At 66.8% G+C, this 56,671-nt stretch carries 55 protein-coding genes, 1 tRNA gene and 3 pseudogenes (1 of these 59 cut by a window edge); 16 read left to right on the forward strand and 43 right to left on the reverse strand.

Features of this window, described 5'->3' with window-relative positions; genetic code table 11:
* The 3 genes and pseudogenes from VGP60_RS12910 to VGP60_RS12920 form a co-directional block, all read right to left on the reverse strand.
* Positions 1-195 (reverse strand): annotated as a pseudogene (locus VGP60_RS12910) (2-oxoglutarate ferredoxin oxidoreductase subunit alpha); the annotation flags it as partial.
* Positions 195-1,556: an MFS transporter gene (locus VGP60_RS12915; RefSeq protein ID WP_327548202.1), complete on the reverse strand. Its 1,362-nt coding sequence runs from the start codon at positions 1,554-1,556 to the stop codon at positions 195-197. The pseudogene VGP60_RS12910 and the gene VGP60_RS12915, both read right to left, overlap by 1 nt.
* Before the next feature lie 364 nt (positions 1,557-1,920).
* Positions 1,921-2,703, reverse strand: a complete 783-nt coding sequence (locus tag VGP60_RS12920) for an SDR family NAD(P)-dependent oxidoreductase (protein WP_327548203.1) — start codon at positions 2,701-2,703, stop codon at positions 1,921-1,923.
* Positions 2,704-2,797: 94 nt separating this feature from the next.
* Here VGP60_RS12920 and VGP60_RS12925 point away from each other — a divergent pair, with 94 nt between their 5' ends.
* Positions 2,798-4,021, forward strand: coding sequence for a hypothetical protein (locus VGP60_RS12925; protein WP_327548204.1), 1,224 nt, complete (start codon positions 2,798-2,800; stop codon positions 4,019-4,021).
* A 201-nt stretch (positions 4,022-4,222) separates the two neighbouring features.
* Here VGP60_RS12925 and VGP60_RS12930 read toward each other — a convergent pair whose 3' ends face one another.
* Positions 4,223-5,074 (reverse strand): MaoC/PaaZ C-terminal domain-containing protein, encoded by an 852-nt coding sequence (locus VGP60_RS12930; RefSeq protein WP_327548205.1) that lies wholly within the window; start codon positions 5,072-5,074, stop codon positions 4,223-4,225.
* 458 nt (positions 5,075-5,532) lie between these two features.
* Between VGP60_RS12930 and VGP60_RS12935 the strand changes: the two genes are divergently transcribed.
* Complete coding sequence (locus VGP60_RS12935) at positions 5,533-5,919, forward strand: CoA-transferase (RefSeq protein ID WP_327548206.1); 387 nt, start codon at positions 5,533-5,535, stop codon at positions 5,917-5,919.
* Positions 5,920-6,125: 206 nt separating this feature from the next.
* On the forward strand, positions 6,126-7,847 hold the full coding sequence (locus VGP60_RS12940; RefSeq protein WP_327548207.1) for an amidase family protein: 1,722 nt from the start codon (positions 6,126-6,128) through the stop codon (positions 7,845-7,847).
* Between the two features lie 201 nt (positions 7,848-8,048).
* On the opposite strand, the pseudogene VGP60_RS12945 reads toward VGP60_RS12940, so the two are convergent.
* From VGP60_RS12945 to VGP60_RS12980, 8 genes and pseudogenes are all read right to left on the reverse strand, one after another.
* A pseudogene (locus VGP60_RS12945) lies at positions 8,049-8,786 on the reverse strand (SDR family NAD(P)-dependent oxidoreductase).
* 98 nt (positions 8,787-8,884) lie between these two features.
* Complete coding sequence (locus VGP60_RS12950; protein ID WP_327548208.1) at positions 8,885-9,208, reverse strand: hypothetical protein; 324 nt, start codon at positions 9,206-9,208, stop codon at positions 8,885-8,887.
* A 262-nt stretch (positions 9,209-9,470) separates the two neighbouring features.
* Positions 9,471-10,388: an NrfD/PsrC family molybdoenzyme membrane anchor subunit gene (gene nrfD, locus VGP60_RS12955; RefSeq protein WP_327548209.1), complete on the reverse strand. Its 918-nt coding sequence runs from the start codon at positions 10,386-10,388 to the stop codon at positions 9,471-9,473.
* A complete protein-coding gene (locus VGP60_RS12960) occupies positions 10,385-11,248 on the reverse strand; it encodes a 4Fe-4S dicluster domain-containing protein (RefSeq protein WP_327548210.1) in 864 nt (287 codons plus the stop codon). The genes nrfD and VGP60_RS12960 overlap by 4 nt, the downstream gene beginning before the upstream one ends.
* Positions 11,241-14,498 (reverse strand): formate dehydrogenase, encoded by a 3,258-nt coding sequence (gene fdh / locus VGP60_RS12965; protein ID WP_327548211.1) that lies wholly within the window; start codon positions 14,496-14,498, stop codon positions 11,241-11,243. The genes VGP60_RS12960 and fdh overlap by 8 nt, the downstream gene beginning before the upstream one ends.
* Before the next feature lie 90 nt (positions 14,499-14,588).
* Positions 14,589-16,322, reverse strand: coding sequence for a selenocysteine-specific translation elongation factor (gene selB / locus VGP60_RS12970; protein WP_327548281.1), 1,734 nt, complete (start codon positions 16,320-16,322; stop codon positions 14,589-14,591).
* The gene (gene selA / locus VGP60_RS12975; RefSeq protein ID WP_327548212.1) at positions 16,313-17,602 is read right to left on the reverse strand and encodes an L-seryl-tRNA(Sec) selenium transferase; all 1,290 of its coding nucleotides are present in this window, start codon (positions 17,600-17,602) and stop codon (positions 16,313-16,315) included. Before selA ends, selB begins: the two co-directional genes overlap by 10 nt.
* Positions 17,603-17,614: 12 nt before the next feature.
* Positions 17,615-17,709: transfer RNA gene (locus VGP60_RS12980), tRNA-Sec, on the reverse strand.
* 51 nt (positions 17,710-17,760) lie between these two features.
* On the opposite strand from VGP60_RS12980, the gene selD reads away from it, so the two are divergent.
* The gene (gene selD, locus VGP60_RS12985; protein WP_414640340.1) at positions 17,761-18,765 is read left to right on the forward strand and encodes a selenide, water dikinase SelD; all 1,005 of its coding nucleotides are present in this window, start codon (positions 17,761-17,763) and stop codon (positions 18,763-18,765) included.
* Between the two features lie 94 nt (positions 18,766-18,859).
* Here the strand turns inward: selD and VGP60_RS12990 are convergent, their stop codons facing one another.
* Both VGP60_RS12990 and VGP60_RS12995 read right to left on the reverse strand, forming a co-directional pair.
* A complete protein-coding gene (locus tag VGP60_RS12990) occupies positions 18,860-19,321 on the reverse strand; it encodes a hypothetical protein (RefSeq protein ID WP_327548214.1) in 462 nt (153 codons plus the stop codon).
* Between the two features lie 218 nt (positions 19,322-19,539).
* A complete protein-coding gene (locus tag VGP60_RS12995; protein ID WP_327548215.1) occupies positions 19,540-20,772 on the reverse strand; it encodes a CoA transferase in 1,233 nt (410 codons plus the stop codon).
* A gap of 225 nt (positions 20,773-20,997) precedes the next feature.
* Here VGP60_RS12995 and VGP60_RS13000 point away from each other — a divergent pair, with 225 nt between their 5' ends.
* Positions 20,998-21,615, forward strand: a complete 618-nt coding sequence (locus VGP60_RS13000; RefSeq protein ID WP_327548216.1) for a nuclear transport factor 2 family protein — start codon at positions 20,998-21,000, stop codon at positions 21,613-21,615.
* Between the two features lie 257 nt (positions 21,616-21,872).
* Here VGP60_RS13000 and VGP60_RS13005 read toward each other — a convergent pair whose 3' ends face one another.
* The 11 genes from VGP60_RS13005 to VGP60_RS13055 form a co-directional block, all read right to left on the reverse strand.
* On the reverse strand, positions 21,873-22,286 hold the full coding sequence (locus VGP60_RS13005) for a nuclear transport factor 2 family protein (RefSeq protein WP_327548217.1): 414 nt from the start codon (positions 22,284-22,286) through the stop codon (positions 21,873-21,875).
* A 90-nt stretch (positions 22,287-22,376) separates the two neighbouring features.
* Entirely contained in the window at positions 22,377-23,417 is a 1,041-nt protein-coding gene (locus VGP60_RS13010) for an LLM class flavin-dependent oxidoreductase (protein ID WP_327548218.1), read from the reverse strand.
* Between the two features lie 71 nt (positions 23,418-23,488).
* On the reverse strand, positions 23,489-24,046 hold the full coding sequence (locus VGP60_RS13015; RefSeq protein ID WP_327548219.1) for a VOC family protein: 558 nt from the start codon (positions 24,044-24,046) through the stop codon (positions 23,489-23,491).
* A complete protein-coding gene (locus VGP60_RS13020) occupies positions 24,046-25,023 on the reverse strand; it encodes a hydroxymethylglutaryl-CoA lyase (RefSeq protein ID WP_327548220.1) in 978 nt (325 codons plus the stop codon). Before VGP60_RS13020 ends, VGP60_RS13015 begins: the two co-directional genes overlap by 1 nt.
* Complete coding sequence (locus VGP60_RS13025; protein WP_327548221.1) at positions 25,023-26,282, reverse strand: CoA transferase; 1,260 nt, start codon at positions 26,280-26,282, stop codon at positions 25,023-25,025. Before VGP60_RS13025 ends, VGP60_RS13020 begins: the two co-directional genes overlap by 1 nt.
* The gene (locus VGP60_RS13030; protein ID WP_327548222.1) at positions 26,279-27,475 is read right to left on the reverse strand and encodes an alpha/beta hydrolase; all 1,197 of its coding nucleotides are present in this window, start codon (positions 27,473-27,475) and stop codon (positions 26,279-26,281) included. Before VGP60_RS13030 ends, VGP60_RS13025 begins: the two co-directional genes overlap by 4 nt.
* Positions 27,476-27,651: 176 nt before the next feature.
* Positions 27,652-28,329: a response regulator transcription factor gene (locus VGP60_RS13035; RefSeq protein ID WP_327548223.1), complete on the reverse strand. Its 678-nt coding sequence runs from the start codon at positions 28,327-28,329 to the stop codon at positions 27,652-27,654.
* Positions 28,329-30,008 (reverse strand): histidine kinase, encoded by a 1,680-nt coding sequence (locus VGP60_RS13040; protein WP_327548224.1) that lies wholly within the window; start codon positions 30,006-30,008, stop codon positions 28,329-28,331. The genes VGP60_RS13035 and VGP60_RS13040 overlap by 1 nt, the downstream gene beginning before the upstream one ends.
* 57 nt (positions 30,009-30,065) lie before the next feature.
* Entirely contained in the window at positions 30,066-31,313 is a 1,248-nt protein-coding gene (locus VGP60_RS13045; protein ID WP_327548225.1) for a bifunctional 3,4-dihydroxy-2-butanone-4-phosphate synthase/GTP cyclohydrolase II, read from the reverse strand.
* Positions 31,313-31,837, reverse strand: a complete 525-nt coding sequence (locus VGP60_RS13050) for a flavin reductase family protein (RefSeq protein ID WP_327548226.1) — start codon at positions 31,835-31,837, stop codon at positions 31,313-31,315. The genes VGP60_RS13045 and VGP60_RS13050 overlap by 1 nt, the downstream gene beginning before the upstream one ends.
* 52 nt (positions 31,838-31,889) lie before the next feature.
* Positions 31,890-33,116: an LLM class flavin-dependent oxidoreductase gene (locus VGP60_RS13055; RefSeq protein WP_327548227.1), complete on the reverse strand. Its 1,227-nt coding sequence runs from the start codon at positions 33,114-33,116 to the stop codon at positions 31,890-31,892.
* 331 nt (positions 33,117-33,447) lie between these two features.
* On the opposite strand from VGP60_RS13055, the gene VGP60_RS13060 reads away from it, so the two are divergent.
* Entirely contained in the window at positions 33,448-34,782 is a 1,335-nt protein-coding gene (locus VGP60_RS13060) for an MFS transporter (RefSeq protein ID WP_327548228.1), read from the forward strand.
* Between the two features lie 33 nt (positions 34,783-34,815).
* Positions 34,816-35,589: an EthD domain-containing protein gene (locus tag VGP60_RS13065; protein WP_327548229.1), complete on the forward strand. Its 774-nt coding sequence runs from the start codon at positions 34,816-34,818 to the stop codon at positions 35,587-35,589.
* On the opposite strand, the gene VGP60_RS13070 is transcribed toward VGP60_RS13065, so the two are convergent.
* The 6 genes from VGP60_RS13070 to VGP60_RS13095 all read right to left on the reverse strand — a co-directional run bounded on the left by VGP60_RS13070 (position 35,574) and on the right by VGP60_RS13095 (position 40,389).
* Positions 35,574-36,143 (reverse strand): helix-turn-helix domain-containing protein, encoded by a 570-nt coding sequence (locus VGP60_RS13070; protein ID WP_327548230.1) that lies wholly within the window; start codon positions 36,141-36,143, stop codon positions 35,574-35,576. The genes VGP60_RS13065 and VGP60_RS13070 overlap by 16 nt on opposite strands.
* A gap of 116 nt (positions 36,144-36,259) precedes the next feature.
* Positions 36,260-37,192 (reverse strand): alpha/beta hydrolase, encoded by a 933-nt coding sequence (locus VGP60_RS13075; RefSeq protein ID WP_327548231.1) that lies wholly within the window; start codon positions 37,190-37,192, stop codon positions 36,260-36,262.
* The gene (locus VGP60_RS13080; protein WP_327548282.1) at positions 37,192-38,112 is read right to left on the reverse strand and encodes a CoA ester lyase; all 921 of its coding nucleotides are present in this window, start codon (positions 38,110-38,112) and stop codon (positions 37,192-37,194) included. Before VGP60_RS13080 ends, VGP60_RS13075 begins: the two co-directional genes overlap by 1 nt.
* Before the next feature lie 32 nt (positions 38,113-38,144).
* Positions 38,145-38,657 carry a MaoC family dehydratase gene (locus VGP60_RS13085; RefSeq protein WP_327548232.1) on the reverse strand — a complete coding sequence of 171 codons (513 nt, stop codon included), beginning with the start codon at positions 38,655-38,657 and terminating at the stop codon, positions 38,145-38,147.
* Positions 38,654-39,877 (reverse strand): acyl-CoA dehydrogenase family protein, encoded by a 1,224-nt coding sequence (locus tag VGP60_RS13090; RefSeq protein ID WP_327548233.1) that lies wholly within the window; start codon positions 39,875-39,877, stop codon positions 38,654-38,656. The genes VGP60_RS13085 and VGP60_RS13090 overlap by 4 nt, the downstream gene beginning before the upstream one ends.
* A complete protein-coding gene (locus VGP60_RS13095; RefSeq protein ID WP_327548234.1) occupies positions 39,874-40,389 on the reverse strand; it encodes a MaoC family dehydratase in 516 nt (171 codons plus the stop codon). The genes VGP60_RS13090 and VGP60_RS13095 overlap by 4 nt, the downstream gene beginning before the upstream one ends.
* 308 nt (positions 40,390-40,697) lie before the next feature.
* Between VGP60_RS13095 and VGP60_RS13100 the strand changes: the two genes are divergently transcribed.
* The 6 genes from VGP60_RS13100 (at position 40,698) to VGP60_RS13125 (ending at position 43,822) form a co-directional block, all read left to right on the forward strand.
* A complete protein-coding gene (locus tag VGP60_RS13100) occupies positions 40,698-40,940 on the forward strand; it encodes an ester cyclase (protein ID WP_327548235.1) in 243 nt (80 codons plus the stop codon).
* A gap of 1 nt (position 40,941) precedes the next feature.
* Positions 40,942-41,370, forward strand: coding sequence for a GlcG/HbpS family heme-binding protein (locus tag VGP60_RS13105; protein ID WP_327548236.1), 429 nt, complete (start codon positions 40,942-40,944; stop codon positions 41,368-41,370).
* 3 nt (positions 41,371-41,373) lie between these two features.
* Positions 41,374-41,583 carry a hypothetical protein gene (locus VGP60_RS13110; protein WP_327548237.1) on the forward strand — a complete coding sequence of 70 codons (210 nt, stop codon included), beginning with the start codon at positions 41,374-41,376 and terminating at the stop codon, positions 41,581-41,583.
* 115 nt (positions 41,584-41,698) lie between these two features.
* Entirely contained in the window at positions 41,699-42,544 is an 846-nt protein-coding gene (locus tag VGP60_RS13115) for an HpcH/HpaI aldolase family protein (protein WP_327548238.1), read from the forward strand.
* A 19-nt stretch (positions 42,545-42,563) separates the two neighbouring features.
* Positions 42,564-43,103: a cupin domain-containing protein gene (locus VGP60_RS13120; protein WP_327548239.1), complete on the forward strand. Its 540-nt coding sequence runs from the start codon at positions 42,564-42,566 to the stop codon at positions 43,101-43,103.
* A complete protein-coding gene (locus VGP60_RS13125; protein WP_327548240.1) occupies positions 43,100-43,822 on the forward strand; it encodes a dienelactone hydrolase family protein in 723 nt (240 codons plus the stop codon). The genes VGP60_RS13120 and VGP60_RS13125 overlap by 4 nt, the downstream gene beginning before the upstream one ends.
* 101 nt (positions 43,823-43,923) lie before the next feature.
* Here VGP60_RS13125 and VGP60_RS13130 read toward each other — a convergent pair.
* Positions 43,924-44,812: pseudogene (locus VGP60_RS13130) on the reverse strand (IS982 family transposase).
* A gap of 196 nt (positions 44,813-45,008) precedes the next feature.
* Complete coding sequence (locus tag VGP60_RS41910) at positions 45,009-45,386, reverse strand: LppU/SCO3897 family protein (protein ID WP_422653003.1); 378 nt, start codon at positions 45,384-45,386, stop codon at positions 45,009-45,011.
* Positions 45,387-45,505: 119 nt separating this feature from the next.
* Between VGP60_RS41910 and VGP60_RS13135 the strand changes: the two genes are divergently transcribed.
* Positions 45,506-45,922 carry a hypothetical protein gene (locus VGP60_RS13135; protein ID WP_327548241.1) on the forward strand — a complete coding sequence of 139 codons (417 nt, stop codon included), beginning with the start codon at positions 45,506-45,508 and terminating at the stop codon, positions 45,920-45,922.
* A 33-nt stretch (positions 45,923-45,955) separates the two neighbouring features.
* Here VGP60_RS13135 and VGP60_RS13140 read toward each other — a convergent pair whose 3' ends face one another.
* A complete protein-coding gene (locus VGP60_RS13140) occupies positions 45,956-47,290 on the reverse strand; it encodes an MFS transporter (protein WP_327548242.1) in 1,335 nt (444 codons plus the stop codon).
* Positions 47,291-47,394: 104 nt separating this feature from the next.
* On the opposite strand from VGP60_RS13140, the gene VGP60_RS13145 reads away from it, so the two are divergent.
* Positions 47,395-48,000 (forward strand): TetR/AcrR family transcriptional regulator, encoded by a 606-nt coding sequence (locus VGP60_RS13145; RefSeq protein WP_327548243.1) that lies wholly within the window; start codon positions 47,395-47,397, stop codon positions 47,998-48,000.
* A gap of 377 nt (positions 48,001-48,377) precedes the next feature.
* On the opposite strand, the gene VGP60_RS13150 is transcribed toward VGP60_RS13145, so the two are convergent.
* From VGP60_RS13150 to VGP60_RS13190, 9 genes are all read right to left on the reverse strand, one after another.
* On the reverse strand, positions 48,378-48,677 hold the full coding sequence (locus VGP60_RS13150) for a MoaD/ThiS family protein (protein WP_327548244.1): 300 nt from the start codon (positions 48,675-48,677) through the stop codon (positions 48,378-48,380).
* 45 nt (positions 48,678-48,722) lie between these two features.
* Positions 48,723-49,361: an acetate uptake transporter gene (locus tag VGP60_RS13155; protein ID WP_327548245.1), complete on the reverse strand. Its 639-nt coding sequence runs from the start codon at positions 49,359-49,361 to the stop codon at positions 48,723-48,725.
* A 238-nt stretch (positions 49,362-49,599) separates the two neighbouring features.
* Entirely contained in the window at positions 49,600-50,061 is a 462-nt protein-coding gene (locus tag VGP60_RS13160) for a molybdenum cofactor biosynthesis protein MoaE (protein WP_327548246.1), read from the reverse strand.
* Positions 50,058-50,375, reverse strand: coding sequence for a ferredoxin (fdxA, locus tag VGP60_RS13165; RefSeq protein WP_327548247.1), 318 nt, complete (start codon positions 50,373-50,375; stop codon positions 50,058-50,060). The genes VGP60_RS13160 and fdxA overlap by 4 nt, the downstream gene beginning before the upstream one ends.
* A gap of 46 nt (positions 50,376-50,421) precedes the next feature.
* Entirely contained in the window at positions 50,422-51,759 is a 1,338-nt protein-coding gene (locus tag VGP60_RS13170; protein ID WP_327548248.1) for an FAD-dependent oxidoreductase, read from the reverse strand.
* Between the two features lie 23 nt (positions 51,760-51,782).
* Positions 51,783-52,460, reverse strand: coding sequence for a response regulator transcription factor (locus tag VGP60_RS13175; protein ID WP_327548249.1), 678 nt, complete (start codon positions 52,458-52,460; stop codon positions 51,783-51,785).
* On the reverse strand, positions 52,457-53,593 hold the full coding sequence (locus VGP60_RS13180; protein WP_327548250.1) for a GAF domain-containing sensor histidine kinase: 1,137 nt from the start codon (positions 53,591-53,593) through the stop codon (positions 52,457-52,459). The genes VGP60_RS13175 and VGP60_RS13180 overlap by 4 nt, the downstream gene beginning before the upstream one ends.
* Entirely contained in the window at positions 53,590-55,479 is a 1,890-nt protein-coding gene (locus tag VGP60_RS13185) for a molybdopterin molybdotransferase MoeA (protein WP_327548251.1), read from the reverse strand. Before VGP60_RS13185 ends, VGP60_RS13180 begins: the two co-directional genes overlap by 4 nt.
* Before the next feature lie 66 nt (positions 55,480-55,545).
* Complete coding sequence (locus tag VGP60_RS13190) at positions 55,546-55,893, reverse strand: cupin domain-containing protein (protein ID WP_327548252.1); 348 nt, start codon at positions 55,891-55,893, stop codon at positions 55,546-55,548.
* A 394-nt stretch (positions 55,894-56,287) separates the two neighbouring features.
* On the opposite strand from VGP60_RS13190, the gene VGP60_RS13195 reads away from it, so the two are divergent.
* Positions 56,288-56,671 carry the start of a molybdopterin-dependent oxidoreductase gene (locus VGP60_RS13195; RefSeq protein ID WP_327548253.1) on the forward strand. The gene runs 1,791 nt beyond the window's last position, so 384 of the gene's 2,175 nt are visible here — the first part of the coding sequence; its start codon is at positions 56,288-56,290; its stop codon lies beyond the right edge, outside the window.

The following is a 56,671-nucleotide window of genomic DNA, read 5'->3' on the forward strand; positions in this document are numbered from 1 at the left end:
GAAGTTCGGCATCGTCGACAGGTCGTTGCCGAAGGCCGCGGCCTCCGAGGTGAACCTGTCGCCGGTCAGCTGCATGCCGTCACCGGAGTCGCCGGCGAACCGGATGACCACCCGGTCCAGCTTGCTGATCTCGGTATGGCGGGTAGCGGACAACGAGCCGTTGCCGTTCGTGTTACCGCTCGTATTAGTGGTCACTATCGTGCCTCCGAAATCGCCTGCGGTGCCGGGGCCTCCACCTCGGCGCGGCCGATCCCGGGTTTGGGCAGCGCCAACATGCTGACGACGCCGAGGATCGCGAGACCGACCACGACCAGGCTCAGCGCGGTCGTCCCAGCCGTCGCGTAGGAGAGATACACCGCCAGGGGCGGTATCGCGGCCGCGCCGATCACGTTCCCGGTCTCGCGGCTGAGCGCGAGGCCGCTGTAGCGGTACCTGGCCGGAAGCCGCTCACTGAGCAAAGTGCCGACGGGCGCGTATACGGCGCCCACCGCGAGACCGTTGCACACGAACAGTCCGAGCCACAGTCCGATCGGCCAGTCCGGACGGATCAGCCCGAAGAACGGGAACGCCATCGCACCCGCGAGGAGGAACCCCGCGATGATGACCGTCCGTCGTCCCACCACGTCTGACATCCAGCCGAAGATCGGCACACATAAGCCCTGGGCGATGTACCCGACCAACAGGCCCGCGAACGTGGCCGTTCGTGAGAGCCCCACGGTGTTCGATGCGTACGACACAGCGAAGGTGATGTAGAAATACCCGAGGCCGGCGACGCCGACCATGCAGAAGAGGATCGCGGCGAGCACCCGCCACTGGTTGCTGAGCGCATCGCGCAGCGGGGTCCGCGACATCGCCCCCGATTGCTCGACGTTCTTGAAGGCCGGCGTTTCCGGGAGCCGAAAGCGGACGTACAGCGCGTACCCGGCGAGCACACCGCCGACCAGGAAAGGCACTCGCCATCCCCAGGTGAGGAACTGATCCCCGCTCACGCTCGCCGACATCACAAGAAGCAGGATGCTGCCGAGCGCACCACCCAAGTTGACGCCCAGGCCGGGAAGCGAGCCGTAAAACCCACGTCGTTTTTCGGGCGCAAATTCGAACGCGACGATCACCGCGCCGCCATATTCACCCGCGGCGCCGATCCCCTGAGCGACCCGCAACACGATCAACACGACCGGTGCGGCGGCGCCGATCGTCGCGTAGCTCGGAACCAGACCGACCAGGAAGGTTGCGATTCCCATGATCATCAACGTGAGAGTCAGGATTCTGCGACGGCCGACACGGTCCCCCAGACTGCCCAGGTAGTAGGCCGCAATCGGCCGTACCAGAAAGGCAATGGAGAACGTGCCGACGGCCTGCAGGCTCGCAAAAAGGGGCGACGAGTCCGGGAAGAAGACCTTCGGGAACACTGTCGCCGCTGCACCCGCATACAGCGTGAAGTCGTAGTACTCGAGCAGCGTGCCGACAGTCGCTGCCCGGGCGGCCCTGCCTCCCACCCGACCGCCGGCCGGACTCGGAAGGTGCTCCATTGCGGTATCCTCGGACAACTCGTCCACACTCCTTTGTACTGGACGGGACCGGCGACTCTGCGTTCTCAAGAATTGCGCACTCAAGAAGTGAAGAAACGGAACCGGTTGGGTTGGCAACCTGTCCGCCTCCACTCGTCGCTGTTCTCCAGCGCGATGCCGACACCATTGACACGCTGTCGCCTTCGAGGCCAACCTCCGCCTCGTGGGGCCACTTCGCCCTCCGAGCCCGCATAATCTAACACTGCTCGATTATGCGGGCAAGTCCCTCCCAGTCGCCCGCTCATTCTTGACCAGCCCGGCCAGAAGTCTCGGCCTCTACCGCCGGCCGTAGTCAGGTTCCAGCCGCGCATTGGCGCTGCGGCGTCAACCTGTGGACGCGGTGGCCGACAGTTCAGCGACCAGGCTCAGACCCGGCGGTCAGTAGCTCGCCTCCGTCGATCGGAACCGTTACGCCAGTCAAGTAGCCAGCCTGATCAGAGACGAGGAACGCCACGAGATCAGCGATTTCCCGGCTGGTGCCGATGCGCTGCTGCGGGTTCAGCGGCAGCTCGCGCTTCTCCGCCCACGCAAGGATCGGCGCCACCAGGTCCGTGTCGATCTTCCCGGGTGCCACACCGACGACCCGCACGCCGTCACGCGCCCATTCCAGGGCCAGCACCCGGGTGAGCATGACCAGTCCAGCCTTGCCGACGTTGTAGGCCACCAGGCCGCGGGACGGATAGTAGGCGGCCGTACTGGCCACGTTTACCACGACACCGCCCCGGTCGTCCATCAGCTCCTTGGCCCGGCAGGCCAGCCACCAAGGGGCCGCCAGGTTAAGCCCGAGCGACGCGTCCCAGCCGTCCCAGCCGACCTTCTCGGCGCGAACGGCAGGTGGCAGCGCTCCCGCGTTGTTGACGAGAACATCCAGGCCTCCGAACTCATCGGCGACCCGGTCGACGACGGCCCGCAATGCCGAGCGATCGGTTATGTCAGCGGGCACCGCCAACGCCCGCACGCCCGTTTCGCCGAGCTCCTTGGCCAGCGACTCGATCGCGTCCGCCCCGCGGGCGACAAGGACGACGTCGGCGCCCTGCCCCGCAAGCTTGCGAGCGATGGCCGCGCCGATACCGCGACTGGCGCCGGTCACCAGGGCACGGCGCCCACTCAGCGGGCGATCTTGCTTGTCAGTCATCGCATACTCCTTCGGTCCACAGAGCGGCCGTCGATCCCGTCCGCCGGTGATCCGGGGGCACGGACGTCTCCATAATCAAACAACGAATGGTAACGTGTCCACCGAGACCCCTGAACGATGGGAATTTGGGATGCCCCCTCAAATCGCGCGTGTCAAGTACCGTCGCACGCCGTATCTCGTGGTGTCGCGAGAGAAGTCCGTACGCAAGGACGTCTACGGCAGCATCGACGACAACATCGTGCGCCAGGCGCAGCTCTTGCGCGGGGAACGCCCGTCGGACACGGTGATTCTGGCGATGCACCCGATCGGGTCCCCTTCCTACCTTCCGCTGTTCCCGGAACTGGCCCGCACCGGGCTACACGTGATCGGCAGCGCCAACCGGTACGCGGTGGGCGACGCCGCACTGCAGATGGAGAACGTGCTGCTCGACATCGGGGCATGCGTCCGCGACGCGAAGGAGCGGCTGGGCTACGAGAAGGTTGTCCTTGCCGGATGGAGCGGTGGCGGGTCTCCGATGATGGGATACCAGGCCGAGAGCGAGAAGCCCACCATCGTCCGCACCGCGGCGGGCGAGCCGACACTCCTGGCCGACACAGAGCTTCCGGTCGCGGACGGCGTGATGATGCTGGCAGCGCCGCGAAGTCGCCACCGCCTGCTTACCGAGTTCCTTGATGCGTCGGTCACCGACGAGGTCGATCCCGATCGAGGGAGGGACTCCGAGTTCAACCTGTATGACCCGGCAAACTCCCACAAACCGCCCTACTCCCCCGACTACCTGGCCGCCTACCGGTCTCGCCAGCGCGCGCGCAGCCTGCGGATCACCCGTTTCGCCCAGGAGAAGCTCGAGGCGTTCCGGGCTGAAGGCCGCCCCGATGCCGAGCACTCGTTCGTTGTGCACGGCACAATGGCCGATCCTCGATGGCTCGATCCCACAATCGAACCCAACGGACGACGACCCGGATGGAGCTACCTGGGTGACCCTGAGGTGGCCAATACCAGCCCGGGGGCGCTGATGCGGTTCACCACGGCCCGTAGCTGGCTTTCACAATGGAGCCTGGATACGGCGCAGGTCGATGCCGGCGACGCCGCCACCCGTGTCACGAAGCCGGTACTCGTCCTGGCCAACGGATGTGACGACGCCGTGCCGACCAGCCACCCGCGTGCAGTCTTCGACGCAATTCCGCACGGGGACAAGGAACTCGTCGAGCTCCCGGGTGCCAATCATTACTTCAGCGGCACGGACCAGCGGTCACATCTCGCCGATGCCGCCGACATCGTGCACGACTGGCTCCATCGGCATGGTTTCGCGGAAAGCTGAGGCGGGAGCTCGATCTTGATCGAATCGGCAGGCTTCGCGCCCGGAGTGCCCGGCCTGAAAGGCGGGCGATCCTCGAGTCCGGGACACCCTCGTCAGTCCCGGCTTCGGCCGCTTCCGGCGTGACCACGTCGCCGGTTACCTCAAGCGCGATCGCCGAAGGTGCCGAGCGTTGCCTCTCACCGTCCGTTGGGAGCAAGCTCGTCAGCGGATCTCGATGAGCCCGCTGCTCAGCACTTTCCGGCCACCGGCGTCGCGAGTCTCGAAGTTGTAGCAGTCCGTTGGATGCGTGGCCCGGATGTCGGTGACCAGGTCGACGCCTGGATAGGCGGGACCTGCGAACCTCGCCGAGACGCGACGCAAACTCCGCTGGTCGCCTACACCTGACGCCCGGGTGACCGAGCCCGCGACAATCCCGAGCGTGCAGAGCCCGTGCAGGATGACACCGGCAAACCCGGCTTGCCTCGCGGCCTCGTCGTCCACGTGGACTGCGTTGTTGTCTCCGGAGGCAGCGGCATAGAGGTGGGTCTGGTCGGGCAGCACGGACGACACCACCCGGTTGAACCCGGCATCGGAATCGTTCGCCGCCGCGTTGACCTTTCCAATGGTTGTTCGCTCGCCGAGGTCCGCGGTCGTCGTAGCTCCGCGCACGATCGCCGTCGCCCACTGTTCGGACGAGAGGTGTCCCTCGGTCGTGGTCACGATGATCTGGACACTCACGACCGTCCCAGCGCGTGAGCCGTGAAGACCGGTGACCCGCGCTCGGGCGGAGATGGGAACGCCAGCCACGATCGGTTCATGGAAAAGGATTTCATGGGCGCCGTGGACGATGGTGCCCCGCAGGTGCTCAGGCGTGACGCTGTCCACTGCTTCGAAGAGCGGTCCGTAGATCGGGACTATTCCGAACATCGGCGTCACCGACGTGCCGTCCAACAGTTCCGTCGTGTCGTCGTTGATGGCTCCGGCGAAGGCCCTGGCTGATGCAGGGTCGGGCACAACACTGCGGCCGCCGATCCACTCACCGACAGAAGCGCGGAGGAACTGCACCTGCGGCATATCCATACGATTATCTAACATCGTTTGGTGAATGCACGCAAGTCCCTCTGGTATGCGACATTGCGGCGCGAGGGCGAGAACCCGGCGAGCACAGGCGGCCCCCGCTCGGAGCGAGTGCGTCCCACCCGGACACCCGCACCACCGCTTCCCTTGCACAGCAACACAGTGCGCACACGGAGTGGAGCGGGCCGTTACTCCTGTGGCTGCCACAGGACACCTGCTCGTGAAGGAGTATTCGGTGACCAGCACCATCGCCTGGGCCGAGCATCCCGGCCGGTGATCCCCACGCTCCACCGCCGCTGGGTCGCGGAACGCTCCTTTGCCTGGCTGACCAAATTCCGCCGCCTCATACGCGACTACGAGCTCCTCCCGGCCGCCCTGAGTGCCGCGCTGGTGCTTCTCATCGTGGTCACCGGGATCTCCGCCTGGCAAGCTCGGCGAAGAGTGCCAGTTTCGGGATGATCAGCAGCGGGCACATCGACGTCGCGGTGCTCGGAGCCATGCAGGTCACCGCCACCGGCGACCTCGCCCACTGGATGATCCCCGGCAAGATGGTCAAAGGCATGGGCGGCGCGATGGACCTCGTGTGCGGCGCGGGCAAGGTCATCGTGATGATGGAGCACGTGAACCGCGACGGCGAGCACAAGATCCTCCGCGAATGCACCCTGCCGTTGACCGGCGTCGCCTGCGTCGACCGCATCATCACCGACCTCGCCGTGATCGACGTGACCCCGGACGGACTGGTCCTCGTCGAGTGCGCGCCCGGCGTAACCGAGGAAACCCTCGCGCTCCGCGACCGATGCCCCTCTCGGGTAACCCGACGCGCGCTCCGCCGCCCCCGGTGACTCGGTGCCCTCCTGGGACTTCGAGCGCCTGCGGCATGCACTGATCGTTGGAACGGCGGCCGATTTCCGCGACTTTTGGCCTTGATCAAAGGATACGGGAAATTCATGGGGGCGTAACGCGACGCCCCTAGCGTACCGATCAGCAAGATCATCCAGCGCAGGCGCCCGACATCCAGCGGTTGACGATGACAAGAGGATCGGTGAACGTGAGCACATTGAGCAGGCGTGGCTTCATGGGTGCGGTAGGCGCGATCGGCGCACTGGGCATCGTGGGCGGGACGGGCTCCCCCGCCTTCGCGCAGGGTTCGGCCGGTACGCCCGGACCGCGGCACGGGGAAGACAGCTTCGAACTCGAGGAAGCGACGGTCGCCGACATCACGGCGGCGTTCGAGTCGGGCGCGCTGACGTGCGTAAAGCTCACCCAGCTCTATCTCGCACGGATCGCCGCCTACGAAGATGCCGGCATCCGACTGAACTCGATCACGACGATCAACCCGGACGCGCTCCGTATCGCGGCGGAGCTCGACCGGGAGCGGCGGCGGAGCGGGCCGCGGAGCCCGCTGCACGGCATTCCCGTACTGCTGAAGGACAACGTCGACACCTTCGACATGCCGACGAGCAACGGCTCGGTCATCCTCAAGGACTCGATCCCGCCCAACGACGCGTTCATCACCGAGGCGCTGCGCCGCAAGGGCGCGCTCATCCTCGGCAAGGCGTCGATGGGTGAATTCGCGGGCGGCAGCTACAACACGATCGACGGGCAGGTCACCAACCCCTACCACCTCAAGCGCGACACGGGCGGATCGAGCGCGGGCCCGGGTGCCGCGCTGGCCGCCAACTTCGCCGTGCTGGCGATCGGCACTGACACCAGCACCTCCGTCCGCGGTCCGTCGTCCTACAACGGCATCGTGGGTCTGCGGCCGACCACCGGGCTCATCAGCCGTGACGGCATCGCGCCGAAGAATCTCCTCTTCGACACCGCGGGCCCGATGGCGCGCACGGTGACCGACACGGCGTTGATGCTCAACGCGGTCGCCGGGGAGGACCCTGCCGACCCGCTCAGTGTCGTGACCTACAAGAACTTCCCCGCATCCCTGAGGAAGAAGGCGGCTCAGGGCCGGCTCGACTACACCAAGTACCTCAAGAAAGACTCGCTCAAGGGCGTCCGGCTCGGGGCCGTGCGCGACTTCTTCGGTGGCGACCCGGAGATCGACGCGCTCGCGGAAAAGGCGCTCGACATCATGCGGGCGCGCGGTGCCGTGATCATCGACATCACCGTCGATCCCGCGTTCTTGGACTTCTACGTCAGCAACGGCGGCTCGAACATCAGGACGATCGCCGACTACCGGTTCAAAGCCGACTGGGAACAGTACCTGGCGACACTCGGCCCTGAAGTCCCGAAGAGCGTGCAGGAGTTCGTCCATATCTACGAGACCGAAGTCAACAAGTCGCCACTGCCGGTGGAGAACAGCGTCCTCAACCTGTTGAAGCGCTCGCTGAGCACATCAGCCGACATGCCCGCGTACAAGAACCTGATCGAGAAGGTCCTCCCGGAGGCGACCCGGCTGAAGCTCGCGATGTTCGACAAGCACCACCTCAACGCGATGGTCTTTCCTTACCAGAGCAGCTTCGCGGCCCCGATCAGCAACCCGGTGTTCAGCATCCCCGACCCCACGTTCGTGCCCTCGACGCGCCCGCAGCCGTCGATCTTCGCCGGCTACAGCTCGGTCGGATTCCCCGGGATCGTCGTGCCGATGGGCGTCGGCTCGCAGGGACTGCCGATGACGATCTCGTTCATGGGCAAGCCCTACAGCGATGGCCAGCTACTCGGATACGCGTACGACTACGAACAGGCGTCGCGGCTGCGAGCGCCGTCCCAGATCGTGCCGCCGTTGCCGGGCGAAACGCTGGTAGCGCCCACCTCGTAACGAATGCGGCTTGTCTTGCACACGCGGTGAGCACCTCGAGTCCGGAATGGACGATCCAGCCGCAAGCGCGCAACGCGGTGTCCACCCGGGCCGCGGTGCGGATTTCGGCGGGAGTCAGGGCCGGAGCAGTGTCACAGCGAAGGCGGTATGGCCGTATGCGGTGTCGACGGCGACGGCTGAAGGGCGTGATCGTGTGTGCATCTACCTGGTGAAGACGATGCCGCCGTCGACGGCGATGGTCTGACCCGTCATGAAGCGTGATCCGTCGCCCAGCAGGAAAACGTTGAGGTCCGCGGCCACCGCTGGTGCTGCGAGCTTGCCACCGAGGAGGACTTTGGAAGCCCAGAATGCCTCGATATGGGCACGTTGCTCGGCGTTCATCTCGCTGAGGGTTTGCTCCAGCAGCGGTGATAGCACACCAGGGAGTACGGAGTTGACGCGAATGGCGTACTGGCCCCAGTCTCGGGCGACTCCCCTGCTGAAGCCGAGCACGGCGCCCTTGGCGGCGCTGTACATCGGCATTCCGGGGTAGCCTTCGATACCGGCGACAGAGGAATAGTTGACGATCGAGCCACCGGTGTTCTACATCGTGCGGAAGGCAGCCTGATTAGTGAAGATCGTGCCCTTGACGTGAACTCGCATTCCTTTGTCAATATCGTCGTCGGTGAGGTCCCCGACGGGAATCTGCTGTTCATCACCGGCGATCATGGCCAGACCGTCCAGCCCACCCATCGTTGTCACCGCCTCGTCGAAGACCGCGTCCACGGATGCACGGTCGATGATGTCGGCATGGCGGTAGGTGACCTTTCCGGGGCCTTGGGCGTTGGCGGTGGCGGCTACCTTTTCGCCGAGGTCGTCGAGGATGTCCAGCGAAAACACCTGTGCGCCTTTCACGGACGGCTGCGAGCACGGTTGCTTCGCCCGTGCCACGCGCGCCACTTGGAAAATGCGGTGGACGGATTCGGTGGCGTCAACGGTTTGGGCCCCACCCCTGGATGGGTGAACCTTGGTTGCGCTCGGCGTGAGTTGTCAGGCTCTCAGTCATCGGCAGCCAGTGAGGTGAGGATGAGTGAGAGGTCGCCGAGCGCCTCCGCTCGGCTCAGGTCGCTGTCACTGATGTCGGGACACGCAAGAAGATCGGCGCGGTACTCGTCTGCGGCCGCGATGAGACTGCCGGCGAGCCGGCGTTGCTGCGCGCGCTCGACGGAGTCGAGCTCCAGGTTGGAGTAGATCTCGGCAATGAAGAGCACCTGGTGGTCCGCCTTGTCGGCGAGTCGTTCCCTAGCCCGGAAAAACAGCTCCCTGATGGTCTGCGCGCGCAAGCTCTGCGGCTCGTGGCCAGGGATCGACACCATCACCATGTCAGGAGCCTATCCTGATCATGGTTACCTGGTTGTCCGTCGCAGACGCGCTGGAGCCTTCCGGGCCGCCCAAGCGCATTGAGCCGACAGCGGCCAGCAACCGAAAATGGTCCCGTTCAGCGAGCGTCGTGATTGGTTTTGCAGTTGTCGTACATCGCCCGCACAGCAACGGCATGGCCGACGGTGTCGTAGGGCCGCAACGTGATCTCCACGTCGTGCACAGCCACTTGCCAGTGGCGTCGCCGTCACGGACCAGAGGAGGTCACGACCGCCGCGCGAGTCGCTCTCGCTGAGGGACCACGACGTATTTGGGGTCCTTGGCCGACTCCACCCCGGCGCCGTAGACACCGAAGCGCGTGCACAGCCCCGCACCGAGATAAGCCGCACCGGCCAGCACACCAGCGGCACGGTGCCGGCGAGCGCCCAGCGACAAGGCAGCCCCGGCCACGGTGAACGCTCGGGCCGCCTTGAGCAATACGCCCGCCCGTCCCGTGCGATAGGGCTCGGACACGATTCCCAGCTTCGACTCCAGATGCCGGGTGGCGAGGAGCTCCGCCGTGGCCCCGGTGAGACCGGCGCGGACGACCGGGCCGGTCTCCGCGCACGGGATCAGCAGGAGTGCGGCTCCCGCACCACTGGTCAATGCGCTGCCCGCGAACAGGATCGGCAGGCCACGGCGTCCTTCGTGCCAGGACGGCGTGGCGGTGTCGGCCAGCAGGACCGCGGTATAGGTGCACATCGCCGGGCCGAGCAGCCCGGCGACGTTCCCCGCGAGCGTGCCGACCTTGGGCAGAATCCCGGTGATCTCCGATCCCGCCGCCACCGCGGCGAGGCCGGAGAACGGCGTGAGGATCCAGGAGCCCACCGACAACGGCGACGTCGGTTTCAGCACCCGCAGCATGTGCAGGAACCGCGACGGCTTCCCGAGGTCGTGCACCAGCGCGACGACGCTGGCGAGCGACCCGGCCGACGCGACCAGCTTCCCCACCCGGGCCAGCTCCGGCCGGCCGGTCAGCCCGGCGAGCGCGGCCATGGACGCCGACGCCCCAGCCGTACCGCCGAGGAACAGGTACAGCGGCACATCCGGCTGTTTCCAGGCGGGTTCCTTGAGGATCGGCCTGCCGTAGTAGGACCGGAACTCGGCGGGTTCGACCATCGCCCGCTCGCGGCGCGAGCTCATCGGCGCCTGCCCAGGAAAGACACGGCGAGGGTGGCCGCGACCCCGAGTGCGGCAGCGGCGGCGCGCTTCCACATCTCCGGCAGATCCCGGGTCGTCACCACCGGATCCGGGGGCAGCCCGTAGACCTCGGGTTCGTCGAGCAGCAGGAAGAACGCGCCATCACCGCCGACACCGTCCGCGGGATCGTGCCCGTAGAGCCGCGCCTCCGCCACCCCGTCGTCGTGCAACGTCGCGACCCGTGCGGCGGCGCGCTCACGCAACTCGTCGAGCTCACCGAACTGGATGGAATCGGTCGGGCACGCCTTCGCACACGCGGGTTCGAGCCCGGCACCCAGCCTGTCGTAGCACAGGGTGCACTTGAACGCGCGGCCGTCGCTCTCCCGCTTCTCGATCACCCCGTACGGGCAGGCCGGAACGCAGTAGCCACAACCATTGCAGATGTCCTGCTGCACCACGACGGTGTCGAACTCCGTACGGAACAAGGCACCGGTCGGGCACACGTCGAGACAGGCCGCGTGCGTGCAGTGCTTGCAGACGTCGCTCGACATCAACCACCGCACCCCTTCGGCAGCCTGTCCCGGCGCACCGACCGACGGCATCCCGAGGTCAACGGAGTCCACAGTGGACACCGTGTCCACAGAGGACACCGGCTGCTCGATGAAGGCGACATGCCGCCACGTGTTCGCGCCCAGATCGCCGGTGTTGTCGTAGGACGTCCCCAGCAGGTCCAGCCCAGCCGCCTCGGGCACGTCGTTCCACTCCTTGCAGGCGACCTCGCAGGCCTTGCACCCGATGCACACCGACGTATCGGTGAAGAACCCCATCCGCGGCTGCGCCCCGGTATACCCGGATTCACTCATCGGCGGTTCTCCTGTCCTCGGCACGCTTTCGGTACTCCGCCACGAAATCGAGCAGAGCGGGCCCGCGCGGGCGGCGCCCAGGCCGGATATCGCAGGTGGCGGCCTTCGATTCCTGGATGTGCACGTTCGGGTCCAGCACCACCGACAGTAAGTCGTTCGCCGCGTCCCCGCGCGAAAGCCCGTTCGGCCCCCAGTGGTACGGCAAGCCGACCTGATGGATGGTGCGGCCCCGCACCTTCAGCGGTTTGATCCGTTCGGTGACCAGTACCCGCGCCTCGATCGCGGTCCGCGCGGACACGATGGTCGCCCAGCCGAGATGTTCCAGCCCGCGCTCGGCGGCCAGCTCCGGCGAGACCTCACAGAAGAACTCCGGCTGGAGCTCCGACAGATACGGCAGCGTGCGGCTCATCCCGCCCGCGGTGTGGTGCTCGGTGAGCCGGTAGGTCGTGAACACGTACGGATACACCGAGCTGCGCGCCGGGTTGTACGGGTTGGACGGGCTGTCGAGCGTCTGCCGGGTCGGCGATTCCTGCTGGCTGTAGAGCGCGTTGCCGACCGGGCTCTCGAACGGCTCGTAGTGCGTCGGCAGTGGCCCGTCGACCAGGCCGGCAGGCACGTACAGCCAGGCTTTGCCGTCGGTCTGCATGATGAACGCGTCCGTGCCCGCGAGCGCGTCCTGCGCCTTGGCGCCGTCGGGTGGCACGTAGTCCGGTGGCTTGGTCGGCTCGAAGTCCGGGACGTCCGGGCCGGTCCACTTGCCCTGCGACGCGTCCCACGTCAGCAGTTTCTTCCTGTCACTCCAAGGGTTTCCGTCCGGGTCCGCCGAGGCGCGGTTGTAGAGGATCCGCCGGTTCGCCGGCCACGCCCAAGCCCAGCCGCTCGCCACCCAGTCCTGTTCGGACCCGGGTTTCCGGTCCGCCGCGTGGTTGTGCCCGCCCGCGCGGACACCGCAGTAGATCCAGCAGCCGCAGGAGGTCGAGCCGTCGTCCTTGAGCTCGGTATACGCCGAGAGCGGGCCGTGCGGGCCATGTCCGTTGATCTCCGCGAGCACGGAGTCCGCGCTCGGCTCGGCATACTCCCCGCTCGTCGGATAGCTCCAGGTGAGGTCGCGGATAGGCGCGTCGGCAGGCTCGGTGCCGGTGCTGAGACGCTCGCGGATCATCCGGCCGAGGTGGTAGTAGAACCAGAGATCACTACGGGCGTCGCCGGGTGGCTCGACGGCCTTGTGGTGCCACTGCAGCAGCCGTTGGGTGTTGGTGAAGCTGCCGTCCTTCTCGGTGTGCGCGGCGGCGGGCAGGAAGAAGACCTCGGTGCCGATCTCGTCGCAGGACAGTTCGCCGGTCTCGATCTCGGGCCCGTCCTTCCAGAAGGTCGCGCTCTCGATCATCTGCAGGTCACGGACGACGAGCCAGTCGAGGTTGGCCAGGCCGAGACGCTGGAACTTGCCGTTCGCCGAGCCCACGGCCGGGTTCTCCCCGACGAGGAAGTAGCCCTTGCAGTCCCCGGTGATCTGGTTCTGCACCGTCGCGTACGTGCCGTGGTCGCCGGTGAGCCGAGGCAGGTAGTCGAACCGGAAGTCGTTGTCCGGTCGGGCGCTGTCGCCCCAGTAAGACTTGAGCAGGCTGACGGTGTACGACCGCATGTTGCCCCAGAAACCGGTCGCACCGGCGTCGGCCGCGACGAACTCGTCGAGGTCCTGGTGCTGGTGCGCGTGCGGCATCGGGATGTAGCCGGGCAGCAGGTTGAACAGCGTCGGGATGTCGGTGGAGCCCTGGATGCTGGCGTGCCCGCGCAGCGCGAGAATGCCGCCACCGGGACGCCCGATGTTGCCCAGCAGCGTCTGCAGGATGGAGGCGGTGCGGATGTACTGCGAGCCGACCGTGTGGTGGGTCCACCCGACCGAGTACACCCACGCCGTGGTCCGCTCGCGCCCCGAGTTCTCGGTGACCGCCCGCGCGATCTCCAGGAACTGCTCGACCGGCACTCCGCAGATGTCGGCGACGACCTCAGGGGTATAGCGCGCGAAATGCCGCTTGAGCACCTGGTAGACGCACCGCCGGTGCCGCAGTGTCTCGTCGGTCTTGGGCTTGCCGCCGACCGCGGCGCCGCCGCTGCCGTAGGTGTCCGCGCGAGCTGTGCGCTGGTGCTTCTCCCCGCCGTGGTGGCGTTCGCCTCCCGAGGGCGGCTCGCCCGGCCGCTCCGGATCGGTGCTGCCCGCAGCGGGTACCGTCTCGGCGCCCTCGTACTCCCAGCTCGACATGTCGTACTGTCGCTTCTCCGCGTCGAAGCCGGAGAACAAGCCGTCCAGGTCCTCGGTGTCGGCGAAGTCGTCGCGCAGGATCGCGGACGCGTTGGTGTAGGCGAGCACGTATTCCCGGAAGTCCTTCTCCTGCTCCAGCACGTAGTGGATCAGGCCGCCGAGGAACGCGATGTCCGTCCCTGCCCGCAGGGCCGCGTGGACGTGCGAGACCGCGCTGGTACGGGTGAACCGCGGGTCCACGTGGATGATCTTCGCGCCGCGTGCCTTCGCCTCCATCACCCACTGGAACCCGACCGGGTGACATTCGGCCATGTTGGAGCCCTGGATGACGATGCAGTCAGCGTTGGCGAGGTCCTGCTGGAACGTCGTGGCGCCCCCACGGCCGAAGGAGGTCCCCAGACCGGGAACCGTGGCGGAGTGTCAAATACGAGCCTGGTTCTCGATCTGTATCGCGCCCAGCGCGGTATACAGCTTCTTCATCAGGTAGTTCTCTTCGTTGTCCAGCGTCGCGCCGCCGAGGCTCGCGAAGCCGAGCGTGCGGTTGAGCCGCCGGCCCTGCTCGTCGACGTCCTGCCAGGTCTCGCGCCGGGTCTTGAGCACCCGGTCGGCGATCATCTCCATCGCCGTGTCGAGCGGCAAGCTCTCCCAGTCCTTGCCGTAGGGGCGGCGGTAGAGGACTTCGGTGACACGGCTCGGGCTGGTCACGAGTTGTTTGCTCGCCGAGCCCTTGGGGCACAGGCGCCCGCGCGAGATGGGCGAATCCGGGTCACCCTCGATCTGGGTGACCGCGCCGTCCTTGACGTACACCTTCTGCCCGCAGCCGACCGCGCAGTACGGGCAGATGGACCGGACGACCTTGTCGGCGTCCTCGGTGCGCGCGTGCCAGGCCCGCGATCCGTCCGATTTGGCCGCGGAGGCACGGGCGAGCCGGTCGGGACCGGTCAGCTGCCGGTACACCGGCCAGCCTTCGATCCACTGCCGCATGCCCACGACGTCACGGTAGTTCGCTGTCGCCCGGTTCGCAGGTCGAGAGACCGGGGTTTCGCTGGTGTGGCGGGCAGAACCGACGTTTCACCCGGATCAGCGGCCCAGCCGTCTGCGGCCGTCGCCGAGCGGGGTGGTGACGCCTGCCGCGTCGAGTCGTTCCAGCAGCGGGATCATCACCCGGCGAGTGCTGTCGAGCGCGCGTCTGGCCTCCGAGACGGTGAACGGTTGCGCGATGGCTTCCAATGCCGTGGCCGCGTGCCGTTCGGCGTCCGGGCCGAGCAGGACGCCGTCGGCGATCGCGGTCAGCCTGCCCAGCCGCACCGCAGCGGCCAGCTCTTTGCGGCCCAGACCGAGTTCGCGCAGGGCATCGGCTTCAGGAGCCTGGAACGGCGAGTCCGCCAACCGGCCTTCCACAATTCGGACAGCCCGGTCAACGGCGGGAGCCAGGCCCGCACCCGGTCGGCGGACGAGCCCGTCGACGAGGTCTAGACCGGTGCCACTGAGCAGGGGCGCGACGAGTTCCCGTGCCGGCAGGCCGAGGTGCTGCCTGAGCGTCTCCACCGGCATGCCCGCCGCGACCGGGTGATCACGGGTCCAGTCCGCGACGCGTCCCGGCAGTTCCTCGCGAAGACCCACGAGGTGCCCGGGGTCGGCGAGCCAGCTCCCCAGCCGTTCCCCGGCCGCGGGGAGCCCCATCGCCCGGAACTCGGCGCCCGGCACGAAACCGTTGCGGCGCAAGAAGTCCCGGGCCAGGTCCGGCTCGACGAGGGCCTCGGCGCGAGCCCGCGCGGCGCCCCGCCGGGACAGCGACGGCGGCCGTACGTCGAGAACGTCGAACCCGGCGGGGATCCGGTGCTCGCCCGGATCGCGGAGCACGCCGCGGTCGCCGACCCGGACCGGTAGCGGGCTCGCCCACGTGAACCGGGCGGTGTCCGGCCCCAACGTCCGGATCCGCACCGGCACGGCGGCGGCGCCGAGGTGCACCACCAGTTCGCGGTGCAGTTCGGCGGCGGGCGCTCCGCGCAGCCGGACGTCGATTTCGGTCGTGCCGAGCCAGGCGCCCGGGGTCAGCAGGACGTCGCCGCGGCCCACGGACTCGCGTGGCGTCCCGCGCAGGTTCACCGCCACCCTGGCCACGGCCTGAACGCGGTCGCGCGACTCCCCCAGTGCCTGCAGGCCGCGAACCTTCACTCGATCGGGGCCCAGCATCAGCTCGTCGCCGACGCTGATCGTCCCGGCGCCGAGGGTGCCGGTGACCACCGTCCCGGCGCCCTTCACGGTGAACGCCCGATCGACCCACAACCGGACGTCCGCGTCGACGTCGGGCGCGGGAAGCCGGGCGACGAGCTCGGTGATCGCCACCCGCAGCCGGTCGAGCCCCGCACCGGTGGTACCGCTGACGCCGACCGCCGGGACGTCGGCGAGAGACGTGCCGGCGATCTCCCGCAGGGCTTGGGCGGTGGCGGGAGCCGGGTCGGCCAGGTCGGTCTTGGTGACCACGAGCAGTCCGTACCGGACCCCGAAGGCGTCCAGCGCGGCGAGGTGTTCGGCGGACTGTGGCATCCAGCCCTCACCGGCGGCGACGACGAACACCACCGCGGGCGCCGGCCCCGCCCCGGCCAGCATGTTCGGCACGAACCGCTCGTGACCGGGCACGTCGACGAACGCGATCTCCTCGCCGGCGATCCGGGTCCAGGCGAAGCCGAGGTCGATGGTGAGCCCGCGCCGCCGTTCCTCGGCCCAGCGGTCGGGTTCCATCCCGGTGAGGCGGCGCACCAGCGTCGACTTGCCGTGATCGACATGCCCCGCGGTGGCGATCACCCGCATCGGCGGACGGCCTCCAGCAGCCGCGCGTCCTCGCCCGGCCGGACGGTCCGCAGGTCGAGCAGGCATCGGTTCTGCTCGACACGCCCGACGACTGCGGGCTCGCCCCGGCGCAGCGCTTCGGCGTACCGCGCCGGGAGGCTGAGCGCGACGCTGGGCAGTTCGACCCCCGGCGCTCCCCCGCCTCCCACCGCGGCCGCCGAGTCGACCACCGTCGCGGTGACCCCGGCCGCCACCAAGGCCGCACGGAGCGACTCGGCTCGTATGCGAAGCTCCGAGACTGCCGTGCCGAGTGCTTCGGACACCGGCGGTCGCGGTCCCCGAAGCGTCGCTTCGAGCGCGGCGAGCGTCAGCTTGTCGACCCGGAGTGCCCGCGCGGCCGGGTGCCGTCGCAGCCGTTCGATCGTCGCCGCGTCACCAAGGAGCAGCCCGGCCTGCGGACCACCGAGCAGCTTGTCACCGCTCGCGGTCACCACGCTCGCCCCGTCACGCAGGACGCTCGCCGCATCGGGCTCGTCGGGCAGCAATGGATGCGGGGCGAGCAGCCCGGACCCGATGTCGACGACGAGCGGCACACCGAGCCCCGCGAGTTCCGGGACCGCGGCCTCGGCGGTGAACCCGGTGACGCGGTAATTCGACGGATGCACCTTCAGCACGAACCCGGTGTCCGGACCGATCAACGCCGCGTAGTCGGCCGCACTGGTCCGGTTGGTGGTCCCGACCTCACGCAACCGGGCGCCGGTCGAGGCCAGCAGTTCGGGGATGCGGAAGCCGTCACCGATCTCGACCAGTTCCCCGCGGCTGACCACGATCTCCTTGCCCGGCGCGAGGGCCAGCGCGCACAGCAGCAGCGCGGCCGCGTTGTTGTTGACCACGTGCACCGCCCCGGCCGCCGGTACGGCGTCGGCCAAGGCGGCCAGCGCGCCCCGGCCGCGGCGAGCCCGGCTCCCCGTGACGAGATCGAACTCGACGTCGGTGGTGCCTCCCGCCGCGACGACGGCGTCGACCGCGGCCGCCGACAACGGCGCGCGGCCCAGGTTGGTGTGCACGACGACCCCGGTCGCGTTCACCACCGGCCGCGATGACGCCGCCGACCGCGGAATCCGCGCCAAAACCTCGTCGACGACGTCCGCCGGGGCTATTTCGCCCGCTCGCGCCCGGCCCTGCGCGGCCACGACGACGGACTTGACGAGGTCACGGCCGAGCACGGCGGACGCTTTCGCGATCCGCGGTTCGGCGAGCACCGAGTCGGTGCGAGGGATGGATCTACGTGAATCGGTCATTGACGGTCCAGGTGGCGGAGGCGGACGGGAATCGAACCCGCCAGCGACAGGGTCTGCCGCTCAACGGTTTTGAAGACCGTGCCGGTCACCAGGCCGGATACGCCTCCCTGAACCATGCCGACATCCTGCCAAGGTGGCGGGCGGCGCGCACCCTGAGCATGATGACCAGCATGAGCTACCGACTGACCCAGTACGCTCACGGCGGTGGATGCGCCTGCAAGATCCCGCCGGGCGAGCTCGAGCAAGTGGTCCGTGGGCTCACCGGCGTCACGCCCGCGAACCCGGTCGGCGAGCTCTTGGTGGGACTGGAAGACGGTGACGACGCCGCGGCCGTCCGCATCTCCGGCGACGTCGCGCTGATCGCGACCACGGACTTCTTCACCCCTGTCGTCGACGACGCCTACGACTGGGGCCGCATCGCCGCGGCCAACGCCCTGTCCGACGTCTACGCCATGGGCGGCACGCCGGTGGTCGCGGTCAACCTGCTGGGCTGGCCGAGGGAAACCCTCCCGTTCGAACTCGCCGCCGAAGTCCTGCGCGGCGGATTGGACATCTGCGGCAAAGCCGGCTGCCACCTCGCGGGCGGGCACAGCATCGACGACCCCGAACCCAAGTACGGACTCGCCGTCACCGGCATCGCCGACCCGGACCGCTTGCTACGCAACGATTCCGGACGCGCCGGAGTGCCGCTCACGCTCACCAAGCCGCTCGGCGTCGGCGTGCTCAACTCCCGGCACAAGGCCACCGGCGAACGCTTCGCCCAGGCGATCGACGCGATGACCACCCTCAACGTCGAGGCCTCCCGCGCCGCGCTCGCCGCCGGGGTCACCTGCGCCACCGATGTCACGGGCTTCGGCCTGCTCGGCCATCTCCACAAGCTCGCCAGGGCCAGCGGTGTGACCGCCCGGATCGACCCCTCCGCCGTGCCCTACCTCGACGGCGCGCGCGAAGCGCTGCGCGACGGTTACGTCAGCGGCGGCACCCGCCGCAACCTCGACTGGGTCCGCCCGCACGCCGACCTCACGCGCATCACCGAAGACGAAGCCCTGCTGCTCGCCGACGCCCAGACCTCCGGCGGCCTGCTCGTGGCCGGGGAACTGCCCGGTCACCCCGTCATCGGCGAACTCGTGCCTGATACCGGCCGTACGCTGATCGTTGGTTGATCCACTTTGCTCGTTGGTCAACCACCCTCGAGACCTGACAACGCCGGTTCACCTGGTCACAGGTCAGGTGTCAGGTAGCCGGGGCCGGGGCCGTTCACGGAAAGGGTGGCAGCGAGTTTTCCCGTCCGGGTGCACCATGTTCGCGCAACCACGATTCCGCATGAGCTGCGGTGCGAAGACGGTGATCCCGGTAACGAATTCCGCCGTGAAAGAATCTTGCGCCTAACGCCAGCCAACCGCGCAGTGCTCGTTCGGCCAGCCAAAGCGGTGCCCACCAGGCACTGTCCAGCGGATAGACCGCTGTGCCACCACGGCGACGGCCGACCTCGGCCGTCGCGACGACGATCAAGGCCGCGGCGGCGAGGGCACGTGTGCTCCGCCGAGCCACAGCGGTCACCGCTGAGGGCAGCAGCAACAGCTCGCCGCACAACCGCACTGGCTGGGCCAAACTGTCGTATGCCTGCCGCGTCCGTTGATTCCGGAACAGCTCGAGATTCTCGACCAACACGTCACCGTCGTAGCATCGGGCCGCTTCGAACGTGGTGCGCAGTGACACAGGCGCCGATCTGCTACAGGAGGCTTGCTAGGAAGATCCGGTGAACGTGTACCCGTTCATCGAGGCGGAGAACGCTGACAGCAGTGGCAATGTCCAGCGTGCGTGCATCCTGTTGAAGATCTCCCGAGCCGCCTGCTGCGCCCACCGCGGTGCCGTGCCTGCTTCCCACCGGGTGGTTCGGGCAGTGGATAAAGGGCGTCGTACAAACACGCCGATTTTCACCCAGGCCCTTGGTAGATGACGCCGTCGGCAGTCAGGTGGGCGATGTGATCGGATGGCAGCCCGAGCAGGTTGGTCAGGATCTTGCTGGTGTGTTCGCCCAGTGGTGGCGGGTAGCGGAGTTCCCCTCGTGGCTCGCCGCGGAATTTCACCGGATTCCCGAGCACCTCCACCCGGCGCCCGTCCGGATGGGTCATCTCCCGGACCATACCGCGATCGGACTCCCGGGCGTCCTGAATCGCCTCGGGCACGTTCTTGATCAGCGCCGCCGGCACACGCCGTTCACCGAGTCGCTCCACCCACGCCGCCGCGGGGGCGGCCGCGAACTCCTTTTCGAGCAGTTCCCACAGTTCCACGCGATTCGCAAGCCTGCCTGCGGGATCAACGAACCTGGGATCGTCGATCAGCTCGGGAAGACCGAGCGCATGGCAGAGTTCCTCGAACATCCGCTGGGTGCTGGCGGTAACGGCGAGTTCGCGGCCATCGGACCCGACGAACGTGCGGTAAGTGGGAATGGAGTCATGCCGGTTACCCTGCGCTGCCGGGGTGACGCCGCCCACCGTGTTATAGACGGCTTGATAGGACAACATCGCCAGTTGGCTGTCGAGCATCGCCACGTCCACCCAGCGGCCACTACCCGATCGCAACCGGTCCGCCCAGGCGGCGAGCAAGCCGATGACGGCATAGAGCCCGGCTACGAGATCCCCAACCGGAATACCCAGCCGCACCGGCCTGCCATCCGGTTCGCCGGTCAGGCTCATCGCACCGGACAGTGCCTGGACGATCAGGTCGTAGGCAGGACGGTCGCACCACGGCCCGTCCTGCCCGAAACCGCTGATCGACGCCCAGATCAAGGCGGGATGCCTTACCAGGAGTTCGGGTACGGCAAGACCCAATCTTTTGAGAACGCCGGGCCGATAGTTCTCGATGACGATGTCGACCTCACCTGCGAGCCGCTCGAGCAAGCGGCACCCTTCCGCAGTCTTCAGGTTGATAACAATGCTGCTCTTGTTGCGGTTGTTCGCGAGGTAGTAGGCGCTGTCCGGCCCGACGAAGTAGGGAGGCACGGTTCGCGTCATGTCTCCCTCTGGCGCCTCGACTTTGATGACATCCGCCCCGAGGTCACCGAGCAGCTGACTTGCCGACGGTCCCGAAAGGAAGGTAGTGAGGTCGAGGACGCGAACGCCCAGCAACGGTCCGCCACCGCTGACAACGGGAGTCGACGCAGTCATGTCCGGTACCCCTTCCCAAGAATTCCGAAGGCACGAGCGCCCCGGCCCACTCTCCCAGAATGACGCCGGGCCGAAGCTCCAATCGAGACAATTGTCTTGGCCGGACAAGTCAACTGACGCTGTCAGCCGCCACCGCCCGCGGGTTTGACTGCCTAGGAAGGCTAGTACCCAATACGATCACAAAGACGACACTCGCAGAAATCGAATCAACGGGAGCAGACGATCATGGCAGTCAATGACGACCTGGCCGAGATCAAACTTCGCCTGCAGCAACTCGAGGACCGCGAGGCGATCAGAGAGCTGATCTACTATAAGGCACGAGCGACCGACAGGGCCGATTCCGTTGCAGAGGGACGCGCATTCACGGCGATGCCGTACGCCGATCGGGATGGGCCCGCCGAGATCATCGGCGACGCGGAGCAGCGGGCGAACACCATTCGGAAGATGTTCGCGAGGACGCATCATCAAATCGGGAACATCATCATCGACCTTCGCGGTGACGAGGCTTTCACCGAGACGTATTGCACGGCTTTCCACCGGACGAACCCGACCGCGGAAAGCAACGAATTCGTGCTCGGCAAAGCCCACCTGGACACGCTGGGAGGTGATATCGAGCGAGCGTACGACATCGTCGCCGGCCTCCGTTACCTTGAGCATTTCCAGAAAACAGACGGGAAATGGAACATCACCTCGCGTCGGCTCGTGTTCGACTGGACCATTACCGGCGTGGCCAACAACCTGGTCGACAGCGGACTCTACACGAGCTCCAACCTCCGCGGCGAAAGAAAGCCGGACGACCCCTCGTACCGGGATTACGCCATCGGTTTCACAGACCTTCGGTGAACGACATTCGACAAACACGGCAGCGCACAGTCGTGGGATGACGAGCGGGAAGCGATGATCGCTTACGCGCGCCGGAAGACACTGACGAGGGGACGAAAGCGGGACACTGGGCCGGTCGGCCAACCGCCCCGCTTTCGTCCTGCCTGATACTCGATCTCAATTCCCGGCGAATTGGGTTCCTCCGAACAGCGGTGAACAAGGCCGGCAATCAGTGCCGGGCGCCGACGCGGACGACCCGGACGCGATCGGCCGATGGGTCAGGAGAGGCCGACAACGCGCCGGAGTTCCGCCGGATCCCAGTAGTACGGCCGGATGTCAACGATCTTGCCGTCCTCGATCCAGAAATGCTCGGAGACGGGCATCGTCCACTCCTTACCGTCCGGCGTCGTGCCATGAGCATCCACGATGCCGATCACCCGGTGCGGTCCGTCAGCGACGATCTCGTGAACCGTGACGCGGTTCGTGCCGCAAGTTTTGAAGACCAGCTCCGTAGCGTCTCTGGCGTCCTTGCCCACCCAACTCCCTGGGACCGGATGGCCTGGGCTTTGCGTGAGCCGGTAGTCCTCCGCGTAGAACGGGGCGATCACTTCGAGTTCACCGGCATTGGCCAAGGTGTAAACCTTCCGGATCATCTCACGATTCTGCTCAGCGATCCCGTTAATATCAGTCATTTGACTTCCTCTCAGATTGTTGTCAATGGAGTAGATTGGAGAGCGTGCAGGCGACTGCGCCGTCTCGGTATGCGGAAGTCTCCGTTGCGGTCACTTGAGCGCGGGAATCACCTCGGAGCCGACCCGCTCGATCATGGTCAGCAGTTCGTTCTTCGGGATGCCGCCCATGTCCAGGTACAGCACTATTGAATCGACACCGAGTAGTTCCGACAACCAGCCGATCTTGTCGACGACCTCGGCCGGGCTGCCGCCCACTGCCGATCCGCCCGGGCCGATGAGAGCGTCGAAGTCGAATCCCGTGAGGAATGCGGGCTTCGCCCCGGTGGAGTGAATGGCCTTCCGGGACCAGTCATGGTAGGCGGTGTAGCGCGGCGCCCACAGCTTGCGCGCCTCTTGGCTCGTCGCCGCGACGGTCGCGTGCACGGTCGCACCGATTCGGCAGGGCTGTTCGTGGCCCGCGGCCTTCCAGCTCTCCCGGTAGTGCTGGGCCGCCGGCTCGAACATCGACGCCGGCTGAAAGGTCGTCACCGGAAGCATCAGCGGCAGGCCGAGCGCCGCACAGAGCTCAGCCGATGACGTCGACAGCCCTCCCCCGATCCAGACGGGTGGGCGGGGTCGCTGCAGAGGCACAGGCTCGATCTTCTGGTCACGAATGGCGGGCCTGAACTTGCCTTCCCAGTTCACGACCGGGTTCGTCCAGATATCGAGTAGGAGCCGGAGATTCTCCTCGAATCGTTCCTGAGACTCCTCGATCGGCTGCCCGAACAGCTCATAGACCGACGGGAAGATGTTGCCACGCCCGCCGACGATCTCCACGCGTCCGTTGCTGAGGACGTCCAGGGTCCCGTAGTCCTCGGCGACACGGACAGGGTCGAGATTCGCCAGCAGCGTCACCCCGGTGCCGAGCCGCAGGCGCTTGGTGCGCTGGGAGATGGCCGACAGGATCACCGGCGGACACGAGTACACGTATTCGAGCGCGTGATGTTCACCGATATAGATCGCGCGCAGGCCTGCCTCTTCCGCGGCAACGGCCTGATCGACCGCGAGCTGGTGCTTCTCTGCGGCGGTCATGCGCTCCCCGGTTACCGGGTCTGTCACGAGATCGCCCAGGGAAAGGATGCTGACATCCATGGAGACTCCTCTTTCGTGATTCTTGACGATTTGTCAGCGAGGGCGAACGACAACGATCCCTCGGCCGGCACTCAGGATTGCTGGGCCAGCTGGTCCTGTTGCGACTTCTCGCCGGCGACGAGTGAGTCGACGTCGACCTCGAGCACCGCGAAAGGCGCTGTGAAGCGATACTGGTGCGTCCGGTCGTCTTCGGTGAATTCCCGGGTCAAGGTGCAGTACTCGAGGGACACGTTGTTCACGGGATCGAAGAAGTAGATCGACTTCGCCCAGTCGTGGTCGATCACCGGGCTCACCTTGACCCCTCGCGCGTCCAGCCGCTTACGGGTCTCCTCGAGCTCTTCCATGGAGCCGGCCTCGAAGGCCAGATGATAGAACCCGTTGGGCACACCGAGTCCTTGGTTGATCCCCGCGTCGAAGGCCGGGATCTGAGCCACGCCGTTGGGCTCGAGGAACGACAGGAGTTCGCCGTTGCCGGTGTCCATGAACAAATGACGCATGAAACCGCCTTCGGCGATGTCGAAGCGATCGTAACGCACGGTCTCGAAGCCGAGTGCCTTCTCGTAGAATTCCTTGGTCGCGTCCATATCCAGCGTCGCCAGACCGATGTGGTTGTAGCCACCGCTTTTCATCACGGCTCTCCCTTAGTTGTTTTCGTGAATTCCGCAAACTGGAAACCGTCGATGTCACGGCTCGATGAATTACGGCGGCGGTCACCGGCGCGGAGAATTCCACTCGGTAGCGTCCTGCCGACCGCGCCTTGTACCCATCGGGCCGCGGTGATGAGCTTGCCGAGGTCTGTACCGGTCTCGATCCCGGAGTCCGCACAGAGGTACGCCAGCTCTTCCGTCGCTATATTGCCGGTGGCGCCTCGAGCGAACGGGCAGCCGCCGAGGCCGCCGATGGACGCGTCGATATCGACGATTCCCAGCTGCAGGGCCGCCAGCACACCGGCCAGTCCGGCTCCTCGGGTGTTGTGCATGTGCAGCCCTAGCGGAACACCAGGATTCTGCGCACGTACCGCGGATACGAGTGATGCCACACGGCCAGGAGCGGCAGTGCCGATGGTGTCGCCGAGACACAACCTGTCCGCGCCTTGCTCCACTGCGCGCCGGGAGACGGCCACGGTGCGTGCCCTGGGCGTTGGGCCGTCAAAAGGACAGTCCCATGCCGTCGCGATGATCACCTCGCAGGTGCCCCCGGCGTCATGGGCCAGCTCGACGATCTCGCGGACCTGTTCCAGTGCCGCCGCCGTGGAGCATCGGACGTTGGCCATGCTGTGCCCGTCTGCGGCCGACACGACGTACTCGAGATCACGGATGCCCGCGTCCACGGCACGCCTGGCTCCACCAACACCGGCAACCAGCGCGGAGAAGCTGACGCCGGGCCAGTTGTGCAGTTCCGCGGCCACTTCCGCGGCATCGGTCAAGGCGGGAACCGCGCGCGGTGAGACGAAAGCTGTTGCCTCGATGCGCCGCAAGCCGGCGTCGGCCAGGTTCGCGAGCAGCTCCAGCTTGGCGTCGGTGGAGATCGGTTTTTCGATCTGGAGTCCGTCACGAGGCCCTACCTCGCGCAGGTTGATCGCGGCCGGGAGTGTCAGGCCGGTCATCAGATCACCCCATCCTGTGCCCACCGTCGCAGCTGTTCCGCGTCGACACCGAGCAACCCGCCGTAGACAGCTGCGTTGTCAACGCCCGGTCGTGCGGGCCCGGCCCATCGCACTCTCCCCGCGGTCCGCGAGAATTTGGGCACGATCCCGGGCCCGCGCACGATCTCGCCGAGTCGTTCGTCTTTGTGATCGACGATCATTTCCCGTGCTGCGAAATGCGGATCGGCGACGATCTCGTCCACTGTGTACACCGGGCCGGCGACGACACCGGCTTCGCCGAGGATCTTCAGCACGTCGCCTGCCTGCCGCTCGGCCACCCAGGATGCGACGATCGTGTCGATTTCGTTCTGGTGCTGCCCACGCGCGTTGTGGTCGCGGAACCGGTCATCGTCGATGAGTTCCGACCGGTTCATCGCCCTGCACAGCCGAGCGAAGACGGTGTCCTGGTTGGCCGCGACGATCAGCCACCTGTCATCACGCGATCGATAGAGGTTGGACGGCGCGATGCCCTCCAGCCGGGTACCGGATGGCCGCCGGATGTAGCCGGTCTTGTCGTATTCGGGGATGGCCGACTCGAGCATTGCCATGCATGCCTCGGCAAGCGAGACGTCGACGACCTGGCCCCGGCCGGTCACAGCGCGCCGATGAAGCGCCGCCAGCACGCCCTGCACCGCGAACAGGCCCCCGAGCGAATCCCCCAGGGAGATACCCATGCGCGGCGGGGCCTCGCCGGGATACCCGTTGATCGCACGCAACCCGCCCATCGCCTCGGCGACGGCGGCGTACCCGGGGCGCTCACGGTAGGGTCCCGTCTGCCCGAAGCCCGAGATGCGCGCGAGAATCAGCCCGGGGTTGGCCGCTGACAGCCGCTCGTAGCCGAGATCCCAGCGCTCCAGCGTGCCGGGCCGGAAGTTCTCGATGACGATGTCGGCCTGCCCGGCGAGGTCAGCCAGCAGGTTCTGCCCGGCCACCGACCGAAGATCCAGCGTGATGCACCGCTTGTTTCGGGCGTGGACGGTCCACCAGAGCTTGTGCCCGTGGTAGGCACGCTGACCCCAGTCCCGGAGCGGGTCCGGCCGGCGAGGGTCTTCGACCTTGATCACGTCCGCTCCGTAGTCGGCCAGCAGCCGTCCGGCGAAGGGACCCGCGACTACCGTCCCGAGTTCGATGACCCGCAGCCCGTCGAGCGGGCCGTTCACGGCTTCGTCCACCTGGTGGGCCGGTTCCGGCGCACCGTGCGAGGTTGCTGACGTTTTCATCGCGTCGGGTACCGTTCGCGCAACCACTCCAGCACTGCTTCCGATGCCGCGGCCTTGCCTTTGCTGCCGACCCCGAAGTGATCGCCGTCGATGTGCAGGAGTTCCTTGTCCGACGCGGCGGACAGGGCATAGACCTCTTCGACATCCTGGGGAAAGATCGCGTTGTCGGCCGAGTAGTTGAGCAGGTAGGTCGGCACCGTGATCTTCGGGACAGTGCCGGCGAGGGCGGCCCTTGAAGACAAACCGGACCAGGTGGAGAGCCATCCCTCCGGGGTCATGCAGTGGGCGAAGTATCCGGGCCGATAGTTCTGCAGGTCCGGGCGCGGTCCCTGAAGTGAACCGACAATCCGATGGGATGGATTGATGGTGAGGTCCAGACTCGCCGGGTTCGCGTCGGTGCGGGCGATCATGAGGTAGCGCCCGGCAACGCCGCGGCGCTCGATGGCAATTCGCTGCTCCGGCGGCAACCGGTCGAACCACTCGTGTTCCCGCAGGCCGGTGAAGTGCCGGTTCTCGGCGATCTGCTGGTGGGCGAGGGCGTCGAGCCTGGCAACTCTGTTCCGCTGCGCGGTTCGGTATGCGGACAACCAGTCCTTGCTGTACCGGCTTTCTTCCGGCGGCCGCCGGAACCCGTTCGCGGGGTTGTACATGTCCAGGTCCGCGTCGCACGAGAGCGGGTCGTTCTCGTCGGTCACCGACGGGTCGATGACGTTCATCAGGAATTTGCCCTCGCCGAGATGAGCGGCCAGCAGCAATAGACCGTCCGCTTCCGGCAGGTCGAACGCGTTGAGGTCATACGGTGTCCCGCCGGGAGTGTGTGTCGGCCTGTCCGGAGGAGCGGTTTGCGCGGTGGCTTGGTAGAAGCTGAACAGGCTTCCCCCGCCACTGTTGCCGAGTAGCACCAGTTTCTCGTAGCCCTCCGCCCGGAGGAGATGCACACCGGCCGCGATGTCGGCGAGGATCGCCTCGTGAAGGCAGTCTTCGTCGTTGTTGAAGTAGCGGCTCTGTGCTGCGAGCACTGCGTATCCCGCGTCCAGGAGGGCGGGAATGAGGTAGTGCGAACTGACGTCGGCACGCGGGTGCATGACGAATACGGCTGTCCGCTCGCCACCGACGCTGTACAGGATCGCCCTCGCATGTCCGCCGTCCTGGGCGACCAACCGCACGACCCGCTGTTGCGCATCGGTGCGCAAGATCGCCGCATCCTGGCCGAAAGGACTCTGTGAGGATGCGACTTCGAGATCGCCTCGGTATTCGACGAAGCCATCGAGGAACCCGACGTTGTTCGCCGGTACATAGCGAGGAAGTACTGGAACAGACACAGGCTTTCATTGCTCCTAATCTGCTGTGACGCCTTGTGCGGCAAAGTTCAGAATTTGGTCGGCTCCGTGACCAGTCCCTCCCGAATCGCCCACAATGCGGCTTGCACCCGTGAGCCCACACCCAGCTTGCCGATCACGTGACTGACGTGAGTGCGGGCCGTTCGCTCGCTGATCACCAGCTTGCGAGCGATCTCCTGATTGGAACGCCCTTGCGCGACGAGAACGACGACCTCTCGTTCCCTGCTCGTCAGGTCGACGCTGGGGCTACGCCAGCCCATCGAGCGGGCCAGCACTCCGGCGACGGAAGGAGTGATGTGCAGTTCTCCGCGATACGCCGCGCGAACCGCCGCGATGATTTCGCGGGCGTCGGCGTTCTTGAGCAGATATCCCGATGCGCCGGCTTCGAGAGCCGCATGTACCCGTTCGGCCTCAGCGAAGCTCGTCAATGCTACGAGACGAACCCGGGGAAACCGTTCGCGAATCGCGGCGATGGCACTGAGCCCATCCAGCCCTGGCATCATCAGGTCCATCAGGACGATGTCCGGCAGGCTGTTGCGGGCGGCGAGCAGCGCGAGCTCCCGCACGGCCGCCGCGCCCGACTCGGCCTCTCCGGCCAGGGCGATGTCCGGCTGGGTCTGCAGGAGAGCGGCCAGCCCCCGCAGCACCACCTGGTGGTCATCGACCAGGAAAACCCGGATCGTGCCGCTTATGGCGCTGTCAGTCATCACGCCACCTCCCAAATCTCCGATGACCAGGACCAGTCAGGGAGCGCGCCCGGGAGCCTCGCGCGGACCGCGGTCCCCGAACCGCCGGCAGAACTCACCACGGCGAACGTGCCTCCGTGTGCGGCGACTCGTTCCGCCATGGTTGTCAAACCGAACTGCCGCCGGCCCACGGTGTGCTGGTCGAACCCGATTCCGTCGTCAACTATGTCCAAGATCAACACCGACGGGTCGTCCTCACCGCGACTCAGGCGAACTCGCACAGACGTCGCCTTTGCGTGCTTGACAACGTTGTGCAGCGCCTCACCGGCCATTCGGAACAGATCTTCTTCGAGATGCTCGTCGAGGCCGTCGGGTTCCACCCGGCACTCGACCTGGATGTCAAGGCCGGTCCCGGCCGACACCTCCGCCGCCTGCTTGCGCAGCGCGGTCGTCAACCCGTCCGCGCGGAGTGCGGCCGGTCGCCGGTGCATGATCAACGTGCGCATTTCCTGCAAGGCACTCTGTGCGAGAGTGCGCACCTCGCCGAGCTCCGCACGAACGTCGGCGCAAGGATCCTCACTGATCATGAACTCCGCTGCCTGCGCGTGCAGGGACAGCGAGAACAAGGCCTGCGTCACAGAATCGTGCATGTCGCGCGCCAGCCGGTATCGCTCTTCGCGGGCCGCCTGGTTCTGCAACCTGGCGAGCAGACGGGCATTGTCGACCGAGGCGGCGGCGTGGTCCGCCATGGCGGTGAGGAACCGGATGTCGTCGGGGGTGGGCGAAGAGCCGGCCGCGTGAAACCCCGCGAGCGCCCCGATCGTGTGGTCCCGGACGATCAGCGGGACCGCTACGTAGGTGTCCCAGTCTTCGGACTCGACGATGTCGTGCATCGGCGCGAACATCGGGTCGTTCAGGATCTCCTGCCGGTGCCCGAAACTGGTCCATCCGGTCTCGTAAGCCCGGCGCGTCAGCAACGACACGCCGTTACGCCGGCACTGTTCGCTCCGCTGGATGTAGTCACCCGGCAGACCTGATTTTCCGGCATAGGTGGCCGCGTGGGTGTGCTCGTCGAACAGGACGACGGCACAGGTCGCCATTCCGGTGGCAGCGCGCACCTCGTCCGCCAGAGTGTCGAGCACCGCACCGAGACGCCGCTCGCCGGCGATCGACGCGGCCGTTCGCACGAACGCCGCCAGCTTGCGCTCCTGACGCCGCGTCTGTTCAAGGCTTCGGAACCGCACCGTGTACATCAGCTCGCCACGAAGGCTGACCGCATGGCCGGAGTACTCCATCTCCCGCGTGCCGGATGTGCTCGGCAGTCCGTCTTGGACGACGGACCAGCTCTCTCCGTCGAGGACACCGAGATCGAACGCGGACGGCGTTCCGAGCAACTCCACGAGAATCGCGTCGAACAGCCGGCAGCCGGCAGGGTTGACGAAGCGATACCGGCCGTCCTGGGAAAGGACGGCCAGCCCTTCCGCTGACTCCGCCACCAGGCAGGCGAGAACGTCGCTACCTGTCTCGGGTCCCACGTCCCGGTATGCCCCGAACTTCTCGAACGTGTGCACCATTGCACCTCCTGAAAGGCAAGCTCGCGAGCGCTCGATGACGACCGCCCCACCGGCCGGCACCATCCCGCCTATAAAGTTGGTAGCTAACAACATACTATCACCTCCCTGCCTTGACAATGGCGCCATCGGGCCACCGTGCTGAAACATCGCCCTGGTCAGGGGTCGTGACGAGTCGGCAGAGGTCTATCCGGCCGCGTCGACGACAGTCAGCTCATGCCCCAGGCGGTCACGCTTGGTGCGCAGGTAGCGGACGTTGTGGGCCGACTGGATACTGGGCAACGCCACCCGCCGGACGACATCGACGCCATACCCGTCGAGCCCGCGGTGCTTCTCGGGGTTGTTGGTGATCAGCCGGATCCGCCGGACGCCGAGGTCACGAAGGATATGAGCGGCGGTTCCGTAGGTCCGCGCGTCGACCGGCAACCCGAGTGCCGTATTCGCGTCGACGGTGTCCAATCCGTCGTCTTGGAGGGCGTAGGCCTGGATTTTCCGGCAGAGACCGATTCCCCGGCCTTCGTGCCCGCGCAGGTAGACCAGGACGCCACACCCCTCAGCCGCTATCGCCTGCAGGGACTGTTCGAGTTGCGTTCCGCAATCGCAGCGGAGTGATCCCAGTATGTCCCCGGTGAGGCACTCGCTGTGCACGCGGACCAACACGCCTTCCTCCCGTCGCCCGGCGGCGGCCACGTCGCCGAGCACCATCGCAAGATGCTCGCTGCCGTCCACCTCCGAGCGGTAGGCAGTCGCTCGGAAGCTGCCGAACTCCGTCGGCATGTCCGCCTCCGCGGCGGCCGTGACCAGCTGTTCGTTCGCGTACCGGTAGGACACCAGGTCGGCGATCGCCAGCAGCGGAATCGCGTGCTCGGCGGCGAACCGGTCCAGCTGATCACCGCGGGCCATCGAGCCGTCGGCGGCCACCATTTCGCCGATCACGGCGACCTCCTGGAGCCCGGCCAACCGCAGGAGGTCCACCGACGCCTCCGTGTGACCGGCCCGGACGAGGACACCGCCTTCCCGCGCCCGCAGTGGAAAGACGTGGCCGGGGCGGCGCAGTTCGTGCGCTCCGGTGCCCTGGTCGGCCAATGCCCGGATCGTGCGGCGGCGGTTCGCGGCCGATACGCCCGTTCCGGCCGACACGTGATCGACCGTGACGGTGAAGGCCGTGCAGTGAGTGTCCGTGTTCTCACTGTCGGGAACCATCGGCGGGAGCCGGAGCTCGGCCGCGCGCCGCTCGCTCATCGGTGCGCAGAGGATTCCTGTCGTGTGCGCGACCATGAACGCCACTTGTTCCTCGGTCACCAGCGACGCCGCGGCCACCAGGTCGCCCTCGTTCTCGCGTTCGGCAGCGTCGACGACGAGGATCATTCCACCGGCGGCCAGGTGCGAAACCGCTCTCCGCACCCGTCCGGCGATCGCTGCCGTGCTGCCCATCAGGCCACCTCCAGCGCGGCGTGGGTGCCGAACCGTCGTTCGTGGTAAGTCAGCGGGGCACCGGTGCCAGTCTCCGCCTCGATGACCGCACCCAGCGCCACCAGATGGTCTCCGCCGGGCACGAGTTCAGTGACCTGGCAGACCAGCCACCCCGGCGCACCAGTGAGACGCGGAACCCCGCCGGCGAGGCACCATTCGGCGTCGTCGAACTTGTCCTCGCCCTTGCGCGCGAAATTCTGCGCCAGATCGGCCTGGTGCCTGCCGAGGACGTTCACGCCGAACCTCCGGGTGGCTCGCACCAGGCGCAACAGATCCGAGTTCAAGGCGAGAGCGACCAGTACCATCGGCGGCTCCAGCGACAACGACGCGAACGCGCTCACTGTCGTTCCGTGCGGCCGTTGCCCGTCCATTGCGGTAATAACGGAGACCGGCGTACAGACCGTCGCCATTACCGCACGGAAGGTGTCGAGCCGCACCAGCTCGGTCGTGCCCGGCGCCCCATCCAGCGAATTGTGCTGATCCATCGAGCACCTCCTCCATGGAAATTCGATTGCTACTTCCGGTCAATCCTTGCGGCTAGCTCGGCTCACTGGCCGGCTTCACGTGCGACGAGACACCCCAGGAATGGAGAACGGGCAGGACCTCTTCCGCGAACAGTCGCATGCTGCGGTTCGCCAATTCGTACGGCATGCCGGTGAACGAGAAATGGCAGATCAGGGTGGAGATATCGAGCGTTGCCCGCAACCAGTCCACCTTCTCGAGAACCTGGTCAGGCGTGCCCCACATCATCTGATCGACGAAATTGCGGATCACCTGGTCCACATCCGAATTAGCCGCGTCACTCATTCCCTTGTAGTGGTTGTAGCCGGCGACTTGATCAAATTTCGTCTGCCTGATCTCGTAATGATCGAGGACAGAGTTCCAGTACTCGCCGATGTGTTTCGTCGCGATGTCAGCTGCCCGCTTCGGGTCCTTGTCCACGTAGGTGAACGCGGCCGCCAACGGCCGCGGTCTCGGATCAGTCGGCCGTTCAGCCGACCAAGCGTCCTCGAACCGCTTCAGGTCGGCACTGACCTCACCCCAGGACTTCGACGGGATGACAAGCATTCCCGCCCCGTGCTTCACCGCCAGCGGTACCGTCTCCGGTGAGATCCCGGCGATGAACGTGCGCCCATGGAAGCTTTCGAACGGCGTCGGCCGCAGGGCGCGGCGGGGCACTTTCGACCAGTCTCCATCGCTCTCGAAGTAGCCCGTCTCCAGGCTGCTGAGAATATTTTCGGCGTGCTCGTTGAAGATCGGCCGCGACTTTTCCATCGGCACCCGGAAGCCCTCGAACTCCACCCGCCCGAGACCACGTCCGATGCCCAGAATCATCCGGCCACCGGAGAGATTTTCCAGGACGGAGATCTCCTCCGCCACGCGTAGGGGATCATGCCAGGGAATGACCACGACCATGGTGCCGAGACGAATTCGCTTCGTCCGGCCGGCCATATAGGTCAGGAACTGCAACGGCGAGGGAATCATCTCGTAGTCGGTGAAATGGTGTTCGGTGGTCCAGATCGAGTCGAAGCCCAAGGGCTCCGCGAGGTCGGCGAGAGCGAGCTCGTTGTGATAGACCTCGTAATCCGATCGCGTGAAGCCGATGCGCTGGAATACGGGAGAGACGCCTACTTTCATGATTTCCTTTCCGTGCTTGCGCGGACAGCGACATGCCGGTTCCAGCAGTGCCCGCACGGCCCGGCGGACGCGGGTGTCGGGATCCGCGGCAAGGACGGCCTCGGCGGATGAGCTGATCCCGGTCATGTCGCACCTCCCACCGGCTACGCATCACTGAGTTCCTTCGATCACTGCCGAGTCAAGCTCCATCCGTCACCAAGCGACAGCGACCCCGGCCCCGTCTGCCTACGACAAATGTCGCGCCGCACGCTCCCGGACCGGCGCGCTCTCGGCAAAGGGCCGTCGCCCGCAGAAGTCCCAGCAAAAGATCATGTTTTCGCAGGTAAACAACACTTGTCAAAAAGTTTGTGGTTAGCTACCTTTCAATCGGTCATCTCACCAATGGATGTTGAGACCCGAAAGGTGCCCCCATGATGCTTGCGAGCTTCCATCACCAGCCGGCCAACGGATGCCGATCATGAGCGCCGTCCAGGATGCCGCTGACACGACCTCGGTCGCACAGAAGCCGGTCAGCCGCACCAGAGCCCTCATCGCGTCCTCCTTCGGCAACACGATCGAGACTCTCGATTTCGCCGTGTACGGCCTCGTCGCAGTGAACATCGGCGCAACCTTCTTCCCGGCAACCGACCAAACCGCCCAGCTGCTGACCACCTTCGCTGTGGTCGCCATGACCTACTTCGTGCGGCCGCTGGGGGCCGTGATCTTCGGTTCACTGGCCGACCGGATCGGCCGCAAGCGTGTCATGGTCATCGTCCTGCTGATGATGTCCGCGGCGACCATGCTGGTCGGGGTACTTCCTGGCTACGCCGCGATCGGGATCGCCGCTCCCGTGCTACTCATCGCCTTGCGCGCACTCCAGAGCCTGAGTTCGGGCGGCGAGTTCGGGAGCATCTCCAGTTACATGCTCGAACAGTCGTCTCCCCGTCGGCGTGGCCTGACCACGAGCTGGGTGATGTCCACTTCGGTACTCGGATTCTTGCTGGGGCTCATCATCATCGCCGTGCTGCACGCGGTGCTGACCCCCGCCAGCATGAACAGCTGGGGCTGGCGTCTGCCGTTCCTGATCGCAGGCCCGCTGGGCGTCATCGGACTGTACATCCGGTCCAAATTGGACGAGACCCAGGAGTTCAAGGAGCTGCAAGCTCGCGGGCGCGTCGCCAAAGCTCCCCTGGTCGAAGTGCTGAAGTATTGGCGCGACCTGCTACGAACGACCGGCATCGCGGCCCTGATCGCCTCCTCGTTTTACATGATGATCGCGTTCATGCTCACCTACGTCGGTACCACGGCGCAGCTCGGCGCAGGTACTGCGCTCGCCTCGACACTGATCGGGGGAACGGTGGCGATGGTCACGACACCGTTCATGGGCTTGCTGTCCGACACCGTCGGCCGGAAATGGATCCTCGTCGGCGCGAGCGCAAGCCTTCTCGTACTGGCGGTACCGCTCTTCGCACTGATCAGGTCAAGCGCCGCGGGCGCCATGCTCGGACAGGCCGTGTTCGGGCTGCTGGTCGGCTGCCTGATATCGGCGGCAATCGCCGCGATGACCGAAGTGTTTCCCACCCATGTCCGGGCGACGGCGTCCTCGGTGAGCTACATGCTCGGCACAGCGGTGTTCGGCGGGACTGCTCCGCTGATCGCCACCTACCTCGTGAAAACCACCGGCAGCACCCTTTCGCCTGCCTACTACCTGATGGGGACAGCTCTGATCGGGCTGGTGGCGAGCCTGACCTATCCGCGGCGGCAGCACCTGGCGGACCGGGAACGTTTCGCTCCAGCGCGTGCCGCCGGATAACCGGCGTCCAACCCGCAATCCGAACGAGGTGGCATGTTCAAGGTCGTATTCTTTCTCTGGCGCCGGGCGGACTTCTCCCGCGCGCAGTTCATCGACTACTACGAGAACTCACACGCCAACCTCACCAAGCATGACGGCACGGACGAACTCCTCGTACCGAAGGCGCTGGACTACCGACGGAACTTCCCGATCTGGCGCACCGAACAGCATCCCGTCTTCGACGGCCCGCATTTCGACGTGATGACCGAGATGTGGTTCAACCGTCAATCCGAGTTCGAAGAGCAGCTGAAAACGGTCACGACCTCGCCTGGAAAGGAACGAATCTCTGCCGATGAGGCGAAGTTTCTCGACCGTGCCCGGCAAGCGCTGTTCATCGTGACCGAGTGCGCAACCGAAATCAGCCACGCGGATGACCCCCTGACCAAAATCGTCCGTTTCGGGCAACGTCAGCCACAGGTGAGCCGGCAGCAGTTCGGTAAACGCTACGAGCGGGCCGCGCGGGATTTCAGCCGGCAGATCTCCGGCTTGGTAGAGCATCGCCGCAGCTATCCGATGTTCGAGCATCCGTTGAGCTTCCAAGGAGGACACCACAACCAGACCGCCCCCGACGACACGGCCTTTCCCCTCGACCTCGTCGAGGAGTTCTGGTTGCGTAAAGGTGCCGATATCTCCGCTATGAACACAACCGTGCAAAACGCGAGCGAAGGTCTCCTCGACCAGCCGCGCAGCCCGATCGTGCCGGTCGAGGAATTCCGATCGCCGTGGGGCCGCCCAGCGGCACCGGGCTGGGCTCACCGGTTGCGGTAGGCCGCCTCGATCTGCTCGGACAGATTGCCCAGCTCACTGACAATGTCATATCGCTCGGGATCGAGCATCCAGAAATAGGCCGAGCCTCGCATCGCACTCGCGATCAGGTTCGCGGCCGCATGCGGATCAGTTCCCGGCCGGACCTGGCCGGCCTTCAGCCCGGCAATCATCAACTCGGCTACCCCTGCGCGAAGTTCCTCGTTGATATCAGCAATGTGAGCACGCAGTTCCGGCACCGGTTTCAATGCTTCGAACATCAAGGCCCAGAAACCACGGAGCCCGGACGGTGAGTGTTCTGCCTCGTGCTGGATCGTGCGCAGTATTTTCTGCACGGCTTCGACGCCGACCAGCTCCCCGGTGGAGTTCATCAGTCGATGCGTTCCGTACCTCGCCGTCATGCGATCGATCAGCGCGTTCAGCAGGTTGGCCTTGTTGCCGAACCGCCGCGTCACCAGTCCATGGCTGTAGCCGGCCCGCTTGCCGATCTCCACCAGCGTGGTGCGTTCGTAGCCACGCTCGGCGATCAGCGCGGCCGACGCTTCCAGCAGCCGCAAGGTCGAGAGGTTCGACCGCCTGGTTTGGCCATTCTCAACGACCGGCGCGTCGGTCTCTGACGTAGCCATCCTGCCCCCAGCACTCCAAAAAGGTTTGTTGTCGACTACTCACCTTCTCACACTGGGGCTGTCGGCGCATCCACCTCGGCCGTGGCGTCGAGCCGGTCGCGCAGGAACCGGGCCCCGTTGCGCAGAGCCGCCCTGGCCTCGGGCACGCGAGCGGCGAAGAACGGCAGAATGTGCACCATCTCGGGCCAGACGTCCAAGTCCACGGAGACACCGGCGTCTCGCAGGCGACGCGCCAGACGGAGGGCGTCGTCCAGCAGCACCTCGGCGGTACCGGCCTGGATGTGGACCGGAGGAAGCCCCCACAGGTCGCCGAACAACGGCGACGCAAGAGGATCCTCCGGATCATGCCCCGCGAGATATCGGTGCGCGTACGAGCGGCTGCTCTCCGGTCCGACGAGCGGGTCGAGTGCGGCCTGGGTCTTGATCGAGCTGCCGCTGTGGGTGAGGTCGGTCAGCGGTGAGAACGTGACCACACCCGCCGGAAGAGGCTCCCCGGCGTCACGCAGCGCCACCACGAGCGAGACAGCCAGACCGCCTCCGGCCGAATCGCCGGCTACCGCGATGCGCGATGCGGGCATGCTGTCCCGCAACCATCGATACGCGGCCATTGCATCGTCGAGGGCTGCGGGGAAGGGATGCTCCGGCGCCAGCCGGTACCCCAGCGTGAGTACCGATACTTCGGCCTCGGTGGCAATGCGGGCCGACAAGTCGCGATAGGAAGCGATAGAGCCGATACCGAAGCCACCGCCATGCAGGTACAGCACAGCCGCGTCTGGGATCCCTTGCTCAGCGGTCGCCCACTCCGCCGGCACCCCACCGGCGTCGACAGCCCTCGTGCGCACCGGCGGCGGATCGGCGATGGCCGCCGCGAAGCGCTCGAACCCCGCTCGCAGCTGCTCGATCGGCGTGATGGCCGCGTTGAACTGCCGCTCACGAAGGAACTCCATCAGCTTCTCGAACTCGGGACTGGGTTTCAACATCAGCTCACGAGCCCCATCAACTCCGCGCGCCGTACCACGGTCCCGAACATCCTCGCGGTCGCGGCGTCGACGAAAGTTCCGTCAAGCGAGACCGCACCGGTGCCGTCAGCCTCCGCCGCCCGCATCGCCTCCACCACCCGGCACGCATGTGCGACCTCGTCTGCCGTCGGCGCGAACACGTCGTTCGCGATCGCGATCTGGCTCGGATGGATCGCCCACTTACCGGCCGCGCCCAGTTCGGCCGCCCACCGCGCCTGTTCGGTGTAGCCCTGCGGGTTGTCGATACCACCGTAGGGCCCGTCGATCGCATCGAGCCCGTTGGCCCGCGCCGCGACAACGAGGCTCGCCCGCGCGAAGTGCCACACATCGGCCGGATAGCCGGGAGCGGTGCCGAGGCTGGCGTTCGGCATGCCCTGACTCGCGGCGAGGTCGCCCACGCCGAGGATCAGCGCTTCCAGACGCGGGCTGCTGGCCGCGATCTCGTTGATTCTCACGACTGCCTCAACCTCTTCGATGAGGACTTCGAGGCCTATCCTGCCGACGGGCAGCCCCAGCTTCATTTCGAGCTGGGTGAGCAAGTCGTCGACGAACCAGACGTCGCGGGCGGCCTTCACCTTCGGGACGAAGATGACATCGATGCTGGCCCCGGCCGCGCTCACCACTTCGACCATATCGTCGAGGAACCACTGAGAGTCGACCGAGTTCACGCGTATCGCGCGGGTCTTGCGCCCCCAGTCCAGTCCGCGCAACGCGGCCACGGCGCCACGGCGTGCCTCGGCCTTGGCATTCGGGGCGACGGCGTCCTCGAGGTCGAGAAACACCAGGTCGGCATCGCTGGCGGCGGCCTTCGTCAGCATCTTCTCACTGGTCGCGGGGGTCGCCAGCTCAGAGCGGCGGGCGCGGGGCGGACGGTGCGGCATTTGCGACTCCTCAATCGTTCGACGGCCCGGTTTCAGCGAATTCGCCAATGGGCACGTCGTTTGACCAATACGGTGCGTTCGCATTCGAAGACAACGCGGTGATCAGCGGTCGCACCCCAATGTTTGAAGTGCACGATTCCCGCGTCAGGGCGGGCGGCAGGTGATTTGCCGAGCACCTCGGTGTAGGCGTACAACGTGTCGCCGTGAAACACCCCGGCACGGAACCGCACATGGCTCAGACCGACTTCCGCGAGTGCATTCTCCGCGGTGTCCTGACTCGCCAGTCCTATCGTCAAGGACCCGGTGATCATGCCGAACACCAGACGGCTGCTCCCCCATTCCGAATCGGCCATCACGTGCTCGTTCCAGTGCTCCTGAGCAGTGTTCATGACGAGTTTGGTGAGCAACTGGTTCTCCACCTCACCAACGGTCGCCCCACGCGCGTGCCGCCAGCGAGCACCCACCATGAAGTTCTCGAACCACGTGTCGTCACCGGTACGAGCGGAAATCGGCCCTGGGCTCACTGCATCAGCGGATGCCGTCATCGCTGCCGGACCTTCCCCAGCATTCGATCGCTCACGATCAGCTGCTGAATCTGGCTGGTGCCCTCGAAGATCGTGGTCAGCCGGGCATCACGCCAGTAACGCTCGACCTGGTGCTCAGTGGTGTAGCCGTTTCCGCCGTGCAACTGGATCGCCTGCCCGGTAACCTCGACCGCCATTTCGGTGGCCGCGAGCTTGACCATGGCGGCCTCTTGCTCACACGGCACACCCGCGTCCATCAGCTCGGCGACCTGCCGGTAGTACGCCCGCGCCTGATCGACCCTGGCGGCCATCTCCGCGAGCATGAACCGCAAGGACTGGAACTCGCCCACGGGCCGGCCGAACTGGCGCCGCTGTTGCAGGTACACAGCGCTGTCTTCGACAGCGGCGCGGGCAAGCCCGACCGCACGCGCCGCAGTCTGCACCCGCGCCATGTTCAGCCCCGTCTCCAGCGCCCGAAATCCTTCCCCACGAGCCACTGGCATTCCGAATGCCTCGACCTGCGCCGACAGCGGAACACGAACCTCGTCGAAGGTCAGGTCGTAGGTGGTCATCCCGAAGTAGCCGATCTTGTCGATGACCTGACCGGTCACCCCGGGCGAAAGCTCGCCTGGCCGCTTCTCGACCAGCAGGGTTCGCAAAGCCGCCCGACCCGTCTCGGCTCCGGGTTCCTGAACCCGGCAAAGCACCACGATGAAGTCCGAAGCGACCGCGTTGCCACACCATCGCTTGTGCCCTGAAATCACGAACTCGTCGCCGTCACGCACAGCGGTCGTGGTGACCGACCCCAAGTCGGAACCGGCGTCCGGTTCGGAGAACGCCGCCGCGCCGATCCAGTCACCACGAGCACTTCGACGAAGCAACTCCTCCCGGCGGCCGGGGTCGGCGACGCCGGTACCCAATCCCTGAGCCCGAGCGATGATGCTCGCGGAACTGAGCCAGGCCCGAGCCAGCTCCTCGGAAATCATGCAGTACTCGAAGACGCCCAAGCCGAGCCCGCCGTACTCCTCGGGCACCATGATCCCGAAGTAGCCGAGTTCGCCCATCTCGGCCATGAGCTCGCCTGGGATGTCGGCTCGCTGAGAATCCAGCTCATTGGCAGCGGGCAGCATTCGGGTCGTGACGAACTCCCGGGCCTGCGCAAGCAAAGTTGCTCGCTGCTGGGTGTGCCAGGGCGGCGGCAATTCGGGTTGACGTGGCTGGCGAATGGTAGCGCTCGTCACCGGCTCGAATCCTTTGCAATGAGGTTCTTCCGGATATAGTGCAAGACCCGGGCACCGTTCTGGTTAATTGCCTCGGTTCGCCAGGTGACAATTCCCGCTTTCGGTCGGCTGCGGGATTCACGGGAATCCAGCACTGTCGATCGGACAGTCAGGGTGTCCCCCGGAAAGACCGGCTTCTCGAACACGCAGTCGTCGATTGCGACGAACGGACCACCGGACTCACTGAGATCTTCGACCGACAACCCGATGACCGTGCAGAGCACCAGCATCGAATTGACAACGACGTCCTCGTGCCCGTGTGCCCGAGCGAACTCCGCGTTCAGGTGCATCGGGTTCCAGTTGCACGTCACCGTGCTGAAGACGGCATTGTCGCCATCGGTGATGGTGCGGCCCCAATGATGGTCGAAGACCTCCCCGACCGCGAACTTCTCCAACCAGGCACCCCGGCGACGAACCGGAAAGTCCGCGAGTACGGGTTCGGCCACTGTTGCAGCGCCGTCTGTACCGCTCATCTCCGGATCCAGCCGTCGCGCCAGGTGTCAGTCATACCGCTTCCCTCCTCAACAGTGAGGCCGCTGCCGTCGCCGAAGCGGGCCGGACGATCGGCACTTCGGCGAGTGTGTCGGAGCAATAGTTGGTAGTCAACCACAAATGCATTTACCGAGACATATGTAGCGCTCACGGCCGCCGCATTGCCGGATCGTGTATGAGGAGGAGGTGTCAGTGTCAGGCTTCAGTGCCAAGCAAGGAAAGCGACGGCCTGCTGGCCAAACGAGTCGCGGGTCAACGTTGGCCTCGCACCTACGGAAGGCTTAATCGTATGAGCACCGAGCAGGAAACCAACAAAGCCGTGGTCACCCACTGCAGCAAGACGTTCACCGAAGGGGGCGACCGGGCCGTCACCCGCAAGTCCTACCGGGGCGCCTTCCAGGGCCTGCCGCCGACCGGGCGGACCGTCGAGTTCGGCGTCATCGACCTCATCCGGCTCGAGGACGGCCGCTATGTCGAGCACTGGGCCGTCGCGGACATGGCCGGGCCGCGCGCCCAGCTCGAAGGGAAGTGACGTGGTCGCCTTCATCGACGCCCAGACGATCGTCACCGCCGCGCTGGCGCACGCGCGCGCCGCGAACATGCCGTCGATGACCGTCGCGGTCCTCGACGCCGGCGGCGCGCTCGTCGCCTTCGCCAGGGAAGACCGGTCGTCGCTCCTGCGCGAGAAGATCGCGCGCGGCAAGGCTGCCGGCGCGCTGAACCTGGGTGTGGGCAGCCGTTCCCTGGCCCGGCGCGCCGAGTCGCACCCCCATTTCGTCGGAGCGTTGACCGCGCTCGCCGAAGGGAACCTCGTGCCGGTCGCCGGCGGGGTACTGGTCCGCGACGCCGAGGGTGGGATCATCGGCGCTGTCGGGGTCAGCGGGCACCTGCCCGACGCCGACGAGGCGTGCGCGGTCGCCGGGATCGAGGCAGCCGGGCTGTCCGCGGACCCCGGCGAGTAGGCGGTGCCCGCCATCAGCGGCGTCCATCACGTCACGTTCGTCGTCGGCGCCCTCGACGCCGGAATCTCCTGGTTCACGCGGATCCTCTGCGCCCGGCACGTCCCGCGCTTCGACCACGACGCCTCGGGCGCACTCTTCGGCGTGATCCTGGAGCTCCCCGGTTTCCTCGGCAGCGCGCCCGCCGGTGGCTTCGGCACGGTCCCGTTCCAGTAGCGGGAGGTGGATCACTAGCTGAACGCGCCATAACGGAAACGATCGGTTGCGTTACGCCATCCCAACGGCTACCGTCGACACTAAGCGAAACCGATCGTTTCTTTTTGGAGTGAAGATGGCGCGGAACCGCCTGCTGAGCATGGTCGACGAGCACGTCGTGCCCATCGGGATGCAGTGCTTCACCGGGAACCACACGCTCATCGAGGTGCTCGGCTCGACCGGGTTCGACTACGTCTGGCTCGACAGCGAGCACAGCGCCCTCGATCCGCGCGCGCTCGAAGACACGATGCGCACCTGCGAGGTCGCCGGCCTGGTCCCGCTGGTCCGAATCCCCGACCCGGCCGACACTACATCGGCCCGGCGAGCCCTGGAGGCGGGCGCCGCGGGCATCGTGGTGCCGATGGTGCGCTCCGCCGCCGACGTGCGCGGGATGATCAACGCGCTGACCTTCCCGCCCCGCGGCACCCGCGGCCTCTGCCCCGCGCTGCGTGTGCCGGGCTACACCGTCGCCGGCTTCGACGACTACCTGCGCGAGAGCGACTCCGGGCTACTGGTGATCCCGATGATCGAAACCGTCGAGGCCCTTGCCGAGATCGACGAGATCTGCGCGCTGGACCAGGTCGAGATGCTGGTCTTCGCGGCCGGGGAACTCGCCTTCGCCCTCGGTGAAGGGCCCGGCATGCACAGCAGCCCCAAGGTGCGGGAAGCCCAGCGCGCGGTGTACGCCGCGGCGAAGCGGCACGGCGTGGCGCTGATCGGCGGTCCGATCCTCGATCCGTCACCGGAAAGCTGTTCCGCCGCGCTGGAAAGCGGGATCTCGGTGCTGTGCGTCGGGCTCGACGTCCTCGCCTTCCGGCGGCTGTGCGAGACGACGGTCGCCGCCGCGGACGCGGGGGTCGCGGCCACCGCCGGGTACACGCGTCCGCCGGCTCCGGCGAGCGGCTTCCCCTCATCCTTCTGAACCACCGAAAGGATCCACCATGGCGCAGTTGCAGCGCTACGTCGTCGGCTTGGACGACGCGGGCCGGTCGGCCGTACTCCGGACCGGCGTGCCGAACCAGCAGGAGCAGCCCGGGTTCTTCTGGCGCGGCACGCTCTGGAAGACCCGCGAAGCCCCGGTGAACAACGACATCGACGGCGACCGCTCGCTCGACGGCGGCGCCGCCCGGTCGCCGTTCCCCGGCGGGATGCTCGTGCGGGCCCTGGAGCTGTGGCCGGATCCGGAACCCGGGGCGCACCAAACGATGTTCGCCGACGTCAACAAAATGGTCGGGCAACACCACGAGCCGACCGAGGCCGACCGGCGGCGCAGCCCGACCATGCACCGGACCGACACGCTCGACGTGATCCATGTCGTCCGCGGCGAGATCCACCTGATCCTGGACGACGAAGAGGTGCACCTCAAGGCGTCGGACACCGTCATCATTCAGGGTACGAACCACGGCTGGAGCAATCGGTCCGACGCCCCGTGTCTGATGCTGGGAACCATGATCGACGCACTGCCGCGGGAGGACCGATGACCGACCTCGACCTGTCCGGACTCGCCGCCGAGCACGGCGGTTCACCGTCGCTGCGCGGCTATCTCGCCATCCCATCGGGCGACGGGCCCTGGCCCGGGCTGGTGATGATCCACGAGATCTTCGGCATCGACGACGTGATGCGCCGGCACGCCGACCGGCTCGCGAGTCTCGGCTACCTGACGCTCGCCGTCGACCTCTTCAGCGAGGGCGGCGCCCGCCGGTGCCTGGTGTCGACGATGCGGGCGATGCTGAAGGGCAGCGGCCGCGCGTTCACCGATATCGCGGTCGCGCGCCGGTACCTGACCGGATCCGAGCACTGCACCGGGAAGATCGGCGTCATTGGCTTCTGCATGGGCGGCGGGTTCGCGCTGCTGAACGCCTCAGCCGGGTACGACGCCGCGGCAGTCAACTACGGGCAGCTGCCGAAGGACCTCGACGAGGTCCTGGTGGGCGCTTGCCCGATCGTCGGCAGCTACGGCCGTCGCGACCCGTCGCTGCGAGGTGCCGCCGCGAAGCTGGAGACGGCGCTCACGAACGCCGGGATCCCGCACGATGTCAAGGAATACCCGGCCGCGAGCCACGCCTTCCTCAACGACGCCGAAGCCGGCCCCCGGGTGCTGCGCCCGCTCATGCGCGTCGCCGGGATCGGGCCCGAACCGGACTCCGCGGCGGCCGCGTGGGAGCGCATCGAGGCCTTCTTCGGCGACCACCTGCGATGACCGCCGAAGTCCGCCTCGAGCAAGGACGGGTGGCCGGGCGGGAACGCGATGGCGTCTTCGAGTTCCTCGGCCTGCCCTAGATTGATTCCGTGAAGTTGGTGTTAGTGGTCGTAGGCGACGAGTGACCTTTTGCTGGTCACGCCGGTCTGCCAGGTGTGCCAGATACCCGCGGCCATGGCGAGCAGCCGTTGCGCGACCCGCACAAGAAACCCCGGACGGGGTCCGGCCACCGTGGCGTTCGAGATCGAGTTGACCTTTAAGGAGCTGGTTGACCGACTCGATCCACTGCCGGACCCCACCGAGGTTGCCATTGCGGCAAGTCTCGTCTTTGCGGTCGGGACGCCGCAGCCGCAGCCCCAGCGAGGTGGTGAATTCTTCGACATCCCTACCCGCGAAACCCTTTGTCCGCCAACAGGACCTGACCGCCACGGATGAAATGGTGGTCGCGCTGAAGCAACGCGGCCAGCACCTCACGTTCCCCGATCTTCGGGTTCGCCAGGCACCACATGACCGCCATCCCATCTCCGGCGCACACCAGATACAGCGTCAAGCCCCAGTAGTACCGCGAATACGACGCGCAGTAACCGTAGCCCGCAAGTCCGGCAAGATCGGACCGCTTCACCGTCTCCCGGGACATCCCGCACGGCAACGGGTGGCATCAGTGATCCACAGATCGTCGAACCACGACGGGCAACAGGTAGCCAAGAGAAGGATCGCTTTGCGCAACAAGGGTTCCGCTGACTTCAGTCGCCGGTGATAACCCGACTGCGTCAGCATGTCAGGAAACACGCCGAGCAGCTCCGCATCGGCACGGACGTGCCGAACCCAGCGGCGCTCCCGATGAAATCCCAGCAGTACCTGCGCCACCGAGCAGATCAGTTCACTGTCCGGCAACTCCGGCCGACGCCCACGACCAGTCCGGGGCGGAATCACCTGATCGTCCACCAGCACATACAATGAGATCAGGAGGGTGTTCAGGTCTTTCGTCACACATTGATCTTCGAGCACCCTCCTCTCTCGCCTCAACGCAGGCCCCACTTCACATGATCTTCACGGAATCAACCATCTAGTACTGCAACGGCACTTGCTTGATCCGTAGTGGATCATCGTGTTCGTGGTAGTTGATCCGGTGGTGACAGAGTTGGACCGGATGCAGGAGCGGTTCACCCCGGGCCGAACCGCAGTGCTAGCCGGGCCACGGCGACCCGGTTTCCTGCTGTTCCGGGGGTGGTTCATAGTTTGGAGGCGTCGGAGTTGGCGTCGGCGCGTCGTTCAAATCTTCGAGGCAATAGGTTTGTGGTTGGCCATCGCCGGCCGACATTTCCAGTGAGTTGTTGCTGTTGCATTGCCCGTTGCCTGGAGTAATGGACACGATCTTGTACTGTGCGTCGCGGCTGGTACAGGTAACGACGTGCACGCTGCTGGGTGAGAACATCGTAGGTGCGGGGGGCAAGGGTGTGAGGCAGTCGCCGACTTGCAGGGAGGGGGGATTACCACCGTGGACTGTCGCGTCGCATGAGATCAGGCTTGTGACGCACAAGACGCCGAGCAGCGCGACGGCCATCGGTCTGGCTGCACAGAACCACCGGTTGGGATGACGCACCCATCGCACTCTAGTGGCGCGCGCAGCATCAGCGGTGAGCTGATGGCAACCTGCCTTCGCAGATCACCCCTCCGGGAATCGTGCGATTGCTCGCCCTGACCGATCGGCCGCTGGCCGAGGACCTGTCGGCCTGGACGCGGGACGTGTCCGTTCTCTTCGGCACGACGCAGGATGAAGCCCGGTTCTTCCACCGCCCGACCGGGCTGTACAGCAGACCGGACGTCGATCCGGCGGACGTCTACACCCCGGAGACGCCGGCGGCGATGGCCGGCGTCCTGGCCGGTGACCGAACCGTCTTCGCCCACCACAATCCCTGCGAGGCGCTCGCGGAACTGTCGACCACGGCGGTGTGGCTGGAACCCGCCTTGGCTTCCTATCGTCGCTTCGCCGGTCTCGACCGCGACGCGTACTACTACCACTTCGCGTGGGTCTCCCCCGCGGCCCGGACGGCGCCGCCTGGCCGGCGTGCACCCGCGAAGCCCCGCGGTACACGCTGATCGGCGACGTCACCGAGCCGCGAGACCTGACCGTCAACGCGCTGACAGCACTGATTTCCGCCCGGCGCGGGTGAGGAAGCGGGCCAGTGCGAAGACCGCGACGGCCGCGCCCAGCGAAGTCGACCCGGTGACCAGGAACAGGTCCGGCGTACCGACCCCGAGCGTGACGAGCAGCCCGCCGAGCAGCGGTCCGGCGATGCCGCCGATCCGGCCGATCCCGACGGCCCAGCCGATCCCGGTGGCCCGCACCGACGTCTCGTAGAAGCTGGCGCACAGCGCGACCGTGCACATCTGCGCGCCCACACTGAGGCTCCCGGCCAGGAACGACACCACCAGCAACGCGACGGCCGAGCCGCCGGTGTGGCCGATCGCGGCGATGGCCACCGCGCCGAGAGAGAACGCCGAGCCGATGACGACCGTCGGCCGGGACCGGTCGGCCAGGCGGCCGATCACCAGGCAACCCACGACAGCGCCGAGATTGAGCGCGACGACGCCGAAGATCGCCGACGCCGCGTCGATGCCGCTTTGCCTGGCCAGCAAGGGGATCCAGTTGGTGAGCAGGTAGGTCAGCAACAAGCTGAGGAACAGCGTTGCCCACAGCAACAGGGTCCCGCCCGCCCGCCGTTCGGTGAACAGGCGGACCACCGAAGGCCGGGCCGCCTCGGGTTCGGGCTCGACGGCGTCGTCACCACCGGCGATGCCCAGCCGCCGCAGGACCGCCCGAAGCGCATCCTGGTCACCCGTGAGCGCGAGGAACCGGGCGGACTCGGGCAGCCGCGCCCACAGCAGCGGGAGCAGAAGGATCGGTACGACACCGCCGACGAGAAACACACTGCCCCAGCCGAAGGCCGGGATCAGCCACGCCGAGCCGAGGCCACCGGCGACGGCACCGAGCGGGAACCCGCAGAACATCAGCCCGACCACGGTGGCCCGCATCCGGGCCGGGGTGTATTCGGACGTGATCGCGATGATGCACGGCAGCGCACCGCCCAGGCCGAAGCCGGTCACCAGCCGCAGGAGGCCGAGCAGGGTGAGCGAATTCGCGAGCGGGGTGAGCGACGAGCACACGGCGAATACCGCCATCGCCACGAGCAGGGTCGGTTTGCGGCCGTACCGGTCACCAGCGAAGCCGAAGAAGATCGCGCCGATCAGGCCGCCGAACAGCCCGACGCCGAACACGACACCGAAAGCCGCCGGCTCGGCGCCCCATTCGGCGGCGATGTCCGGGGCGACCAGCGCGATCGACTGGGTGTCGAACCCGTCGACCATCGCGACCAGCGCGCACAAGACGACGACGGCGACCTGTCCGCGGCCGAAACCGCCGGAGTCGAGGAGGTGGTCGAGCCGGGGACGAACTTCGTTGTCCATCACGGAGCCTCTCGCCAAAGAGAAACATTCGTTTTCGTTTAGCGAAGCAGCTTAAACTTCCTTCCGACATAGCGCAAGCGATCGTTTCCGTTTAGACTGCGGATGTGCCCAGACTCAGCGAGAAAACCCGCGCGGACCGCCGGCAGCACATCCTCACGAGCGCGTGGAAGTGCTTTTCCCGCAACGGCTTCCACGCGACGTCCATCGACGACGTGATCGCCGAGACCGGCATGTCCTCCAGCGCGGTCTACCGCTACTTCCGCAGCAAGGACGAGATCATCGACGCGACGACGGAGGAAGGCCTCACGCGCGTGCGGGAGATCTTCGTCGCGATCCTCGACCGCGACCCGTGCCCGTCTCCGGCCGAGACGGTGGTACTGCTGACCGGCGAGCTGGACAGCCGGACGGCGCACCCGGACTACGACATGACGCGCATCGCCCTGCAGGCCTGGGCCGAAGCACTGCGCAACCCGCGCCTGCTGGACCGCGCCCGCACGATCTACGCCGACGCCCTCGGCCACATCGACGAGCTGGCCCGCCGCTGGCGCACCGAGGGCCACCTGCCACCGGACGCGGACACCCATGCCGCAGCGGCGACGCTGTTCTCCTTGATGCACGGGCTGATCGTGATGCATCACCTGGTCGACGACGTGCCCGCCGAGACCCTCCACACCGGACTGGCCCTGCTCGGTGTCGGCCTCGCGCGCTGAATGCCGCCCGGCGGTCGGGCCTACCCCGGTCGTAGACGTGCCATGGACTCGGACGAGCACTGAGTCGGTCCGTTCCCGGCGGTGCCGTGCCCGGCACAGCAGGCCTTGGGCGAGTTCACGCAGTTGCCCGGGGCCGTAGTGCGACTCCAGCAGCGCGATGGTCCCGGTGGTGGTATCGCGGTCGAGGAAGGGCGGCAGCACCTCTCGCAGGAGGTGGTCGATCCAGCCGGTCAGCTGCGGCGGCCGCCGCCGCTGGTAGTCCGGGTGCTCGCACAACCATTCGCGGGCCTGCGCCATGACATGGTTGCAGAGCGCGTCGACTCGGGTGAACTCGTCGGCGGTGAGCAGGCGGAAAAGTGGTGCTGGGCGGCTCGATCTCAGCCGCCCGCGAAGGGCGGAAGCACGTCGACCGTGGCGCCCCGGGGGACCGGGGTGCCACGGTCACGTGCGGCGATCTCGTTCACCAGGAAGCTGCAGCTCCGCAGCACGTAGCCCAGCCGGCTACCGTGCAGGCCGCCCAGCCCGGACACCAGGTCGGCTACGGTGGCAGGCCCGATCAGGTCCACACTCTCCTCGGCGAGCCCCGACGCGGCGCGAGCGGCTGCGAAGTAGCGGACTGTGACGGTGCACGTTTCCGCTTGGTCGCCAGGCAGGTTCGCAATTCGTGCGGTCTGCACGTCAGTCTCCTTTCCCGCGCCGGCTCCACAGCCACGGAATCTTCGTCACGGGGTGGGCAGCAGGGTCCGGCCCCACGCATCGTTCATCGTCAACGCCGCGGCCAGGTACAAGGCCACCAGCGAGTCGGCGATAAGAACCCAGCCGGCGACGGCACCTATAGTGGAATTGCCGGTAAAGGTCGCTGCCGCAACGGTGCAGAAGCCGATGAGCAATAGCGTGAACAAGAGCGCGAGTGTTTTGGTGGTGGCGAGTGCGGTAATGAAGAAGTATGTCGTGACGACGGCGTAGGCGACCAGGAACCAGCCGATGGCCGCGGTCGGATTGCCCCCCTTCGCAACCACTGATGGGGCGTAGAACTGCACGATGAGGACGTAGCTGAACCAGAACGCCGCGTAGCTCAGGAAGACTGTGCCCGGGAATCCTTCTCCGCGCGCGAAATGCAGCAACCCGGCGATGACGTGGCCCAGTCCGCCGGCGGTGAGCGCGACGGCCAGAACGGACACCGGCAGCGCGGCGGGGTCGACGAGGCCGGCTTGGGTGATCGCCAGGAGCAGGACCGACACGCCGAAGCTGCCCAGCCCGAGCGGCAAGGGGTCGGCAAGGATCGGGGCAGGGTTCGCCGGTGTCGCGGCAGGTTCGGTCATGGGGACGGTGGGCGCAACGGTCGCGGTGTCGGCACTCATTGAATAGATCCCTTTCCGAGCGGGGTGTGCGCGGGGTGCGCAACACGACAAGAATGGGTAGTGATCAATGACCGGTCGAGATCGCCGTCGAGGTTCGATATTCTTGGCGACAACGTCAATGTTGTCCCCGCAATAGCAAGGAGAACACCTGCAAATATGGATTCAGCGGGTGATGTATTCCAATGGGTACTTCGACGAAACGCGAGTTAACACGGAATGCGGACAGTCCCGGACGAGATCAGGTGCAGTTCACCCATTCGTCGCTGCCGTCGGTGAAAACTTGACGCTTCCACACCGGCAGTTGCGCCTTGACCTCATCGACGAGAGTGGCGCAGACATCGAATGCTTCACGGCGATGGTCGGCGGACACCGCACAGGCCAGGGCGATGTCGCCGATATGGAGGGGCCCGACCCGATGGCTGACCGAGATGGCGCGGACCCCGGCCGCGGCCGAGGCGATATCCGTGACGACCCGCTCGATGATCGCTTGCGCGCGTGGATGGCAGCTGTAGTCGAGTGCGGTCACCCCGCGTCCGCCATCGTGGTCGCGGACCACCCCGGCGAACGTGACGATCGCGCCGGCGGCGATGCGCTCGACTTCGCGGGCATGCTGTTGCAGGTCAAGCGGTTCCTCGGTGACGCGGGCGCGGCACACCTGTGCGACGCGCATCACGGGAACAGCCGGGCCGGCGTGGGTCATGCGACTGCACGGGGAAGCCGGGCGACGGCGGGATGGTCGACGACCGTGAGTCGCCCGCCGGTGGCGGGGCCGAAGTCGGTGGCAGTGTAGAAGTCGGCGTTGATCGCCACATAGCCGCTGAGTGGCGCGGGAAGGCTCTCGGCGAGGTAGATCGCGTTCTGCGGGCAAACCGGTTCGCAGGCGCCGCAGTCGATGCAGTCGTCCGGGTTGATGTACAACATGCGTTCGCCCTCCTGGATGCAATCCACCGGGCACTGGTCCACACAGGTGCGGTCCATGATGTCGACGCACGCGTCGGTGATGACGTAAGGCATAGGGGTGGTCTCCGTTCGATGGGACGGGGCGTGGGCTCGGTGGCGGTCAGCGGGCGCGGCGGGCGCCGATGTCGACCAGCCGACGCGGGTCGGTGATCTTGGTGCGGGCCCTGCCGCGGGTCACGCCAAGGGCGATCTCCGCGGCGTCGATGTCGTTCCAGCCTTCCCAGGAGACGAGTCGGCGGTGCGGCTCGGGACGGGCACCGAGCCGGGTGATGAGTTGGGCACGGGCGAGGGCGCTGGCGGTGCCGGGCTCGCCGGCGGCATCGAGGTCGGCAAGCAGCCCGGACACGGTCTGGATCGCGCAGGCCTTGTTCGAGCCGATGATCCCGCCGGGGCCGCGCTTGATCCAGCCCGTGGCGTAGAAGCCGGGCCCGATGCGGCCGTCGATGTTCGGGATGAGGCCGCGATCGTGGTCGAACGGCAGCCCGGAGAGCGGATCGCCGGAGTAACCGATGGAGCGCACGACGGCCTGGACGGGCAGGTCCTCGGTGCCGCTGGAACCAGCGATGCTTCCGTCCGGGCCGATGGCGTTGAGCTGCAGGCGCAGCCCGGTCACGTGGTCCTCGCCGAGCACCTCGACGGGGCTGCGTGCGAAGCGGAAGTGCAACTCCTTCACCCCGGTGCGGCGGGGCCGCTCGGTCCAGCGGCGGAAGATCCCGACGCGGGTGGCGACGGTGCGGTCGGTGTCGTAGCGGCCTGTTGCGGTCGCGGAGAGGTCGAGTTCGACCGGGTCGACGACGAGGTCGACATCGGCCATTTTCTCGAGTTCCAGCAGCTCAGCGGGCGAGAACTTCGCGTCAGCGGCGCCGCGACGAGCGACGACGTGCACTTCCCGGACGGGGTGGCGGTCCAGTGCGGTGAGGACCGAGTCGGGGACGTCGCTGTCGGTGAGCCCGGCACCGGCCTTGAGCAGGACCCTGGCGATGTCGATGCTGACGTTGCCGGCTCCGATCACTGCGATGGCGTCGGCCGCGGTCGTGTAGGCAGTGCCGGTGTACGGGTGGCCGTTGTACCAGGAGACCAGGTCGGCCGCCGCGTAGTTGCCGGGCAGATCCTCGCCGGGGACACCGAGACCGCGGGCGTGTGGGGCGCCGGTGGCCACGAGCACGCTGTCGTAGGCCTCGCGCAGGTCCTCGACCGTGAGATCGGTACCGAGGGTGACGTTGCCGAGGAACCGCGCTCTCGGGTCGGCGAACACCTTCGCCAGTGCCGCCGTCACCGACTTGATCTTGACGTGGTCGGGCGCGACGCCGTAGCGGACGAGACCGAACGGCGTGGGCAGCCGATCGAAGACGTCGACGGACAGCTCGGGACGTTTGAGCAGTGCGGCGGCGGCGAAGACGCCGGACGGGCCTGCACCGATGATGGCGACATGGGGCATGGCGGTTCCTTCCCGCGTCAGGCCTAGATGAGCTGGAGCTTCTGGGCGTAGACGATCGCCTGGACCCGGGTATGCGCGCCGAGTTTCTCCATCAGCGCCTGCGTGTAGCTGCGGATGGTGTTGACGGTGAGGTCGAGCTGGTCGGCGATGTCCTTGGTGGTCAAGCCCGCGGCCATGAGGCGCAGCACGTCGACTTCTCGCGGACGCAGCTGCGGATAGGTGGTGCCATCGGTCTTGAGCAGTCCGCTCGCGGTCTCCAGCGCTCGCGCGATCCCGGCGTCGACGACCATCCGGCCGTCGCGGACATCGCGCAGGGCCTGGACGAGGTCGAGGTCGAGGGTGCCCTTCAGCAGCACGCCGGCGGCGCCGGATTCCAGACAGCGGCGCAGGTTTTCGGTGTCGTCGAAGGCGGTCAGCATCACGATCTTCGCCGCGGGGGTCGTGGTGCCGAGCTCGCGGCAGACATCGGCGCCGTTGAGGTCACCGAGGCGCACGTCGAGCAGCACGAGGTCGGGCCGCTTGAGTTTGGCGACCTCGAGTGTCTCTTTGCCGGAGTAACAGGAGGCGACCACTGTGAACTCGGTCGTTCCGGCGAGGACTTTCTCGATGCCGTGCGCAACGAGCGGATGATCGTCGGCGATCAGGACAGTGGCCGTCGAGGCAAGGCTCATCGAATGGGGGCTCATCGGCAACGTGGTCACGGGCACTCCACCAGTGGGATGGTGACGCGCAGGCTGGTGCCGCCGTCGTCGTTGGCGGCCAGCCGCAGGACACCGCCGGTCCCGTTGACCTTCTGCAGCAGGCCGGGGATGCCCAGCCCGAAGCGTCCCCCGGGGACCGGATTGAGTTCGAAGTCGCCGGGCAGGCCCTTGCCGTCGTCCTCGACAGCGAGGACGAGCTGGTGTGACTGGTAGGCGACCGACACCAGTACCGCGGTCGCTCCGGCGTGTTTCTCGACGTTGTGCAGGGCTTCCCGCAACGCCGACAACAAAACCGTCTCCAATTCGGGCTTGGCCGGGATCGGGGTGCCGAGAGTGACGACCTCGGTCGCGATCCCGGTGCGGGAGGCGAAGGTGGCCACATCGCGACGCATCGTGACCGACAGCGCCTGAGCGGCGGGCATGAGGCTGTGCATCGCCTCGCGCAGGTAGGCCGACGCCTCCGCGGCGTCGGCTTCGATCTCGCGCGCGGAGCGGGTGGCGGTCTCGGGATCCGCGGCGGCGGTCTGCTGAATTTCCTTGGCGGACATCGAAATCCTGAACAACAGCTGACCGGCGGTGTCGTGCAGTTGCTGCGCGATGCGCTGGCGGTCCTCCTCCACGGCGAGCTGCCCGGCGCGATCGGCGCGGGCAGCGGTGACGATCAACGGGGCGAGGGAAGCGCCGAACTCGTTCATCAGCAGCGTGGTGCGCGGGGACACCCGGCGTCCCCGCATACCCGCGTACATCACACCGAGCCAGTTCCCGCCGAACTCGATCGGCACGGCGGCCAGGCCACGGATGTCATCGGCGACGAGCACCTCGGCGAGGTCGTCGAGGTGCTCGTCGTCGGTGGCGCAGTTGCCGGTGGTGGTGGGCATGCTGCGCTCCAGCGCGCGCCAGCCCAGACCCGAGCCGCGGGGCAGCCGGGTGCCGGCCAAGGGCACGGTGGTGCCTTCGGCCGCGCCGAGGATGAGGGTGTCTTCACCGTCGTAGATGGCGATGGCCGCGAGGTCGGCGGCGATCAGGTCGAACATGCGCCGGCAGGCCTTGGTGACCAAGGCGGGGAGGTCGGAGAGCCCGGACAGCCCGCGTGTGGCGATCACGAGCTTGCGGACGTCGTCGATGGATTTCACCGTGTAGCACATTGTGTCGCTCCGTTCGCCGGGGCCGAGGAGACGGCGGGGGTCGTTTCCTCAGGATGCTCTGGTGGGCCGTGCCATGTCTCGTGTCCGGCGTTGCGGCCGGTGTAGGCGGGGACCTCGTGCAGCGCCCGCCGGTACGCCATCGAGCTGAGGGCGGTGCGCAGCTCCTCGACCGGCACGCTGTCGAACGCGGCGGCGGGAACGACGAGTACCTCGGCCTGTGCGCCGATGCGGGCGAGTTCGAGCAGGGTGATCGGACCGAGACGGTCGACCAGCGCGGCCGCCAGCTGCTCGTCGGGGCGCCCGGCCACCGAATCGATCGTGACTGCGGCGGCGTGGCAGAGCCCGTCGGCGAGAGCCCCGACGGCGTCGTCCGCGGGGCAGCTCTGCCAGTGGACCGCCGAACCGGGCAGGTCGGCGCGGAGGAGCTCGATGAACGTGTCGGTCGCCGGCGAACGCAGCCCGGTCACAATGGTGGTGGCGGCGGCGAAGGCAGCGCCGTCGACCGGGACCGGGCGCACAGTGGTGCCTGCCGGATAGCCGTTGGTGCCGGCGGGAATCCGCAGGATCGCCTCGGTCTGCACGAGCGTGGTGAGGGCTCCCGCGCCCCGCGGCAGGGGGACCGCCACCAAGGTCAGGTGCCCGGTGCCCGGTGCGAGGACCCGCGCCAGCCGGACTTTCACGTATTCGTCGACGTGCTCCGCGGAAACGACCGGGCCGGCCAGGCGGGCCGGGACGCTGTGCTCGGCGACGCGGGCGGCTCCGGTGTCGAGGATGCGATAGAGCAGGGGGCGGACGAAACAGGTGAACGCTCGTTCCGCCGAGGCCGGGTAACCGGGAATGCCCACCACCGGGACAGCGGGTGCTCCTGGCCAGGCATGCAGCCCCGCGCCGTCCGGCTCGTTTTCGCGGTTGCCTCCGGTGGTGTCGTCGGCGCCGCCGAGCACACCGAGGACCACCGGGTGGCCGGGACGCATCGCCACGCCGTGCACCGCGACCCGGCCCAGCCGCTCGACGACCGAGGAGGTGTGGTCGTCGCGGCCCGCGCTGGAGCCCGCGATGATCAGCACCAGGTCCGCGGTGCGGGCGGCGGTGGCGACCGCGACGGCGATGTCGCCGGGCGCGTCCGGGGCGATCGGCAGCGTTTCGCTGCTGCAGCCCGCCTCCTCGGCCATCCCGGCGAGCATGATCGAGTTGGTGTCGAGGATTTCCCCTGGCGCCAAGGTCGTCCCGACCGGCCGGATTTCGTCGCCGGTGGGCAGGATCACGACCGTCGGACGACGGCGGACGAGGATGCTCGCATGCCCGGCGGCGGCCAGGGCAGCCGCATCCGCCGGCCGTACCCGATGCCCGGCGGGCAGCACGATCGCTCCGGCACGGATGTCTTCCCCGACCTGGCGGATGTGGCGGCCGGCGACGGCCGGGCCGCTGAGTTCAGCGGCGCCGCTCGCGGTGATCGTCACCTGCTCCCGGATGACGACCGCGTCGCGGCCCTCGGGCACCGGGTCCCCGGTGTCCACGCGGTCGAAGTGTTCCGGCGACAGCCCGACCGTCCCGGGTCCGGCGCCGGTCAGTGCTTCGGTACCGGTGGTGGTCACCGCGATGCCGTCCATGGCCGCCGCGCGGTAGGCGGGCACCGGCCAGCGAGCGCGTATCGATTCCGCGGTGACCCGGCCCCGTGCCGCGGTGACCGCGACGGTCTCCGTGCCCAGGCGCGCACTCCAGCCGGCGAGGGCGCAGGCACGCATCCAGGTACGGAAGGCCTCGCCGACCGGCTCGGCCGCGACGGTGTCGGCAGGGACGCGGGCGGGGTCGGCCGTGCCGGATGGGAGGCCGGGCTCCGGTTCTGGTGCCGGTCTCGGCCAGGTCGCTGTCACTCAGGTACTCCTTCGCGCGCCGCATGGTCCGGTGGCCCTGCTGGCCACGGGACCATGCGATCGATATCAGCCGCTGATGACAAACAACTTCTTGAACGGCTGGGTGACCGTCCACGTCGACTTGGTGCCCTTGGTGAACGACGCGACGTCGCCGGGGCGAAGCGTGACCTTCTCCCCGCTTTCGAGGTCGATGACGAGTTCGCCCTCCAGAGCGTGAATCGTCTCGTCTGCGGTAAACGGGTACGGGAAACTCTGCGGCTCCGAGCGCCACAGCCCCACAGCCAGGGTCGCGCCTTCCGCGCCCTCGGTGCGAATCCAGTGGACCTCACCGATGGCCTGCCCGCCCACCACGAACGGCTCGTACTCCTCGGCGGTGATCACGGAGCGGGCGTACTCGGCGGTCTGGGTAGTCATAATCACTCTTTCTTCGGTCGGTGTCACTCGAATATTCCAGTGACCAATGAGAGCCGGATTTGGTGCTTATTTGCGCGACCTTCCGGTCTTGACAATACTATGCGGTAGCGTTCGGAGCGAACACCTGCAAATGTGGATGCGGCGAGCTCAGTAAACGGAATACCAGGCCCTGACCAGCCATTTTACCCCGTCGAAACAGTGACGACTCGCGCCATTTTCGGCGCATACCTGCGATTGCAGGCATCGCCCGGGAATGAGTAGTGACTTTCACGGGAGTTACATGTTATTCATCGATCGGTCATATATCGATAATGCGAGATTGACTCACTTGGAGTCTATTCGGCTCTCTGATCGATCTATTCAATTAGCTCGGACACTGTGGAGGACTCTCCCCATGACGCTCGCACCCGAGGCCGGTGCTACCGGCAAAGAACTGAAGATCATCCGAGGCGCGTGCCCGCACGACTGCCCGGACACCTGCGCGATGCTGTATCACGTCGAGGACGGCAAGCTCGTCGACGTGAAGGGCGACCCGGACCACCCGATGACCAAGGGTGGCCTGTGCGTGAAGCTGAAGAACTTCCCCGAGCACCACTACCAGTCCGACCGGCTCATGCACCCGATGCGCCGGGTCGGCCCGAAGGGCTCCGGGGAGTTCGAACGGATCACCTGGGACGAGGCGCTGGCCGAGATCAAACAGCGCTGGACGTCGATCATCGACGAGTACGGCAGCCAGGCGATCATGCCGCACGCTTACCTGGGCCACCAGGGTGTGATC

The organism is Amycolatopsis sp. (assembly GCF_036008905.1).
GTDB lineage: Bacteria > Actinomycetota > Actinomycetes > Mycobacteriales > Pseudonocardiaceae > Amycolatopsis.

What these genes read in the sequence shown, in the direction of transcription:
- VGP60_RS12920 (WP_327548203.1), bottom strand. Translation starts at nt 2,703, where the DNA reads ATGACTGACAAGCAAGATCGCCCGCTGAGTGGGCGCCGTGCCCTGGTG.
- VGP60_RS12930 (WP_327548205.1), bottom strand. Translation starts at nt 5,074, where the DNA reads ATGCCGCAGGTGCAGTTCCTCCGCGCTTCTGTCGGTGAGTGGATCGGC.
- VGP60_RS12935 (WP_327548206.1), top strand. Translation starts at nt 5,533, where the DNA reads ATGATCAGCAGCGGGCACATCGACGTCGCGGTGCTCGGAGCCATGCAG.
- VGP60_RS12950 (WP_327548208.1), bottom strand. Translation starts at nt 9,208, where the DNA reads ATGGTGATGGTGTCGATCCCTGGCCACGAGCCGCAGAGCTTGCGCGCG.
- nrfD (WP_327548209.1), bottom strand. Translation starts at nt 10,388, where the DNA reads ATGAGCTCGCGCCGCGAGCGGGCGATGGTCGAACCCGCCGAGTTCCGG.
- VGP60_RS12960 (WP_327548210.1), bottom strand. Translation starts at nt 11,248, where the DNA reads ATGAGTGAATCCGGGTATACCGGGGCGCAGCCGCGGATGGGGTTCTTC.
- selB (WP_327548281.1), bottom strand. Translation starts at nt 16,322, where the DNA reads ATGCGGGTGATCGCCACCGCGGGGCATGTCGATCACGGCAAGTCGACG.
- selA (WP_327548212.1), bottom strand. Translation starts at nt 17,602, where the DNA reads ATGACCGATTCACGTAGATCCATCCCTCGCACCGACTCGGTGCTCGCC.
- selD (WP_414640340.1), top strand. Translation starts at nt 17,761, where the DNA reads ATGATGACCAGCATGAGCTACCGACTGACCCAGTACGCTCACGGCGGT.
- VGP60_RS12995 (WP_327548215.1), bottom strand. Translation starts at nt 20,772, where the DNA reads ATGACTGCGTCGACTCCCGTTGTCAGCGGTGGCGGACCGTTGCTGGGC.
- VGP60_RS13000 (WP_327548216.1), top strand. Translation starts at nt 20,998, where the DNA reads ATGGCAGTCAATGACGACCTGGCCGAGATCAAACTTCGCCTGCAGCAA.
- VGP60_RS13005 (WP_327548217.1), bottom strand. Translation starts at nt 22,286, where the DNA reads ATGACTGATATTAACGGGATCGCTGAGCAGAATCGTGAGATGATCCGG.
- VGP60_RS13010 (WP_327548218.1), bottom strand. Translation starts at nt 23,417, where the DNA reads ATGGATGTCAGCATCCTTTCCCTGGGCGATCTCGTGACAGACCCGGTA.
- VGP60_RS13015 (WP_327548219.1), bottom strand. Translation starts at nt 24,046, where the DNA reads ATGAAAAGCGGTGGCTACAACCACATCGGTCTGGCGACGCTGGATATG.
- VGP60_RS13020 (WP_327548220.1), bottom strand. Translation starts at nt 25,023, where the DNA reads ATGACCGGCCTGACACTCCCGGCCGCGATCAACCTGCGCGAGGTAGGG.
- VGP60_RS13025 (WP_327548221.1), bottom strand. Translation starts at nt 26,282, where the DNA reads ATGAAAACGTCAGCAACCTCGCACGGTGCGCCGGAACCGGCCCACCAG.
- VGP60_RS13035 (WP_327548223.1), bottom strand. Translation starts at nt 28,329, where the DNA reads ATGACTGACAGCGCCATAAGCGGCACGATCCGGGTTTTCCTGGTCGAT.
- VGP60_RS13040 (WP_327548224.1), bottom strand. Translation starts at nt 30,008, where the DNA reads ATGGCGCCATTGTCAAGGCAGGGAGGTGATAGTATGTTGTTAGCTACC.
- VGP60_RS13045 (WP_327548225.1), bottom strand. Translation starts at nt 31,313, where the DNA reads ATGGGCAGCACGGCAGCGATCGCCGGACGGGTGCGGAGAGCGGTTTCG.
- VGP60_RS13050 (WP_327548226.1), bottom strand. Translation starts at nt 31,837, where the DNA reads ATGGATCAGCACAATTCGCTGGATGGGGCGCCGGGCACGACCGAGCTG.
- VGP60_RS13055 (WP_327548227.1), bottom strand. Translation starts at nt 33,116, where the DNA reads ATGACCGGGATCAGCTCATCCGCCGAGGCCGTCCTTGCCGCGGATCCC.
- VGP60_RS13060 (WP_327548228.1), top strand. Translation starts at nt 33,448, where the DNA reads ATGAGCGCCGTCCAGGATGCCGCTGACACGACCTCGGTCGCACAGAAG.
- VGP60_RS13065 (WP_327548229.1), top strand. Translation starts at nt 34,816, where the DNA reads ATGTTCAAGGTCGTATTCTTTCTCTGGCGCCGGGCGGACTTCTCCCGC.
- VGP60_RS13075 (WP_327548231.1), bottom strand. Translation starts at nt 37,192, where the DNA reads ATGTTGAAACCCAGTCCCGAGTTCGAGAAGCTGATGGAGTTCCTTCGT.
- VGP60_RS13080 (WP_327548282.1), bottom strand. Translation starts at nt 38,112, where the DNA reads ATGCCGCACCGTCCGCCCCGCGCCCGCCGCTCTGAGCTGGCGACCCCC.
- VGP60_RS13085 (WP_327548232.1), bottom strand. Translation starts at nt 38,657, where the DNA reads ATGACGGCATCCGCTGATGCAGTGAGCCCAGGGCCGATTTCCGCTCGT.
- VGP60_RS13095 (WP_327548234.1), bottom strand. Translation starts at nt 40,389, where the DNA reads ATGAGCGGTACAGACGGCGCTGCAACAGTGGCCGAACCCGTACTCGCG.
- VGP60_RS13100 (WP_327548235.1), top strand. Translation starts at nt 40,698, where the DNA reads ATGAGCACCGAGCAGGAAACCAACAAAGCCGTGGTCACCCACTGCAGC.
- VGP60_RS13115 (WP_327548238.1), top strand. Translation starts at nt 41,699, where the DNA reads ATGGCGCGGAACCGCCTGCTGAGCATGGTCGACGAGCACGTCGTGCCC.
- VGP60_RS13120 (WP_327548239.1), top strand. Translation starts at nt 42,564, where the DNA reads ATGGCGCAGTTGCAGCGCTACGTCGTCGGCTTGGACGACGCGGGCCGG.
- VGP60_RS13125 (WP_327548240.1), top strand. Translation starts at nt 43,100, where the DNA reads ATGACCGACCTCGACCTGTCCGGACTCGCCGCCGAGCACGGCGGTTCA.
- VGP60_RS41910 (WP_422653003.1), bottom strand. Translation starts at nt 45,386, where the DNA reads ATGGCCGTCGCGCTGCTCGGCGTCTTGTGCGTCACAAGCCTGATCTCA.
- VGP60_RS13140 (WP_327548242.1), bottom strand. Translation starts at nt 47,290, where the DNA reads ATGGACAACGAAGTTCGTCCCCGGCTCGACCACCTCCTCGACTCCGGC.
- VGP60_RS13155 (WP_327548245.1), bottom strand. Translation starts at nt 49,361, where the DNA reads ATGAGTGCCGACACCGCGACCGTTGCGCCCACCGTCCCCATGACCGAA.
- VGP60_RS13160 (WP_327548246.1), bottom strand. Translation starts at nt 50,061, where the DNA reads ATGACCCACGCCGGCCCGGCTGTTCCCGTGATGCGCGTCGCACAGGTG.
- fdxA (WP_327548247.1), bottom strand. Translation starts at nt 50,375, where the DNA reads ATGCCTTACGTCATCACCGACGCGTGCGTCGACATCATGGACCGCACC.
- VGP60_RS13170 (WP_327548248.1), bottom strand. Translation starts at nt 51,759, where the DNA reads ATGCCCCATGTCGCCATCATCGGTGCAGGCCCGTCCGGCGTCTTCGCC.
- VGP60_RS13190 (WP_327548252.1), bottom strand. Translation starts at nt 55,893, where the DNA reads ATGACTACCCAGACCGCCGAGTACGCCCGCTCCGTGATCACCGCCGAG.